Origin of the sequence: Terrilactibacillus laevilacticus, from assembly GCF_006517395.1 — a bacterium.
In the GTDB taxonomy this organism is placed as follows: Bacteria; Bacillota; Bacilli; order Bacillales; family Sporolactobacillaceae; genus Terrilactibacillus; species Terrilactibacillus laevilacticus.
Map to the genome: position 1 here is coordinate 173015 of NZ_VDCY01000001.1, position 57671 is coordinate 230685.

Sequence of the window (57671 nt, forward strand, 5' to 3'; positions counted from 1 at the left end):
GATCCGGATTTTACGTTTATCGTGGATGGAACAAGAGAAAAAGGAGATTTCTTATTTTCTGAAGAGTTACTACCTGACTTAGTTTTATTAGAACAAGATCAGCCATCAAAGGAAAAACTGAAGGATATTGGAAGTCTTAAAGCTGTCTTTCCACAAAGTAAGTTTGTCCTTATCACCAACACATTTGAGATGTGGCCTTTATTTGAAGCCATGCGTTGGGGAATTCAGGGTTATCTCATTAAAAATTCCAACATGGAATTATGGGCAAGTTATTTAAAGGCTTTGGTAAGAGAAGAAGGTCAATTACCAACAGAACTTATAAACCAAACGATAAAGACATTCGCTGAGAATTATCATGTAGAAATATCCAAAGATTTAACCTATCGTGAAAAGGAAATTATTCGTTGGGTGGCTCAAGGAGTCTCAAATAAGGAGATCGCAGAGAAACTTCAAATATCAGAATACACGGTGAAAAATCATTTGAAGAACATTTTTAATAAGTTGAATTTAAAAAACCGTGTCCAATTAGTGCGATATGCGTATGAGCTATATCATTCCTAAGCAAAAAGGAGGAGAGAGTCATTTTTGATTCTCCTCCTTTTTGGCTTTAGTCATGATTTTACTGAGCTTTTAAGGCTTGTTTTGGCCGGATCGTTATTTTCTTTATGTGATGATGATCAACCTCTTGAACGACAAAAGCATAATCTCCAAGATAAATGATATTTCCTACTTTTGCATCATTGTTTTTTGAGAGCAGCCACCCACCAATGGTATCTAAATCGTCGTTATTGATATCGAGATCTAGAATGTGATTAATTTCAGAGATTAATACTTTCCCATCAACAATAAGATGGTTAGGTGTGGCATACTGAACCATCGGCTCCTCATGTTCATCAAACTCATCACGTATATCTCCAACAATTTCTTCTATAATATCTTCAACAGTGACAAGACCAGCTGTTCCGCCATATTCATCAGTAAGCATCGCCATGTGTATGCCTAACCTTTGCATTTTTGTTAATAATTCACGAATCGGGGTTGTTTCAATAACTGATATGATAGGGCGAATGTATTGGTCAAGTGGTTGAATATTTCCAATAAGATAATCATCGAAAAGATCTTTAATATTAATCATACCTAAGATTGTATCTTTATCACCATCAACCACTGGAAAACGAGTGAATTTTTCCTGTCTTAAGATCTCTAGATTCTCTTCTAGTGAGTGGTCTTTGTAAAGACAAACAATTTCAGTTCGTGGGACCATGATTTCTCGAGACGTTCGTTCGTCAAAATCAAATATCCGATTTAAGTATTGAAGTTCAAGTTGATTAATTTCACCGCCCTTGTAGCTGTTTGATAATATCAACTTTAATTCTTCTTCACTTAATGCAGCTTCTTTGTTTGCATCAGGACTAATTCCAAATAGACGTGTAATGCTGTTAGAGGTCTTATTTAATAGCCAAATAAATGGGAACATCAACCGATTAAACCAAATTAATGGATACGCAATAAGTAGAGTGATTTTTTCAGCTTGTTGAATGGCAATGCTTTTAGGTGCTAACTCTCCGAAAACGACGTTAATATATGTGATAATGATAAAACTGATGACAGCTGATATTGACTCATTGATTGAACGATCAATACCGATCATACCCAGTGCAGGATCAAATAACTTTGAAAAGGCAGGTTCACCAACCCAGCCAATGATAAGGGCAGTAATCGTAATGCCCAGCTGTGTTGTAGACAGGTAGGCGTCGAGATGCTCCGTTATTTTTTTCGCAGCTTTTGCTCGTTTGTTTCCTTCACTAGCCATTTCTTCAAGCCTGGTTAATCGCACTTTAACAATGGCAAATTCTGCTGCGACAAAAAATGCTGTAAGCAAAATTAATAACAAAATGATTAATATCCCAACGATATCGTCCAAATGATTCCTCAACACCTAAAATGGTGCGAGGTGTCACCTCCATGAATAAGTTTTGTTATAGTGTATGTTATAGATATGACAATTATTTTAATAATAGTTTACCATATTCATTGTTTATATGAATAGTCATCGGAATTTTTAAGACGAAAAATTTTGAAAATACACATTTAGATCATATAATGGCAAACATTCCTGTTATTTCCTACTAGCAAAAAAATAACTAACCACTTTCTCCTAGAGATCAATATGTATAAAGCAGGGGAATCCCCCTGCTTAGATGTTTTCATTTAACAGACAAATGCTGCGCCTACAATGATAAGAAGGATGAATAATACAACGATTAATGCAAAACCGCTGCCATATCCACAACCATAGTATGGAGAGGTATATCCTTTATGACAACCACAACCTCCACCATAACCTGGATTGCCTCCATATGCTCCACCTGTATAAGGTGCGTTACCATATCCACCAAACATAATTTGTCAGCTCCTTATTGTCAAGATACAATATCTTATGATAGATAACTCAAGTTGGCTATGCTTTTGCCCTAATTTTTATGATTGTGCTATAGCCCATAAAACAGAAAGATTTAATATGATGTTGTTAAACTTTTTATGGTTGAAAAAAAATAACGAATATTATATATTCAAATCAACAGCTATCTTGTAAAACAATATACTGTTTTTTCTTTTAAATCACTATCTTGCACACGTGATTCGAAGGAGATTATTTATTTTTAACTGCTAACTTGTAATGCAATATAGAGGGTGTGAAAGTTATATGCCAAAATCATCGAAAGCGAAAAGTCAGCTCCTGAAAGGAATACTTGAAGGCTGTATTCTTGCGGTGATTTATCAAAAAGAGGTTTATGGATATGAATTAAGTCTACGTCTACAGGAAGAAGGATTCCAATTTGTAAGTGAAGGAAGTATCTATCCTATTTTACTCAGACTGCAAAAAGATAACGTGATCGAAGGTGCCATGAGAATCTCACCGAGTGGTCCTAATCGGAAATATTACCATCTAACTGCAAAAGGATATGATGCACTTAATCAATTTAAACAAAATTGGCTAGATATGAAAGTTCCTGTTGAGAATTTGTTAGATAAGGTTAAATAAATCAGTAGAGGAGTTGAAGTTTCTTGACTTTAAAAAAGCGATAACATATCGCAAGTAAATACTTCTGAAATTTAAAAAAGAATATCCTGTGTATTTTGGTATTTTACTTAGGGTTAAGTCAAGTCGAAATGAATTATTAGATGAGATTCGAGATCACTTACTAACAGCACGAAAAGACGGAAAAACGGTGCAAAACATATTTGACGATGAGGTTGGATCTCTAGAATAATTTGCATTGGTCAACTATATAAGAACAAAAGTTTAAGAAATCAAGGAGATGATCGTGTAAGTAGGGCTTCACGTTTTTTTGATTATGAGTTATCCATTTGGGGGGAGTACAATGTTCCAGCTTTCTTCACAAGATATGGTTGAAAAAAATAATTTCCTTAGAAAACAGTTAACAGATGAAAATGAAAAGTATTATGGGGATATGATGGTTTATATTCGTTTAAGTAATATTAATGATCGAGCAGGCGAAGAACTGCTACTCGAGCTTCTGGATCATTTAATAACAGCACAAGAAAATGGGCAAACAGCTCAAGAAATTTTTGGAGATGATCCTGAATCCTACTGTAGGGAAATTATTGATGGATTGCCTAAACGTAACAAAGCGACAATAATCCAGTATTTTTGGATTATTGGATTAGGGATTGTTTCATGGGGGCTGATTGCGAACGGAGCTTTTGATCTACTGGGATATATTTGGCCAATCTTGAAAAGTAAAATGTCTATCATCAACACAGGATTGAATTTTTTAACAGGGTATATCGTTGTATTTGGAATCCTCTATTTAATGAAAAAAGAAGTGTATAAATCAAAAGTATGGTTCCTTTTAGCCATTATATTATGGGGAGCTGCGATATTTGTTCCTTTATTTATTTCAATCAAATTAGCGGCTTATGATATTAAAATATCCATTCCATTCTGGTTAAGTTTTATTTTAGGTATTGCTGGCATCTTAACATCAAATCGTCTCATAAAAAAGGATTTTAATTGAAGGCATAAAGATATGTTAAAGTTGACCAATAGATTGTTCTTAAGTCTTCAAGTATTCTTTATGTTGATGGCCACTATAGTTTGATTTAAAGGGTATCTTTACATTTTTAATACCTTACAGGGGTTATTTTTTTGGATAATATTGGTTGATGCTTAATATATACCCAGAAAAAGAAAAAATGCAATGATGTTTATATTTAACTTTATTTAAACATCTTGACTGTTGAATCTCAATCATGCAAAGTTAGAATAACAAATAAGTTAATGGTAAGGATGATTATGTCGTGGGTAAGATGGATGAACAAATAATCGTTGTCAAACGAAGTCAATTATTTGGTGATGACAAGTCACCTGAATCATACGCATTTCAAGGTACAATGATGGATGAAAGTCATATTTCTCAATTAGAACATCGGATTGAATCACATTATGACGTGATGCGCCGAGGTGACGCAGAAGACAATCCAACCTATAAGCAGCCAATACCTTATGCTGTCATTAGGCGTGGAGATAAACTTTTCGCTTACAAGCGTTTAGGTGGTGGAGGAGAAGAACGACTGCACGGTAAAATTTCCCTAGGTGTAGGCGGCCATATGAACGCTCTAGCTGGCAAGAGTACCTTTCATGAATTGTTAAGTGAAAATTTAAACCGTGAACTTCATGAAGAACTTCAGTTTAGTAAGAAGTGTGAGATGGATATCCAAACGGTGGGATTTATTAATGATGATTCCGAGCCTGTCAGTCAAGTACATATTGGGATTCTTTTGACAATTAACTTACCTTTAGATGTCGAGGTAAGGGTTAAAGAGACTGAAGCTTTGGAAGGCAAGTGGATGACTCTTGAGGAATTATATTCGAAGAATGTCTATTCTAGATTAGAAGGATGGTCATCACACGCTCTCCGTGCAATAGGCAAAACAAATAATTAATCATCAAATATTAAGAAACTGACTTACTTTTTTAACGGTAAGTCTTTTTTTGCATTTTAAGTGCGTGTTCAAAAAGGGAGCAAATTAGAAGCAAGAAGATCAAGGCGGCGTTGTTTTGAGGACCGGAATGTAGGTTTTTGCTACATGAGGACCGGAAAAACAAGAGGGCGCCGAGATTCGCCGCTTATCATTTGTTGACTTTTTGAACAACCTCTTTAAGGGTATAAAAATTCAAAGTATAAATGCGGGCTTAGGCTTCTATCTCGCCTTATAGGCTCCGCAATTGCAAGTTTTCTTTATTATTTTAGAACCTCTATTATCTCTTCGAATGAATTTCTTATTACTGGTTACAATAACCCTGAATATTAAAGCAAAGGAGTTTAAAATAAATTGAATAAAAAAGATCCCATGATAGTAGAAAAAGATACTCAAGCTCCTGAAGCAGGTTATCGAGAGCCTGATATTCAGAGTGATATGAATCCCCAGCCAGAAGCCGTTAAACCAAATTATAAAGCAAGTGGAAAGTTGCACGGAAAGGTTGCTCTTATCACCGGAGGAGACAGCGGCATAGGGCAAGCTATTGCAGTATTATACGCCAAAGAAGGGGCAAGATTGGCGGTTGTTTATCTCGAAGCAGACACCGATGCAGAAGAGACAAAGCAAATGGTTGAAAAAGAAGGTTCTGAGTGTTTATTGATTAAGGGAGATGTAGGAAATCCAACATTTGCAACGCAAGCCGTTGAGCAAACCGTTACTAAATACGGTCAACTTGATATTCTTGTTAATAATGCAGCAGAACAACATTATTGTGAAAAATTAGAAGATATAACAAATGAACAATTTGAAAGAACGTTTGCGACAAATATATTTGGTACTTTTTATTTTTCTAGAGAAGCCATCAAACATTTTAAAAAAGGATCAACAATCATCAACACAACTTCAATAACGGCTTATAAAGGGAATCCAGAGTTGATGGATTACTCAGCAACAAAAGGAGCTATTCTTGCTTTTACACGTTCACTATCCCAAAATAAAGACGTTCTTAGTAAACAGATCAGGGTTAATGCCGTTGCTCCTGGTCCGATCTGGACACCTCTCATTCCTTCTTCTATGCCTAAAAGTAAAGTAAAAACTTTTGGATTAAAAACCCCAATGAAAAGGCCAGGACAACCGAGTGAAGTAGCACCAGCTTACGTATATTTAGCTTCTGACGATGCTTCCTATATGTCAGGACAAACTATTCATATTAATGGGGCAACTATTGTAAATGGATAATATATTATAAGGGGTTGTTCAAAAAGTCACCAAATGATAGTGCGAATCTCGGCGCCCGCTTGTTTTTCCGGTCCTCATGTAGTAAAAACAAAAGGATCGCTGGCTAAAAACGTTCACGTCCTGTGGCTGGCGCCTGAAGCTACCACAACGCGAGGAATGCCGGTCTTAAGGAACAGCGCGCGCCGCTCTTAGCCTCCGACGCTTGCAGGATACTCGCTTGCTTAGTCAGTAACCCTTTTCATTTGTCGCCTTTTTGAACACGCACTATAAGGTAAGTGCTGAATAAATATTCTTTCAGTTTTCTTACCTTTTTATTTTCAGGTTACCTCACATAAAAAAATTTCGATCAAATATATTGCATCGTTTTAATTTAGGTGATAAAATCTTAAACGTTGCAATTACTTAATAAGGTTAAGTAATTGACTTCATACTACTAAAACGGAGGTCAAAATAAATGGTTTAATGAATAAATTGACCTTATTTTTGTTCGTTAAACGGAGATTTAGCCATAGTTATAGCGATTAATTAATGTTGTTAACTATTAATAATCTTAACTAATCGGCTATCTATTTAAAATTTTTATAGGTTTTAAGGAGGATAAAGGAATTATGGGTAATTTTGCTCGATTATTAGTCATTAATATTATTGTTGTTATTATTCTTGTCGGTGGAGGTGCAACAGCTTTTTATTTTTATAATGAATCAACAAATTACGTTAAAACAGATAACGCATCTATCGGTGGTCAATCCATTTCAATTGCGGCACCAGCAAGTGGTAAATTGAATACATGGAATGCGAAAACAGGAGATACGTATTCAAGTGATGAAACATTAGGTAACATAGCTAGTCAAGGTGTAGATGGTAAACCAGTGACAACTTCAGTAAAAATGCCACATAGTGCAACAGTAGTTCAAAACACAGGAGTAAAAAATACGTTCGTGGCCGCGGGTACACAACTTGCTGTTGCTTATGATCTAGATGCTTTATATGTAACGGCTAATGTTGATGAGACAGATATTGATGATATTAAAACCGGTCAAAAAGTTGATATCTATGTTGACGCCTATCCTAACACGACGTTTACAGGAAGAATTAATCAAATTGGTTCAACAACGTCAAGCACTTTTTCTCTCTTACCAAGTACTAACACCAATAGTAATTATACTAAAGTGACTCAAGTTATCCCTGTTAAAGTATCCATTGACAACTATAAAGGTGTAAAACTCATGCCAGGTATGAATGTCACAGTTAGAATTCATATTTAATTTTAAAGGAAAGGAGTGATATTATGACACCGTTCCTTTTAGGATATATTGTCTTTGCTATCGTTGTTCTTGTATTATTCAACCTTGTGCTAAGACGTCGTCGCTTAAAGAAACTTCAGACTCCTAAAGATATACATGTGCCATCAAAAGCCGTAAATACAATAGATGAAAGACAATTGATTCATGAAGAGAAAGTAGAGACTAACATCGAAGAGTTTGTTACGAATGGACAACCTGAAGAAATAGAGACAGTTAGAGAAGAACTTCATACTGTAAAAAAAGTTTCAAATGAGAAACAAAAATTATCGCGAAAAAATAAAAATCAGCATGAAGATCATCATTCCACTGATATTAAACCGCTTCCGATCATTATAGTACTCATTATGGGAGCGTTTGTAGCCATTCTGAACCAAACCTTAATGAACGTCGCTTTGCCGCGGATTATGACTGATTTAAATATCACAACGAATACCGCCCAGTGGCTTACAACGGGTTACATGCTCGTAAATGGTGTGTTAATACCTATTACGGCCTATTTAATGGAAACCTTCACAACTAGAAAATTATTTATCTCTGCAATTGGGCTGTTTGCCTTGGGTACGTTGATTTGTGGACTTTCGCCGACTTTTTCAATTCTAATGGTGGGTCGAGTCGTGCAAGCAGCAGGTGCAGGCATTATTATGCCATTAATGACCAATGTCTTCTTAACCATATTCCCACCTGAAAAACGAGGGGCGGCAATGGGGTTAATGGGTGTTGCCATGATATTTGCTCCTGCAATTGGACCAACACTTTCTGGTTATTTAGTGGAACATTATACGTGGCGTATCTTGTTCTGGGTTATCTTCCCATTCACGGTTATCGACATTATTTTCGCATTGATATTTCTTAAAAATGTGGGTAAACGTGCCTTTCCAAAACTTGATTTGTTGGGTGCGATATTGTCGACGATCGGTTTTGGTGGAATCCTATATGCCTGTAGTGAAGCGGGAAATAAGGGATGGACAAATCCTGTTATTGTATCTTGGTTAGTTATTGGAATTGCAGCGCTTGCGATTTTTGTATGGCGTCAGTTAGTCGTCGATTCACCTTTACTAGAATTACGAGTTTTTGAACATAAAATCTTTACAATTACAACGATTGTTAATATTGTCCTAACCATGGCCATGTTTGCAGGAATGGTTATAACTCCAGTATATCTACAAAACATTCGTGGATTTACCCCGTTGCAATCAGGTTTATTACTATTACCAGGGGCCATTCTTATGGGGATTATGTCTCCAATAACGGGGATCTTATTTGATAAAATAGGAGCAAGACCACTCGCCATTGTTGGATTAATTATTACGGCAGTTACAACATGGGATTTTGGGCATTTGACAGATAGCACGCTTTATAGTTCAATTATGTTGTTATACTCTGCACGGATGTTTGGTATGTCTCTTTTGATGATGCCAATTATGACAGAAGGGCTAAATAACTTACCTCGAAGATTGAATAGTCATGGAACGGCTATGACCAACACGATGCGTCAAGTAGCTGGTTCTTTAGGGACTGCTTTTCTTGTTACAGTGATGTCTAATCGAACGACCTATCATCAAGGTCAATTTGCGAATGCCATAACAACGAGTAATCCAAATTTGACACATGATATCGCATCTGTTAGCCAAGGTTTTGCTGTTAGTCATCATTTACCTCTAGGTCTAGGAAATAGTGTTGTGGTTCAATCGCTAATTGGTAAGGTATCTATGGAAGCTGCTATTCAAGGTGTAAACGATGCATTTATCGTTGCGACGATCCTTTCAGTTATCGCTTTATTCTTATCATTCTTTATTCAACGATCTACGCCAGCTAAGAAAAAAAGAAAAACAAAGAAAGAAAAAAGGGTTAGTGAAGCAGTAACCGAATAACAACTTAGAAAACAAAGAGAGAAGGTAACAAGCTTCTCTCTTTACTTTTTAATCGCGTTTGAAATGGCAAAAAAGTAGGGGTAGGAAATGTATGGATAGACGACAAAAATTAATTAGAGATTTGGAATTAAATATTTCCATAATTATTCGTCGATTTAAGAAGGAAATGTCGGATTTATTTGGCAGTGACATTACAAATCATGAATTTCTGTTTTTACATGCTCTCTCAAAACATCAGCCTCAAATGATTTCAGCTTTGGCAAAAGAATTGAATGTTGCAACAAGTTTTGTGACCGTAGTAACGGATAAACTGATTCATAAAGGCTATATTAACAGAGAAAGATCTGAGAAAGATCGACGGATTGTAGAGTTAACGTTAACCAAAGAAGGCAATACGTTATGTAAACAAATGGAGAAAATAAAAAATGAGTTTATGTTAAAAAACTTTGAAGAATTTACAATCGAAGAACTCGAAATACTCCTTTTATTGATATCAAAGTGGCGTGGAGAAGACTAAATACTTGGATTGTAAAAGAAAAATTGAATACCCATCGAAATGACCTCATCTATACAGGATGAGGTTTTTAAATACTTGTAGATACGTAAAAAAGTCATCTGACTTACGTGATTTTGAAAAACAAAAGTACTAGAGGCGTGAGATGTGTGTTTTCATTTTTGTCGACGTAATAAAGGCCTTCAATGACTTATATTTATGATGAATACAGGGGAAAATGAATAGACACAGGGATGTAAAGGTCATCCCTGTAGAATAAAAACTTGTCTTTAGTAGGAGAGGTTCTTATAACCCTCACATGTTAAATTGTAGGATACAAGTTAAACCGTTCAAAGGATGGAGACTTTATGCGTAAAATCGATGTTACATCAATTCAAATGAATGAGGAAAAGATCATCATAACTGTTGAAAATATGGAAAAACAAAAACTATCAAGTGTAAAATTTGGTTTTCACCAAAACAATAAATTTCTGTACGAATGTGATGTTCCTTTTCGGGTTGAAGGACATACAATGATCTTTGAATTTGAACTTGTCTATTTGAATGATTTTTATCAAGGGTTGCCTTATGACATCAATGATTTTGGATGTTGTATTATTTTGAATGGCCGTATTTATGATTTAATGGTCTTTAGAAAAGATATCGTAAACCAAGTCAATTATATGAAGGAAGATTATACATACACATATATTCAATCAATGTATGTGTTTTATATTAAAGAAAACAGATTGACCTTAGTCGCAGGCGACCCACTCGAAATAATTAAAACTTTGGGTAACCATATGACAAATAAAATTATTCCAAATCGTATTAGATTCAATCATGGACATATTATTTTTCAATTTAATCAGTTGTCTCTAGCAAAATATCAAGTTAATTTTAGACTTACTGATAAGAAAGAAGGTAATACACAGAGACTCGCTGCCGAAATTATGGATCAAAATGAAATATCTTTGTCTATCGATCGTATTCGTTGGCGACAACATGCTGAGTATGACTTATACATTGAAATTTCATATGGCTTCTCATTAACTTCTTTGCACATTATTAGCCCGATGTTTTATGGGTTTACTCCAAATGGTCTAATAAAAACATCTAAAACCAATCTTGAAATGACCGAATATGTTCTACTACAACCTAAGAAATTTCAACAGAGAGTAAGGAATCTAGGAGTAGATATAGAATATCTAACTATGAAAGAAGGAAAACTTCTTCTTCATTTACAGAAAAGGATCATAAGCGATGGTCTTATTAGGTTATTTCTTATAAAAGGAGATAAACATCTTTTAATGCCTGATGATTGTTATGTAATTCAAAATAAGCAAATTCAACTAAATCTTAAAGAACTAGCGCTTTTTTTTAAGAATTATCATTGTGAAGACCAACGATGGAAATTATATATTAATTATAAAAAAGGCACGTCAAATAAATTTCGGCCAATCATCTTTTCATTTATGATAGACACATTCAAATCCAATGAAAGTCATTCTATCTCAATAGAAAATTATACTTTTACTTGTAAAAAAGATCATGCCAATCATATTTATATTCTGTTAGAAGATCAAAAGAAGCGGAGAGATCAAGGAAATCATCTTTATAAGATTAAGTCACATTGCGTGATTAAAGATATTAATTATGATGAGACAACGCAGATGTTGTCTTTCACATTACCAAGAAAATACTTTGAAGTAAATACTCAATTAAAATTAAGAATTAAACAACGTCAATCAAATAAGCGTTTGACATATGATTTTTACAAAGAACCATTCAGTCCTACATTAGACAAAATTGTGATTGATTTATCCTTATTTATTCAAGAAAAAGCCGTAGCTGCTTCAAAATGGGATCTATATCTTGAACGAATAAATAGCGATTTGAATATCATAGAGGTTAGTCGATTAGGTGCTTACGATCAGATTATAAAACCAAAGCACAAGAGATATTTTCCTCCTATTAAGACATCTACAAATTATGTTTTTGCACCGTATTTAACGATGAATAATGGTTTATCCTTTGTCATTAAAGAACCTCTTCATCTAAGTAATGAAAAGTTAAAAACAGAAATGAAAGTCAATCGATTTACCGTTCATAATGGCATTTTATATGGAAAAGTGACCGTTGATTTTCCAGAAGTTAATCAATTTGAACTTAAAGAGGTGCTGCTTACCCACCGAATGTTAGGAGATAGAAACCAAATTCTAATCCCTGCCCAACTGAAAAAAAAGAAAAAGAACTATGTGTTAACTTTTTCTATGGATCTAAAGGATCTAGAATTAGAAAAATATTATTGGGATATTTATTGCCTAGTAGTGATTGATGGAGATAAATATTATGTTAGGTTGAAAAACCCATCTCGAAAGGTCACAAGAAAGCTAAATAGATCATCTCTCAAACGAGCTTATGTCTATCCGAGTAATTGCTTTGTTTATCCTTATGTTACTCAAATTAATACCGTCGCATTGGTATTTAAAACAAAAGAGTTTTATGAAACGTCTCTGATGTTTTTTAAAGAGAATTTAGCTTATTATCTTTATATGTTGTTTAAGTGGTACTTTGATAAAAAGGATGTTTGGCTCGCTTTTGAAAAATTCTCAGAAGGTGCACAAGATAATGGTTATTACTTTTTCCGTTATTGCTTTCAAAATAAAAGACATAAACATTTTTACTACATTATAAAGAAAGATTCTCCTGATTATCCTAATTTAAAAGACATGAAGCAAAAAGTGATTCATTTCATGAGTTTTAAATATATGATTTATCTTTATGCAGCTAAATTATTAATCTCATCGGAATCAAAAGGACATGTCTATGATATTCGAATTCAAAAAGGACGCTTAAAAAAAGCCATAACGAATAAACGTCATGTTTTCTTGCAACATGGGGTCATTTCTCTTAAAAAAGTAGATAAAGTATTTAATAAAAAAGGAAATAACGCCTCGGATTTGTTTGTTGTTTCTTCAGACCTAGAAAAGGAAATTATCAAAGATCATTTCGGTTATGATGAGAATGAGATTATTGTGACGGGTTTGAGCCGGTGGGATGTTATGCAAGACAAATCAAAAGATGAAAAAGCCATTCTGTTAATGCCAACGTGGCGTTCTTGGATGGATGACATGCCTGAAGATAAATTTATTGAAACAGACTATTATCAGCACTATGTCACGCTTCTAAATGGATCGAACTTAGAACAAATCTTAGAGAAATATCATTTGCATTTGAACTTTTATATCCACCCAAAGTTCAAATCTTATCTTCATCAATTCACAACGAAAAGTCAAAGAATCAATATCATTCAATACGGTGAAGTAAAAGTAAATGAATTACTAATGAGATCAGCTTTACTAATCACGGATTATTCCAGCGTGGCATGGGACATGTATTATCAAAAAAAACCCATTGTTTTTTTTCAATTTGACCTGAAAGACTATAATAAGTACCAAGGAAGTTACATGGATATGGAAAAAGACCTGTTTGGAGATCGTGTCTTTAATACAAATGAGTTGGTCCATGTCATACAAGAATATGCTGAACGTCATTTCATTGAGAAGGAACAATTCTCTCATCTTAGAGAAAAATACTTTAAGTATACTGATAAAAATAATGCAAAGCGAATATTTGAAAGTATCGTGGAACATCGAGAAAAAATGATTAAAAAGAACCATAAGAAATCGTTTCAATATCGAGTTCTTCATTCGGCAAAATTGAAGAAACTATGGAGATTGTCTCGTACCAATCCAGAGGTTATTCAAATATCCAATAAATTAAAGGAAAAATTGAAGAGAAATAGAGGGTAAAATGTAATAAGCCAAAGGGCACTTTCGTGCTGCTTTGGCTTTTTTTAGTTCTACAGCCACGTTTCTAAAACATAGAATTAATGCAGTACATGCTTTTCTGATTACATTTAGTCATAATTCAAGTTTTTTAATACTTTAGAAGAAAAATATTTATGTGTGCATATGAAAAAAGACCTATGTGCATTATTAACATAAAATGAGATATATGATAGAATAAATTAGTCCATAATTTTCTTGTGAAATTATAATAAATCTTTATCATTGAACTAAGGGATAGGTGAACGTATGCAAATTACCAATTTATATAAAAAATACAAAATAATAAAAGAAAAACAGAAACATATTCTTGCTTTTAGAAAGGGACAAAAAGCAAAGGTCAGGGAGAATACTATCCTATTTGAATCTCTTCATGGAAAATCAGTTGATGGTCATATATTTCATATGATTAAATATATTTACGAGTCTGATAGGAAAGTAAAGATTTACGTTGCAGTAAGAGATATTGATTCTAGTAAAAAAAAGTTTGAAAAGTATGGAATAACAAATATTAATTATGTTAAACACATGTCTCGTGAGTATGGCTACCTATTAGCTGTTTGTAAATATTTAATTAATGATAATACGTTCTATCCTTTTTTTAGTAAAAGAAAAGAGCAAAAATATTATAATATTTGGCATGGGACACCTCTGAAAACATTAGGAAAAGATATGGAGAATATTGTTGGATTTTCAAATGTTCAAAGGAATTTCTTAATTTCTGATGGCTTGATAGTAGGTAATGATTACACAAAAGATATTTTGGTTAGATCACATAATATAGATAAAATATATAATGGGAAAGTAATTATAGGACCATCTCCTAGAAATAGCGCTCTGTTTGATAAAAATAGGGCTGCTAAATTAAGAAATAGTTTTGGCTGGGAAAAAAAGAAAATTGTGATGTATATGCCTACTTGGAGAGGTATTGACGGTAATGTGAGATCTGATGACACTAAAATAGTTAGTGATCTATCATATTTATCTAATAATGTAGATAACGACACAGTTATTATATTTAAAGGTCACACTATGCAGAGTCAAATAAAAATAGATAATTTTAAAAATGTTTATAGTTTTCCAGTGGATATTGAACTGTATGACTTTTTAAGTTGTGTAGATATCTTAATAACGGATTATTCTTCTATTATGTACGATTTTCTAAATAAAAAAAGAAAAATAATTCTATATACTTACGATAAGCAAGAGTATTTCAGTTCAAGAGGCGTATATGAGGACATTGATAACTATCCTTTTGTTCAAGTAGAGACAATAGAAGAATTGGCTGCTGAAATCAATGCAGTTGATTGCTTTAGAGATTATACAGATTTTGAAGAACGCTTCTGCAAGTATGATTGTGAAAATGGTGCTGACATAATTGTCGATTATATATTTGCTAATAAAATGAATGAAAAAATATTAGAGAGTTCAGTTAGAAATGAAAAAGAAAATGTTTTTATTTTTTGTGGAGGACTATGGGATAATGGAATTACAACTGCATTGTTGAATACACTTTCCTCAATTGATACATCTAAACGAAATTATGTATTATTTTTTGGTAAAAGTAAATTATCTCAAAAACATCAGTTTAGATTGCAAAGTCTCCCACCAGATGTACAATATTACCCAATATCAGGTATATCTATCAGTAATTTATTTGAGAGAATAATTCATAAAAGATTTTTAAATTCGAAAAAGACTAATTCTAAATTTATTAATAATGTTGTTAAAAATATATATAATTTAGAGATTCGTAGAATGTTTGGAGACACAGATGTAGATTGGTTTATTCATTATACTGGATTTGATAGAAAATACGCTGAAATAGTTAGTCATATAAATACTAAAACCATGATGTTTGTTCATACAGATATGTTTGAGGATTATAAAAATAAAAAAAATTACAATCAAAAAGTTATATACAATGCATATAAATCAACAAGTAAAATTGTTTTGGTAAATGACGGTTTAGTTGATGGATTCAAACAAAACTTACCAACCGTAATCAAAAAACTCGAAGTTGCAAATAATTTCCTAGGAGAACAAAGAATTAGAGATCTAAGTAAAGAAAATATTTTTATAACATTAAAAAATGTTTTTTTTGATTCAGTTGATAGTTCTCATATCGTTATTGATCCCTTAAAAAGGTATGAAAAATTAGGTGATTATGAGATAGACTTATCAAGAAAGGACTCTCTTAAAAGGCTTACTGAAAAAGGATATCCTTTAGCAATAATCGAACATAATCACCAATCTCGATTAAAGAGCATTCTTAATGAATACGTTAAAGACAATTATGTTGAAAATAAAATTCTTAAAACAAAACAAATAAAAGAATATATTGCTGAACTTGTAAAAGTAGAGTATTTAGAATATGAATTTCCTTATAGAACTCATTTAATCAATTACCTCAAAGATGAAACTCATTTAGAGGCTCAACAGCTAGCATCAATAATTGATAATATATTAATAAATAAAGCTAAGATCAGAGAAGTTAAAAAATTATTTCCGTACACATTAAATTTAATAAAAGAATACGAAGATGTCATAGCAGAGGAGTTTGTAAATGAAAGTACTAAATAATGATGTTCTAAGAGAACTTTCTTTTGATAATCACACAGCAAATGAAAAAATAGAGGATAACACAAATGACAATTTAGTTGAAACAATGATTAGTAAATTTGGGATATCCAAAATCCGATTAATAAATGATCTATTGGACCCTAACGTTTTAACTTATTTAAATATTGGCAGATACGATAAACAAAAAGGGCACGATAGGTTAATAAACGCATTCGAGAAGTACAATATTGAATTTCCTAATTCTAGATTAATTATTATAGCCCCTTATGGACCTATTAAAAAGCAAACAATCCAGTTGGTGAAAAATTCACCTTCTAAAAAAAATATTTATTTATTTGGAAGGATGAATAATCCATACGCTTTGTTAAAAATGGTTGACGCGTTTGTACTTTCATCATATTATGAAGGTCTTGGATTAGTTGTCTACGAAGCTTTAGCCTTGGATAAGCAAGTGATAACTGTTGACATTGACACCACAATGAAATATTTAAAAGATAATGAAGTGATTTCAGTTGAGAACACTGAAATAGGACTTTATAACGGATTAATAGCCTTCCATAAAGGACTAAGAACAATGAATAAATTTAATTTTGATAAATATAAAGAAAGAACAACAAGAGAATTCGAAAGTCTATTTGATTAATTATATCAATTGTGCCCCCCCTATGTCGATAAACAAATAATAATCGACAATTAGGGGGGGCTTATGAGAGTAAAAATGAATAAAATCACTAAATATGGTTCTATACTAAATTGGATGGTATCTTAGATAGAACAGATTTTAAGGGCATATTTATTTTATTTATAGATGTATTTATATATTTAAAAGCATTTGGAATTTTTATTTCATTATAAACAATAGAAGGTAGTGTCAATATTTTTATGTAAATGACTGTTCACCTGTTCAGATAGAATGTCATCTTTGGTATAAAAATAATTGTGTTTGAAGGGTTGGTTCTTGTTAATTGGTAAGGCTAGCCCTGCCAATATACAATATTTAAGATTCGATTGCTTCAAACGTCGTTGTTAATTCTGCACGTGCTTTGTCGAAGCCAATGTGACAATGGTTTGAGCCGAGTAATGATGACCGTACATTTTCTCAATTAATTGTAAGATTTCTGTCATGGTAATCCCTTTTTGGAAGTGATGAATGATTCTCCTCGCTTCTAGCGTATCATTTGAGCGCCGGTAAGGCGCTGTCTGTTGTTTAAATTCACCGTTACGATCACGTTGGGATTTGTATGTTTAAATCACCAAACTCCGTGTGTAGCGTACGTGAATAAGAACCATTAGGTGAATTACCGGAGTTAAAACCAATGAGGTTATACTTTTTATAGTCTAAAAACGCTGTTAGTTCTGTCGCTAGAAATGTATTCACTGCTTTTTCTAGTTGCTTGCGAAAAACCATTGTAATATCTTGTTTTTGAACTAAAGCTTGAACGATTTCTTATATAAACTCATTCATAGGAAGACCTCTTCTCTGTTAATTTAGTGTGGTAACTCAATTCTATTAAGAAAAGGTCTTCCTTTTTGCATTTTGATTCATTTACACAAAATATTTTATATCCTCACATTGACATTTCTGAATGAATTTATTTTGAGTTTTTGTATTTATTGATATGTGTACAATTGTACTATTTGTGATAAATTATTCTATAGGAGGTTGTTTAAAAATGAAAAAAGTTCGAAAAGCAATAATACCTGCAGCAGGTTTGGGAACACGCTTTTTGCCTGCAACTAAAGCAATGCCCAAAGAAATGTTGCCAATTGTTGACAAACCAACTATTCAATATATAGTTGAAGAAGCCGTGGATTCAGGTATAGAGGATATCATTATTGTTACAGGTAAAGGGAAACGTGCAATAGAGGACCATTTTGATAATGCCTTTGAATTGGAAGATAACTTGATTAGAAAAAATAAATTAGATTTATTGGAAAAGGTTAAAAAGCCTTCTCAAGTAGATATTCATTATATTCGTCAAAAAGAACCCAAAGGACTAGGGCACGCTATTTGGTGTGCTAGAAAATTTATTGGAAATGAACCGTTTGCAGTTCTTCTAGGTGATGATATAGTGCAAGCTGAAACACCTTGTCTAAAACAAATGATGAAAGTTTTTGACGAAAAACAATCTAGTGTGATTGCGGTTATGGAAGTTCCTAAAGACGAGACTGATAGATACGGTATTATTGATCCAGAATCTCAAGATGGTCCACTTTACGATGTTAAGGGATTTGTTGAAAAACCTAAGGTTGAAGAAGCACCATCTAACGTGGCTATCATGGGCAGATACATCTTAACACCTGAAATATTCGAGTATCTAGATTTACAACAAATTGGTTCTGGTGGAGAAATTCAATTGACTGATGCAATAGGCAAATTGAATGAAATTCAAAAAGTATATGGGTTTGCATATGATGGAAAACGCTATGATGTCGGTGAAAAGTTCGGTTTTATTAAATCAACGATTGAGATGGCTCTTATGCGTGATGATTTGAGAGAGGATATGTTAAATTATTTAAGTGAATTAAATTTAAAAATTCAAAATCATGTTATAAAATAAAATTAACGAGATTTTCTTTTTCACATGAAAGTAAAGAAAATAAATTTATTGTTAAATAAATCCCTTGACTGTATTTAGTCAAGGGATTTGAAATATGCATCAATATAACAATAAATAATCATCATATTAATAATTCACAATAAAAGTTATTTTAATGAGCAGATCTTGTCATAGAACATATTAATAGCCTGTTTACTATATTCTTTGTAATCAAAAGTTTTCTCATTCATTTGTTGGCCACTAATAAATTTAGTCATTCCATCAACAAGACCTTGAATAGAGTTATCAACAATGGTACCATATCCACCTTCAACTACACTTCTAGAACCAGGGATATTAGTTACGATAATAGGTTTATCAAGTATTAGAGCTTCTAATAACACCATTGGTTGACCTTCATGATTCGAAGACAGTACGAAACAATCACAATAATCTAATAATGCATAAGGGTTGCTTATTTGACCTGTAAAGATAACGTGATCTTCAAGATCTAAAGATTTGACTAATTTTTCCAAATAGCCTTTTAAAGCACCTTGACCAACGATATATAATTTCGTATTTTGTTTTATCTTAACTATTTCAGAAAAAGCATATAACAATTTTTCTTGGTCTTTTTCAGGTTCCAAACGACCTATGTTAATGAAATTAATATTATCATCTTTGGGAATTTCAAATCCAGAAAGATTAATATTGGATTTTGAGTATTCATTTTTAGACAGCAGATAAATATGATTTTCTATTTTTAGCGTTTTCTTTATTTCTTTAAGTTCTAGCGTTTTATTATAATTTATATTATTGATAACAAAGTCCATTTTTGTTTGATAGTTATCAATAATGTCACTAAAATTTTTAATGTTTTGTTCATTTGTAAGTTTAGAAACTGAGACAACTTTGTCAAATAATCGATATAATGAGAAAACAACTTTCAAGTTATTTCGATGTGGATATTTATTATTCACCTTCTTATTTGCTTGCTCAACCATGTCATTGTGAAGGTAGATACTTCGTTTTTTAAAATCACCGAAAGCGAAAAGAGTTGTCCAAAAAGGGCTATAACCACTAAAATCAATTCCTATATCAAATGCAGATTGACCTATAAGACGTTTCATTTCACGTTCATACATCTCAGAAGGCATGACTTTTTTCATAAAATCCGTATAGGCTCCACGTCTTAACAGTAAGCGATGTCTACACCATTCAAATAGTTTTGCATTCCATGTTCCTACCCGATATAGAACACTAACATTCTTGTTAATTTTAGCTAAATTTTCCCACTTTTCTTTTCTGTTATCATTTCCATAATCTACTGCAGTTACATCATATTTATTATAATCAATGTTATTTAATAAATTAGTTACAGAAGTTGTTATTCCATTATTGAAAAATCCTCCACAGTAGATGAGAATTTTTATCTTATTAGTGCATGTCTTGAAACAATTATTTAATGATTTTCCCTCGAAAATTGTTTCAACTAAGCGTTTTGTTGCATTACCATCGTCATTATAATTAAACTTATTTATAAAATACTCATAACGTTCTTTATATTTCAATGTTACATTATCAATATTATTTATATTAGAAACTACGCTGTTAAAATCTTTACAGAAAGGTCCGGGAAGATCTTCCATATCTATATACATACCACGATTAAATTCGTATTCCTCTGCATCATATGCATAGAAGATCACTGGTTTTCTTTTAGGTAGATAATCAAAGAAAATGCTTGAGTAATCTGTTATTAATATATCAACAATTGAAAGTAATTCATTAGTATCCATTGAATTTGGAACACAAAGATGACTTAATCCATTTTTCTTAAAGAATTCATAAGCATAATAATGTGTTTTAAGCAGTATAATATATTCATCATTCACATCATTTTTGAGCTTATCCATTTCATGCATGAGCGTCTCACTCATATCATTTTTGCTATTTAATTTCCCTCTCCATGTAGGAGCATACAATATTACCTTCTTCCCTTCGGGAATAGAAAGTTTTTTTCTAATGGCATCTTTATCAGCATTAAACATTAAGTCTATTCTTGGATAACCCGTGTCCATAACATAACCACTATAAATATTATATACATCATGTGATTTAAGTAACGTCTCATAAGTGAACTTATTAGGGTTGACCATAAAATCTGTATATAAAAAATTATGTTGAATATTACGATGATCAGTAAGTCCACGGTTTTTTATATCTAATCCCATATGTTTCAAAGGAGTTCCATGCCAAATATTTGTGTATATTTGCTCTTTTCTTTTTTGAAAATAATATGGGAATGTTGTATCATTAATTAAATATTTTGCTGTTGCAAGGTAATTATTGTATTTTCTAGATCTAGGTTTAACAATAATAACATTTCTTTTATTTTTATATTCTTCATGCACAGTGTTTTCATCTTTCAGTGCCCATACGTGTGTATAATTTTTATAAACTGGATGGTTCATTAAGTATTTAAATACTGCATAGGAATTACCTGTCATGCTTTGGCCATGATAAGCTTCATAGAGAATGGTTTTTTCTTTTATAGGCTTTCTTTCTAAGAATTTAGTGTAAGTTGCACGCATTCTGAATTCCTGATCTTGTATATATTTTTTTAGTGGATCAAGAACAAATTTAATTTTTCTCTTAATAATTTTTCTTGTTTTTTCTGCCATGATATTCCTCCGAATAAATTACTGCATAAATTAATTCATATTCTCTAAAAACAATACTTTCAAAATACACTAGACATACTATACCATGTTCAGAGAAATAATTAAATCCATTTTGCATGAGCTTGGAAAAGTAACAATATTTAAAAGAAAGGAGAATTAATAAATTAAAGATGAATTGAAATTAATTAATTTAACAATTATAATAACAAGTAGTATTTTATTGAATTATAGTTGGTAATTTAAAAAATATTTAAATAAATTCTTTTATTTTATGAGGGGCGAAAGTAATGGTAAAAGTATTGACTTATGGTACATTTGATTTGCTGCATTATGGACATATTAACCTTTTAAAACGTGCAAAAGAATTAGGTGATTATCTTGTAGTTGGACTTTCAACAGATGAGTTTAATGCTATTAAGCATAAAGAAGCATATCATTCCTTTGAAAACAGAAAATTAATTCTTGAAGCTATTCGATATGTGGATGAGGTTATTCCTGAGAATGATTGGGATCAAAAAGTTAAAGACGTTAAAGACAATGGAATAGATATTTTTGTTATGGGTGATGACTGGGAAGGAAAATTTGATTTCCTTAAAGAATATTGTGAAGTAATTTATTTACCTAGAACAATAGGTGTTTCAACTACAAAAATAAAAGAGGACCTATTTTCATTAAAAAAATAAATTCAAAGTGAATAACTCTAACAATTAATTAATTTGAACCTTTAGTTATAAGGGTTCAAATTATTTGCATTGCCTCAGTATAAAACTCTCCTTTATATTTTTCTCGCAATATTACCCAGCATAGATTTGATTTTGGTTCGTTATATGTCAATGTTTGTTTTTGTGATTATTATATTAATTTATTAGGAACTGTTATTTTTGGTATTGAGAGGAAATGATATTTTGGTTGGTAATAAAAAAAAACTATCGTCGCAAATCTTCCAGCGATTTCGTAGAATTATAATTAACTCTATAGTTACAAAAATATACAAATTTTTTTTCTATGTACTTGGTCACTTACATGTGAATAAAAAACTCATTATATTCGAAAGCTTTTTAGGTAAACAATTTAGTTGTAATCCGAGAGCACTTTATGAATATATTAAGAAAAATTATCCCGACTATACATTGATTTGGAGTGTGGATAAAAAACATATAAATAACTTTTTGAACCATGACTTGAATTATGTTAAACGTTTTTCAATTTCATGGATTATAGCCATGACCAAATCAAGGTATTGGATTTCGAATAGTCGTTTACCCTATTGGATTCCCAAACCTAAACATACAATATATATCCAGACATGGCATGGTACACCTTTGAAAAAATTAGTTATGGATATGAATGAAGTTCATATGCCAGGCATTGATATTGAGAAATATAAAAAAGACTTTTGTCAAGAAGCCAATAAATGGGATTATCTGATCTCACCGAATACTTATTCAAGTGAAATTTTTAGTCGGGCATTTCAATTTAATAAAACAATTATTGAATCAGGGTACCCTAGAAACGATATTCTACATCAAAGTATTAATGAAAAATCTATAACTAATGTAAAACTTCAATTTGGATTACCTGAAAATAAAAAAGTTATATTATATGCTCCAACATGGCGTGATAATCAGTTTTATGATCAGGGACGCTATAAGTTTGATTTAAATCTTGATTTAGATTTATTACAAAGAGAATTAAGTGAGGACTACATTATACTCTTAAGATTGCATTATTTAGTTGCTGAAAATCTGGATTTGAAAAAATATAAGAACTTTATATTTGATTTTTCTAATCATGAGGATATAAGAGATTTATATTTAATATCTGATATGTTAATGACTGATTATTCGTCTGTTTTCTTTGATTTTGCAAATTTATTCAGACCTATTATTTTCTATGTTTACGATTTAGAAGAATATCGAGATAAGCTTCGTGGATTTTATTTTGATTTGGAGAAAAATGCACCAGGTCCGTTAGTTACCACAACTACAGGGATTATTAAATCAATCCGGGCTTTTGAAGCCAATGGTAATAAGATGCTTGAAAATTTTTCTTCTTTTTATAATAAATTTTGTTATTTAGAGGATGGAAATGCATCTAGACGTGTAGTTGAAGCCATATTTAGTGAAAATTTAGCTGAAATAAACAATAAAAATGAAGATTATTAGATAAATTTTTAAATAAGGTGAATGAAATATTTTATTATTCTTGCTATCAGTGAGGTACTTTAGAATATGTCAGTATATAAAAAAAGTCTTGTTTTTATCATAAAGGAATACACAGATACAGATCAATTTGTACTAAATAAAAATAGAATTATAAGAGAGAAAAAATGATTAGAGAATATATTGTTACTTTATATCTATTTGTTTTTAAAATACTGTTTACTTTATGTAAAATAATTAATCTAAGAAATAAAGTGACCTTTGTAATATCTTATAGTGAAAATAATCTATATGTTTACGAGGAGATCATGCGTCAAAACCTTAATTGTAAAGTGGTATTTCAATGCAAGGGAAAATGTATAAACGATTTTAAACAAACAAATGAAAAGGTTATTCAATTTGAAACAATAAATCCTATCCATTTATTCCAATCTGCATACCATTTAGCGACTTCAAAAGTTATATTTGTCGATAACTATTTTGGCTTTCTAGCAAGTATTCATTTCAAAAAGCAAGTTGAATGTATTCAACTTTGGCATGCCGCTGGAGCCATTAAAACTTTTGGTTTAAAAGATCAATCTATTTGGCAAAGATCAAAAAAAGCTAGGAAACGTTTTACTCAGGTTTATCAAAAATTTGATAAAGTTGTTGTCGGTTCTAATGAGATGGCAGAAATATTCAAGAAAGCGTTTGGGGTATCTGAAAGAAATATTCTACGCACGGGAATTCCCCGTACGGACTTTTTTTATGAAGAAACTAAAAAAAGAAGAGTAGTTAACTATTTCAAAAATATATTTGGGTCAAAAAAAGTTATTCTTTATGCTCCTACATTTCGTGATGGAAGACATGAAAATATTTATCAAGATATAGATCTTAAGTTAATGCGTGAAAAACTTGAGGCAGAATATGTTCTTTTATTAAGATTGCACCCATCTATTCAATCAAAGATGATGTATGATTTGAAGTATGATGGTTTCGTATATGATTACTCTTCTTGGCCTAATATAAATGAACTTCTTCTTATTACTAATATATTAATTACGGATTATTCATCAATTCCCTATGAATTTTCTCAATTATTGCGTCCAATAATTTTTTTTCCATATGATTTAGAAGAATATCAATTAAGAAGAGGTTTGTGGGATGATTATGACAAACTTGTTCCTGGCCCAGTAGTAAAAACTACAGAAGGAATAATAGAATGTATTCAAAATGAAAATTATAATTTAGATCATATAAAAAACTTCTCAAAACAATGGAATATGTATTCTACAGGAATATCCAGTCAAAATATTGTTAATTATATTAAAAATAGGCTTGGATAAAAATTATAAATAAATAGAGAATACATCAAAATAAATGATTGATTTTCTGTTTTGAGGAGCGAAAACATATGAAGATTGTAAGTTTTTTAGGAATATATCATAAACAAACACATTCAGTAAAAAAACACTGCCAACCTAAAAAATTCAAGAAAAATAAATCAATCTTCTATTTACGTTCATATAAGTCGAAAATTAGAAATCACAGGTTAATAAAAAAAGCATATAAATGGTGTTTTCGTTTATTAGGCCATCTACCTGCAAACAAGAAATTAATTGTATTTGAAAGCTTTCTCGGCAAGCAATTTAGCTGTAATCCTAGAGCAATTTATGAATATATGAAAGAAAAACATCCGGATTTTAAAATGATTTGGAGTGTAGATAAACGTTATCTTGATAATTTCAAAAATAAAGATATACACTATGTGAAAAGATTTTCAGTAAGATGGCTATTCCTTATGACGCGATCGCGATATTGGGTAACGAATAGCCGGTTCCCACTTTGGATCCCTAAACCTAACCATACAGTCTATGTGCAAACGTGGCATGGGACACCATTAAAAAAATTAGCGACTGATATTGAAGAGGTACACATGCCGGGAACTAATACAAAAAAATACAAAAAAAATTTCTGTAAAGAAGCGAGTAAATGGGATTATCTAGTATCTCCTAATGATTATTCCAAGAATATTTTTAAGCGTGCTTTTCAATTTAATAAAGAAATGATTAATTCAGGTTATCCACGAAATGATGTCTTGTTTCATCAAAATAAAGAAGGGTATATTTTAAAATTAAAAAAGAAATTAGATTTACCCCTTAATAAAAAAATAATCTTATATGCACCAACATGGCGGGATAATGAATACTATTCAAAAGGAAAATACAAATTTAATATGCATTTAGATTTAGATCTTTTAAAAAGTGAACTTGGAGATAAATATATTGTCCTATTCCGTTTACATTATCTCGTTTCTGAGAATTTAGATTTATCATCCTATCATGGTTTTGCATACGATTGTTCAAATTATGAAGATATAAGAGATCTATATTTACTGGCAGACTTATTAATAACAGATTACTCCTCTGTTTTTTTTGATTATGCCAATTTAAAAAGACCGATGCTTTTTTATGTTTATGATATTGACACCTATCGTGATCAATTAAGAGGTTTTTACTTCAATTTTGAAGAAAATGCACCCGGACCTCTTTTGAAAACAACAGAGGAAGTTATACAGTCAATTCGTCAAATGGAATTAAATAATTTTGCTCTCCCAAGTTCATTTAATATTTTTCACAATAAATTTTGTCATCTAGAAGATGGACATGCAACGGAAAAAGTAGTGAACCGAGTGTTTTTTAACATGTCACATTAGGTTCCTATGTCATGTGAAGTTGTCATAAACAAACAAATTGCTTATAATATCACTGGGGAAGAACGAATTAACTTTTATTTTTGTGTTTTTGAAGACAGTGGGAAGGAAAAATTACATGAAATCAGCAATGATAGTAATAAAAGAACAAATTAAAAGCTTTTACTTAATACGTAGACTTTCAATGTACGAAATGAAAAGTAGTAATACGAATAACTACCTTGGGATGCTTTGGGAAATCATTAATCCAATGATTCAGATTGGAGTCTATTGGTTTGTCTTCGGATTCGGAATAAGAAGGAATCAAGGAGTAAGTATAGATTCCACAACAGTACCTTTTCTTTTTTGGATGTTGTCAGGTATTATTCTCTGGTTCTTTGTTAACTCGGCTATCCAGCAGGGATCAAGGTCTATATATACTCGGATTCGCTTTGTGGCAAAGATGAGTTTTCCTATGAGTGCAATCCCTAGTTATGTCATTATGGCAAAATTCTACCAACATTTGATGTTAACGGCTATTATCATTATTATTTTTCAATTTACAGATTACCATATATCAATCTATATGCTTCAGTTGCCTTATTTTATGTTTGCCACTCTAGTTTTCTTATTAGCTGTGTCTCTAGTGACGTCAACGTTATCTACGATTGTTCGGGATGTGCATCAGATCGTCCAAGCCATTATGAGAATGATGATCTATCTAGTACCCTTTCTCTGGGTTATAAAGCCAACTTCAGAGAGCAGCCGTTTAATATTGAGTATCATGAAGTTTAATCCTTTGTATTATCTTGTTGAAGGTTATCGATCTTCAATACTGGGAACATCATGGTATCCGATCATTCACTTTAAGTATACGATTTATTTTTGGGTCGTAGTTGGAATTATATTTATGTTTGGATCAATGATACATTTAAAATTTAGAGATCGGTTTGTGGATTACTTATAATGGATGTGTATTTATGACAAAATCAGTTGTTTTACGTAATATCACCAAAAAATATAAAATGTATTCAAAAACGTCAGAAAAACTATTAGATCTAATTTCACCAAAAGGATATGGGGAAGATTTCTATGCCTTGCAAGGTATAAGTTTTGAAGCTGAACAAGGTGACGTTATCGGAATTATTGGGGTTAACGGATCAGGTAAATCAACTTTATCGAATATCTTATCTGGAATCATACCTCCGACTTCTGGAGAAATGGAGATTAATGGACAAGCTTCTTTGATCGCTATTGCTTCTGGCTTAAATAACGAATTAACTGGTCGAGAAAATATTGAATTAAAATGTTTAATGCTCGGTTTTAGCAAAAAAGAAATAAGAGATTTAGAACCTGAAATTATTGAATTTGCGGATATCGGAAAATTTATTGATCAACCAGTGAAAAGTTACTCGAGTGGAATGAAATCTCGGTTAGGTTTTGCTATTTCAGTTCACATTGATCCAGATATTCTCATTATTGACGAAGCACTATCCGTAGGAGACCAAACGTTTACAGACAAATGCTTGGCTAAGATGAATGAATTTAAAGAAAAAGGGAAAACCATTTTCTTCATCAGTCATTCCATCGGTCAAATGAAAAAGTTCTGCGAAAAAGCCTTATGGATTCAATATGGAAGAGTGAAAGATTATGGTATGATGGAAGACGTTATGCCAAAGTATGAACAATTCTTAAAGGACTATAAGAAAATGTCCAAAGCGGAACAAAAGGCTTTACAAGAAAAGGCTCGCGAACACAATGAACAAGAACTTGCTCAAGGCGATTTGCGACGGTCAAGACCGAAAAAAAAGGGTCATTTACTACGGAATATCTTGTTAACTGTACTTTTATTTATCGTTATTTTAGCGGGAATATGGTTTATGTATCCTAATGTCATTAATCGCTTTGTGGATAGTAAAACATCAAATTATAGCGCTATAAATAAAGTTGATAATCAAAGTAAGACCATTGCAAAAGAAAAAGAAATAGAATCACCAAAAAAATATGATATTGCTATTGTAAAAAAGGAAAATGTTAACATTCGCACAAACAACGACATTAATAGTCGTGTTATCGATGTCTCAAATATTGGCATGTCTTATAATATTATTGAAAAAAAAGTTGATATAAATGACCCAGGATTAAATTGGGTGAAAATAAAATTGATAGATAATGAATATGGTTGGATTAGTCAATCAATGATACAAACGATTGATGATTATCAAGTAATAAACAAGCCTAAAACGGAACTATCCTTATTATCTGAAATAATGAGTAAACGCCGAATACCAACGGATTATAAAGAACTAAATAAGTGGTTTGAAACAGAAGATTTTTCCAATATAAAAAAGCAATACAGTGATCTTTTGATTAATGCAACTTCAGAGGGTAATAGAGAACAATTTGATTCTAGTCTTGTTAATATGAATGGGTTTAAAAATCGATTATCCTATATTACTTTAAAGAATGTAGATGCCAATGATACTAACGAGATAGAAAGTGAACTAGGAAAGGTCCAATATACAAGTTCAACAGGTCTTAATTCAGTTTATCTTATAAATGGCTTTAACGTTCAAACAATAAAAGATATAAATAAAAATATTGTGAATATTATTATCTCAAAAGCGTTTTATTAAACTATAGAGTCATTCCTTTAATGGAAATGACTCTATAGTTGTTTACCTGTATAATATAATAAGTAGTAATTGATAAAAATTGCTAACAATTTGTCACGTTTGCCTAGTTAGAATCATTCATAATCGTGGTATAATAAAAGATGGAAAAGGCTTTCAAATCATAAAATAGGACGATAAGGATGGTGGATTCAATGTATAACATTCTTGTACCTGTTGATGGCTCGGAACCATCAAAACGTGCGATTAATGAAGCTTTAAAGTTAACAAAAGGTCGAGAAGATCAATATCAGATTACTTTGCTTTATGTAAGCACTTCTCCTGCTTACTTCCCAATTTATGCGGAGGATACGGAACAATTAGTTATTAATGTACATGAACTGGAAAGGGCACAAGGGAATAAATTGCTAAAAACATTAAAAGATCAACTTCATGCTGAAAGTGATGTATTGGTCAACACAAAACATTTATTTGGATCCCCCGCTAAAGAAATCTGTCAATTTGCAGATAAAGAAAAAGTTGATATGGTAATTATGGGGAATAGAGGGATGGGGACATTTGGAAAAATGATTCTCGGAAGTGTCAGTAATCGAGTAATTCAAGAAGTGAATGCTCCTGTATTGATAGTGAAATAAAATAAAATATATTTAAGCACTTCGACCTTAGACAACTGTCTAAGGTTTTTTGGTGAAAAATTTTATAAAAATGATTCTAAACACTTGAAAGTCAAAGAAGGTCAGACTATAATATAGACATAAGGTCAAAGATAGTCAAAGTCAAACTTGACCGGATTTTATGATAAATAATTAAGGAGGCATTGCGATGAAATGCAATAACTGTAATGTAAATCCTGCTGTAATCGAAATGAATATTCAAGTGAATGGAAAACTAACACATTTAAATCTTTGTGAAGATTGTTATAAAAAGTTAAGAAATGAAATGAAAATACCAACACCATTTGGTGGTGGATTTGAAGATATGATCAATCAATTTATGCAACCATCAATGGCGTTCAATATGATGGGTCATAATGGTTTAAATCAAGAACAACCAAAAACCGGATACTCATCAAACCATCGTGGTGGTTTGCTCGATGAATTAGGAAATAATATCACTGATGCTGCTAGAAAAGGTCTAATTGATCCTGTTGTTGGCCGTGAAAAGGAAGTTGAACAAGTTATTGAAACACTAAACCGTCGTACCAAAAATAATCCTGTCCTCATTGGTGAGCCAGGGGTTGGTAAAACGGCAATAGCTGAAGGACTAGCTCTTAAAATTGTAGAAGGGCGTGTACCCGCCAAACTTTCAGGAAAAGAAGTTTACTTGCTAGATGTATCCTCTCTCGTTGCAAATACAGGTATTCGCGGTCAATTTGAAGAAAGAATGAAACAACTAATAAATGAATTAAGACAAAGAAAAAATGTCATTGTGTTCATTGATGAGGTGCATCAACTAGTCGGTGCCGGATCCGCTGAAGGTTCCATGGATGCAGGAAATATTTTAAAACCAGCCCTAGCTCGTGGAGAACTTCAAATTATTGGCGCAACGACATTAAATGAATATCGTCAAATTGAAAAAGATTCTGCTCTTGAACGTCGTTTCCAACCTATTATGGTTAATGAACCTTCTAAAGAACAAGCCATAAAAATTTTACAAGGAATTCAATCCAAATATGAAAGATATCACGATGTAAAATACACAGATGAAGCCATCAGAGCCTGTGTGACATTGTCCGACCGTTATATCCAAGATCGTTTCTTACCTGATAAAGCGATAGATCTAATGGATGAAGCGGGATCTAAAGTGAACTTAATGGCTACTTCACAGGATGAAAGTAGTATAAAAGAAAAACTAGAAAAAATTAAGAATGAAAAAACTGAAGCGACTAAAAATGAAGAATATGAACGAGCAGCTAAACTTCGTGATGAAGAAAATGCTTTGATGAAACAATTGGAAGAGGCAGAAGGCGAACAACATCACTCTTCTGTTGTCGATGTGGATATGATTGAACAAATTATAGAAAATCGAACAGGTATCCCAGTAAGAAAACTTCAACAAGATGAGCAAAATAAAATGGTTCATTTAGCTGATGAAATGAATAAAAAAGTCATCGGACAAAAAGAAGCGGTTGAAAAAGTCGCTCGTGCCATCAGACGTAATCGTACTGGATTTAGACGAGGTTCAAGACCGATTGGCTCTTTCCTATTCGTTGGTCCTACGGGTGTAGGTAAAACTGAACTTGCGAAAACGTTAGCTGAGGAGATGTTTGGTGATCAAGAGGCTATGATTCGTTTAGATATGAGCGAATATATGGAAAAACACGCCGTTTCCAAATTAATTGGTTCTCCTCCTGGATACATTGGTCATGATGAAGCTGGCCAACTAACAGAAAGAATACGCAGAAAACCATATAGCATCCTCTTGCTTGATGAAATTGAAAAAGCGCATCCAGATATCTTACATTTATTCTTACAAATACTAGATGATGGACGTTTAACAGATAGCCAAGGACGTACGGTTAGCTTTAAAGATACTGTTATTATCATGACAAGTAATGCTGGAGTATTGGATAAAACGATTAAAGTAGGATTTGGTGGACAAGAAGAAACAAAACCAAATATCCTTGACAATCTTTCATCTTACTTTAAACCAGAGTTTCTTAACCGTTTAGACGGTATTATTTCATTCAATCAATTAACAAAACAAGATCTGGAAAAAATTGTAGATTTATTGTTAGAAGAGACAAAATCGATTGCAGCAGAACGAGGATTAGATTTAGTGATTACAGATCAAGCTAAACAGAAACTTGCTGAATTAGGTTATAATCCAATCTTCGGTGCACGTCCACTTAGACGTGTCATTGAAGAAAAAGTTGAAGCGGGTATTTCAGATGTCTTACTCGAAAATAATCAAGTCAAGACTTTAATTGTTGATGTTCTAGATAATGATATTCACATTAAAACCGAGTAAAGCTAATTATTAAGATCTCAAGGATTTTTATTCTTTGAGATCTTTTTTATTATGATACAGATAGAAGTTATGGAATGAAAAAATTAGATATTCAGTTGACAAAAACGATTTCTTTGTGTAAAACTATGTATAAGTTATATGCTAATGACGATGATAGGAATAAGTAGTGGTTATCTCCATGCCTTAAGAGAACTGATGGTTGGTGCGAATCAGTGTATAGATAATTGCGAATTACCTCCTTGAGTTTTTCCTGGGAAATAGTAGTAGCAGGAAACGGTGAACAGCCGTTATGTAATTAAGTGATCAGAAATGATGTTTTTTGATCATGAAGGATGGTACCGTGCGAACAGCGCTCCTTTTTGGAGGGCTTTTTTATTTTGCTTTTTTTGCTAAAACGGTCACTTATTAAACTATCTGCTGTCAATTGGCAACTGATTTGGAATTTGAGGAGGATTCAATATGGATTTATTAGATGATTTAAAATACCGAGGTCTAATTAATCAAGTAACAGACGAAGAAGGATTACGAGAAGCTTTAAAAAAACCATTGAAGTTTTACTGTGGTTTCGATTCAACTGGTGACAGTCTCCATATTGGTCATCTTATGATTATCGTAACCATGATTCGCTTTCAAGAGGCAGGTCACCTGCCTATTGCATTAGTTGGAGGAGGAACAGGATTAATTGGTGATCCAAGTGGTCGATCTACTGAACGCCAACTTAATGAGCATAACGTTGTGGAAGGTTTTTCTGAACGTATAAGAGAGCAACTAAGCCGTTTCTTGGATTTCAATGGAAAAGCGACTATTGTCAATAACTATGATTGGCTAGGGAATTTATCTCTCATTGCCTTCTTACGAGATATAGGAAAACATTTTCCGTTAAACTATATGTTAGCAAAAGATTCTGTTGCCTCACGTCTTGAAGGAGGAATCTCATTTACAGAATTTTCATACATGATGTTACAATCGTTTGATTACTTAAATCTATATGAAAAAGAAAATTGCCGTTTGCAGTTAGGTGGCAGTGATCAATGGGGAAACATTACGGCAGGGCTTGAATTAATTCGACGCGAGGGACATGAAGAACCTGCTTTTGGTTTGACCTTCCCTTTAATCACTAAAAGTGATGGAACGAAATTTGGAAAATCGATGGGTGGAGCGATTTGGTTAGATCCTGAAAAAACAACCCCATATGAATGGTACCAATTTTGGATAAATACAAGCGATGATGATGTGATTAATTTCTTTAAATACTTTACCTTCTTAACGAAAGATGAAATTGAAGAATATGAAAGAAAAGTAAAAGAAGAACCAGAAAAACGAGAAGCTCAAAAACGCTTAGCCGAAGAAATGACAAAACTCGCACATGGTGAAGAGGCGTTCAATCAAGCTGTCCACATTTCTGAAGCCCTGTTTAATGGTGATTTAAAGTCATTGTCGGCAAAAGATATCCAAGTAGGATTTAAAGACGTTCCATCCCATAAACGTGAGAACAAGGACACTGTTGGATTAATTGATCTCCTTGTTGAAGCGAAAGTTTCTCCATCAAAACGTCAAGCAAGAGAAGACATTTCGAATGGAGCCATTTATATTAATGGGGAAAGACAAACGGACTTGGCCTATACTCTAGATGAAAAAGATCGAATTGACGGCAAGTATACCTTAATTCGGAGAGGCAAAAAGAAATATACTTTAATTGAATTTTAAATTTTAAATAATTCTAGTTCTATTTCAATGTTGATTATTAGATTGTAATGGCAAGCTTTGGTACACTATAGATAGACATATATTCTTCATTTGGTTAGGTTTAAATTACTGAACCTAAGGGAAAATATAAGTTAGTACATTAAAAAGCGAAGATATGTAAAACATGACGAAGGAGGATTTAGACGATGGGTTGCAAAAACAAAGAAAATCAAAGTGGTGTTAGTACCAAAGAATTAATTATTGGTGGCATTGTAGGTGGAACAGTTGGTGCATTTGCCGCTTTAATGTTTGCTCCAAAATCTGGTCAAGAATTTCGTAAAGATTTACAATCAAAAGAGGTCATTAATAAATCAGTGGGCATGGCAAAAACAGTTGGTAATCAATTAAGTAGTCAATCTTCATCTTTAGTATCAAAAGCAAAAGAAGTCGCTCAAAGCATAAAAAAAGAAGATGAGCCGTTTAGTTAAGAAAAATTTTTATCCTTTATTTATATGTAAGGATAGTGCTATTAGGCCAAAGTAATAAATGTGAGTATGAAAAAACATCCCCCAAAGTAGTAAAAACTACCTGTGGGATGTTTTTGTTTAGATTGGGTGTAAAAAATCGATATAGGCAGATAGATCATTATAAAGGTTCGTAAAAACAAATTTTAAAAGAATGATTGTTAACATTTTAAGAGCCAATTGGCTATTTCAATCTTTTTTGATAAGCTATTATTAGTTCACTATTTAATAGGTAAAAGGGGTCGAGTTTGTGGGACAATTTCGAATTGAGAAAGATACTTTAGGAGAAATAAAGGTACCAACAGATGCTCAGTGGGGAGCTCAAACCCAGCGTAGTTTACAAAATTTTGCTATTGGCAAAGAGAAGATGCCAATAGAAATTATTCAAGCGTTTGCCTTGCTAAAGAAAGCAGCTGCCAGCGTTAATCAAAGATTAGGCAAATTAGATAAGAATAAGGCTGAGGCTATTGAACAGGCAGCAGATGAGGTTTTAGAAGGCAAATGGAATGATCAGTTTCCATTAGTTGTATGGCAAACTGGCAGTGGAACACAGTCTAATATGAATATGAATGAAGTTCTTGCTCACCTTGGGAATCGGATATTAGACACCCAAAAGACGCAACTAAGAATTCACCCAAATGACGATGTGAACCAATCCCAAAGTTCAAATGATACATTTCCTACAGCGATGCATATTGCTGCGGTTATGGCTATTAAAGAAAGACTGGTTCCAGCATTACATCAATTGCAAAAAACACTAGAGATTAAATCAAAAGAATTTAATGATATTATTAAGATTGGACGAACTCACCTACAGGATGCCACACCATTAACTCTTGGACAAGAAATTAGTGGTTGGGCTTATATGATGAAAAACATTGAGAGTATGTTAAATCAAACAATTCCTTACATATCATCCTTAGCGATTGGCGGAACAGCTGTTGGAACTGGAATTAATGCACATCCAGATTTTGGACGAATGGTTGCAGAAGAACTAAGTCATCTAACTGGAAATGATTTTGTCTCATCTGAAAATAAATTTCATGCCCTTACTAGTCATGATGAACTTGTCACTGTTCATGGCGTTTTAAAAGCATTAGCATCAAACCTTATGAAGATAGCTAATGATGTACGTTGGTTAGCTAGTGGGCCTCGATGTGGAATAGGGGAAATTACGATACCAGCAAATGAACCTGGAAGTTCTATTATGCCAGGAAAAGTTAATCCAACACAAGCAGAAGCTGTGACAATGGTTGCCGTTCAAGTGATGGGAAATGATAGTGCAATAGGCTTTGCTGCAAGCCAAGGTAATTTTGAATTAAATGTCTTTAAACCGCTCATAGCCTATAATTTCATCCAATCTGTTCAATTATTATCAGATGTCATGGTATCATTTAATAAGAACTGCCTTGAAGGGCTTGAACCTAATATAGATCAAATTAATAAGTATCTCCATGGGTCGCTTATGTTAGTCACAGCTCTTAACCCACATATTGGTTATGAAAAATCCGCTCAAATTGCAAAACTTGCTCATCAAAAAGGAATTTCATTGAAAGAAGCGGCTTTAGAAACAGGAATCTTAACAGAACAACAATTCGATGCTTATGTTGATCCAAAGAAAATGGTTCACCCAAGTTAAGTTAAGGAATAGAGGCATAAAGAAGACTTGACGATTGCGGGGCCGATAAGACGCAGATAGAGGCCTAGTTGCACCAATACTTTATATTTTAAAAAGCATAAAAAAAATCTCCCGGTTTATTGGGAGATTTTTTAGTTATTATTTTGATAAAAATCGTTTTGGTATTTTTTCCTGATCTATAGCGTAATTAATAGCTTCTCTATTTACATTTTTAAAACCCTTAGGTTTATAGAAACGGAGTAGATCACCATATACCACTTTATCAGAAAGCTCAAGTTGTTTTTTCACTATCGCATCGGCATCTTTACCAAGTGATTTATCGACTTTTGTACCTGTTGCATTATCATAAAGCGTTCCGCCGACACTTGTGTACTTATCAGTTACAAAATCACCGTTACGGAAAGGAACAATTTGATGATGTTCTTTAGAAAATAAATCACTGCCGAATTGAACATAATCTTTTGAGTTAATTCCTAATAAATGCATCACGGTAGGTCTAACATCAACATCTCCACCGTAAGTTTTGTTTTCTCCACCTTTTATATTAGGAACGTGAATGAATAACGGAACACGTTGTAATTGAGCATTTTCAAAAGGTGTAATTTTCTTGCCAAGAACTTTTTCCATTGCTGGATTATGATTTTCGGAGATACCATAGTGGTCGCCATATAAGACGATGACGGTTTTATCAAATAGGCCATCTTTTTTCAAATCATTGAAGAATTGTTCAATGGCTTGGTCCATATAATTTGCAGATTGGAAATATTTATTAACGACACTATCACCAAAATCACCTTCAGGGAAATCTGTATCTTCTTTATCCATTCCAAATGGGAAATGGTTAGATAATAAAATATATTTAGAGTAGAAAGGTTGGTGAAGATTTTTGATATAAGAAATCGACTCTTTTAAAAATGGTTTGTCTTTCATACCGTAATTCTTTGTATTTTCAGGTGACATGTTATAATATTTGGAATCAAAGAAACGATCATATCCAAGTGACTTATACATTTCATCACGATTCCAAAAGGATTTTGTATTACCATGGAAAGCCGCAGATTCATATCCTTTTTGTTTCAGTATTTGTGGCATTGCTTCATACGTGTTACGAGCTTTTGTTGTAAATACTGAGCCTTGAGGTAGTGGATATAATGAATTTTCCATCATAAATTCAGCGTCAGATGTTTTACCTTGACCGGTTTGGTGGAAGAAATTACTGAAATATACTGTACTATCATTTCCTCGAGCTAATGAATTTAAGAATGGTGTGACTTCTTGGCCATTTGGCATTTTGTAGTTAATAGCAAAGGATTGAAAGGATTCAAGAGAAATATACATCACATTCATTCCTTTAGCTTTACCAAAATAAACCTTGTTCGGTTCTGCAAAATTAGCTTTTGTGTAATTTACGACATCATTTACATCACTACTATCAGCAAACGCTCTTTGTGCTGATGATCGTGTATTTTGAATAATATCATAAATGGTAAAGTTGTATGCTCCTAGGTATTTTACTAAGTAGTTTCTATCAAAAGTCCTAGATAATAACTGTGGTCGGTCTGCTTCAGCTAAACTTAGATTAACGATAAATGTCATAATAGCACATGCAAAGATGGTTAATACTGCACGAGAACCGACACGCTTTGATTTAACTTTTACGACTTTAAATACTATGAGTAAAATCAGGATGATAGTATCCACAAAAAACAAAACATCGTAAGGTTTCATTAAGGCTTTAGTGCTTCCACCGAGTTCACCAAAGTTTTTTGTTTGTAATAAGTTGGGTGCAGTTATAAAGTCAGTAAAAAATCGATAATAGACGACATTTGCATATAATAAAGCCGATAAAATGAAATTAATAATAATCATTAAGATAAATTGCAGGCGTCCTTTAAAGATCATGGCTATACCAAAGAAGAGTAGTGCCGAACTGATTGGGTTAATAAACAATAGGAATTTTTGCATATTATTGTTTATCCCTAAATTAAACTGGGTAACATATGTGAAATACGTTTTTAGCCAAAATAGGACAGTAACAAGTAGAAAAAGTGAATACTTCTTATTTAATAGAGTCCTTAATTTTAGAATTGAAAGTTTCATATTCTTTCCTCCCAATGACTATTTTATCAGTGTACTGTCGATTTCCGGATTTTGTGTAAAATATCCCATAAACGGGAGTTAAGACAGTAACCTTCATATTACATGAAAAATGCAGGCATAATCTGATGATTATACTTGCAAAAAGAGAATAAAATGATTTTGTTTTTGCAAAATCATTTTAATTAGATCAATCCTGTTATTAATAATATATGGCATGATACTCAAGAGTTAACAATTTCTTAATAATTATAGCTCTTTAACTGTAAAAGTCAAGAATTACAGCGAACCAGAAAATGGAAATGATAACGTTTTATACATGAATAATATCGATATGATACTCATCATGTTTAAAATGAAGTGAGCAGTCCAGACAGATATTTTTTCAATGAAATTAAATAGTTATTCGATTGAACGACTTGTACCAAAATTCACACCATTAAGTGTATATATATGTAATAGAGAGACAATTGATACCTTGTTTGTAAATATTAATTAATAACGATGTTAAAGAGGTTGCTTTAAAAAGCTACCAAATGATAAGCACGAATCCTCGGCGACCGCTTGTTTTTTCCTGTCCTCATGTAGCGGATGCAAGAGAATCTCTGGCTAAAATCGCTCACGTCCTGGGGCTGGCGCCTTGAGTGAGCAAACACAACGCGAGGGATGCCCCGATCCTAAGGAACTGTGCCGCTCTTAGCCTCCGTCGCCCAGGACGGGCTAGTACTGGCGTTCTTGCAGGATGCCAGCGTACTTAGCCAGTAACCCTTTTCATTTGTCATCTTTTCGAACATACACTTAAAGTGAGCATGACTGATTATTTAGACCTGCTTTTTAAAGCAAAAGAAAGGAGTCGGAATGACGACTCCTTTTAAAACTATTAATAACAGTATGCTGTTCCGATAATGACAAGTAAAATAAACAATACAATAATTAATGCGAATCCTGATCCAAATCCGTATGCGCCTTTTCCTTCTGTTTCACAGCCCATCATATCAACTCCTTTGATATTCTAAATTATTGTATGATGGGTTAGGCTGTATTGTGAAAAAGAAAATGGAGCTATGGCCTATGTCATTTCGTCTGCTTAGATTCAAACTTTATGATTATAATGAAAGTTGAAACAAGTCTTATAAAATGAAACTTCAATCAGTGGGGGTTTTCTTCTTCCCCTGCTTATTGTTAGTTTAACCAATCGGGCTTTACGGGCAGTTATCCCCACTTAGGAACGCTTTTTACACTGATTACCTAGAGGGGAGGGGTCTTATCTTAATGCCTGTTAATGCGAGATAAAAAATTCATTTCAATTAAATAAAATCACCATTAATATCTACATTGTTTTAAAATATGAACGCTTCTATAACATTACCTAATCTATTGAATCTATCTAACCCCACGGATTTTTTTGAGCTTTTGTTCATTTTGCGCCACATTTTTAACAAGTGAAGGATGTCTGAGCCAGAGCATGGTGTACCGTCCTAAAAGTATGCCTGCAATCGAAAAGAGATAAATGACGTAACTAGAAGGACCATTTAGATGAAGGGTTAAGTGAAACAGCGAAATAAAAATATACTTTAATAAATAACGGATAGGGACAGAGATAAACCAAACACCTAATGAAATAACAGATCCAGCAATGTACCATGCACCTTCATGATTGATAAGCGGAGTATAGCGACCTTGTAACATTCCAAAACCAAATGATAGAAATAAACTTAAACTTAAAATACTTAGGTCACCGAATTTAATAAAAGGCATTTGTGTTATTGAGTAACAAGCTGTAAAAAGTAGTAATAAAGGAAGCCTATATAATTTAGCTGTTAATGGTCGTTCTTTTAATTGATTGATAATAAGACTCACTAAAATAATACTTCCAATAATAATATACATGATGAACCTCTTTTCTTTAGATGCTTTTAATATTTCAAAAAGTGCTTCTTGAAGGCGTGCTTAACCATTCAAACTAAACTGTGTATACCTTATTTTATGTAAGGGCAAATTGTCCTAAAACATGAGATTCAAATAATTGTTTTTATTTGTTTGAACATTTTTTATTTTTTACAAACATGTAACAAGCAATAATCGACAAAATAAATAAGATTATCTCAAAATGTTACAAATATATTTCATACCGAAATATAAGCTTAATATATTTAGAGGGGTTCATGATGGTATAATAGTTTCAGTAATAGAAGTTGTTCAAAAAGTCACCATTTAAATATTAAACTTACATAGATATAGAGATTACTAGAAAAGAAACGTGATTTTTGGGAGGAGAACTATGAAGAAGAAGCTAACTGTAACTTTAGCCCTGAGTTTAAGTGTGACCTGTGGAAGTTTAGTACCATCCTTTACATATGCAAAAGAATCATTATCTACAATTAACGATAAAACGCAAGCACAACTTTCATTGAAAGATCAGTTATCATCTCAAAAAGCAAAACTTCAAGCGGATATTGATGGTATGAATAAGAAAGTTCTAGACCTTACTGGTCAAGTGTCAAATACGCAAGTCAAAATTAGTAAAATAGAAGACGAAGTATCGACTCTCCAATCACAAATTGAAGATATTCAAGATCGAATCGAAAAAAGAAAAGGACTTCTAAAAGACCGTTTGGAATCAATTTATGTTAATGGTGGTTCCGTTGGTTTTCTAGATGTCATCTTAGGTTCAAAAAGTATTGGTGATTTTCTTGAACGCACCTTCGCCGTAAATGAAATAACTCAGCAGGATCAAAATATCATCGATGATCAAAAGAAAGATGAGAAAGATCTAAGTACTAAGAAAGAACAAGTGCAAACAAAACTTGCTTTGTCTGAAAAGAAAGTAGAACAATTACGCGGAATGCTTCAGGAAGTTCAAGCATTACAAACTCAAAAACAAGTAGCTATGAAAGCACTCAATAGTAAACAAGAAAACGTTGAAAAGAATATTGCACAGCTTAAACAAGTAGCTTTAGACATTAAATCAGCCCAAACAGCTGAAGAAAAAACAAATAATAGCCAACCGACTCTAACAAAATTAAGTGCACCGGTTGAAAAACATACAGCCGTTTCAACTGATTTGACAAATTCTACAGATTCGACGGATTCAACAAATTCAACAGATTCGACAGATAAGACACCTTCAGCTAAACCTAAAAAAATGAAAGCAGCAGCACCATCTCATAAATCTAACAATTTAACAATGTCCGCATCAGTTTCTTCTGGTGGAATTTCAGGTATCTTATCATGGGGACGACAATACTTTGGGCGTTCTACTTATGTATTTGGTGCAGGACGTTCGGCATCAGACATTGCTAATGGACGATTCGATTGTTCAGGATTTGTTTCCGCTGCTTTTAGAGCAAATGGAATTTCTATCCCATCATCGACTTCGGCTTTAAGTGGCGTTGGACAAAGAGTTAGTCCAAGTGACATGAAACCAGGGGATCTCGTATTCTTTGATACATATAAAAAAGATGGTCACGTTGGTATTTATCTTGGTGGAGGAAGTTTTATTGGATCACAAAGTAGTACAGGCGTTGCTGTTGTAAGTATGAATAATTCTTACTGGAAATCACATTTTAGCGGACATGTTCAACGAGTACTTCATTAATCCCAATTTATAATTTTGAACTGTAAATATAGTTAGTGACTATATTTACAGTTTTTTTATGTACATAACAGGTTACGGTGGATTATTTTGATGTATCGTGAGATCTCTTGAATTTGTTTCTTACTTCGTAATACCCCATTTTGATGGTAAAAAAACTCCCAAAAATGAAATGCTTTATGTGGCTTACAATGGCTTTTATGCATGCAAAGTATTGATTCATCTCATAATAATATATCTTATATATGTATATATATTATTACCTTAACCATATATACCCCCAATTTATTGAAGATTATTCGAAAAAAAGGGATATGAAGGCTATAAATCGAATATTTAAGCAATGGGGAATTATGTGGAAGGGGAAGGATGATGAAAAAGCTATATTTAGCCCAACATGCTGAATCTGAGTGGGACGTTGAAGGTAGGTTTCAAGGACGAACAAATTCATTATTAACACATAGAGGAAGATGCCAGGCAGCACTTATGTGTGAGAGTTTACGACATTCATCATTAAGCCTTATCATTTCAAGCCCAAGCCCAAGAGCATTGGAATCTGCTCAAATGATTAGGGGAACAAGAAACGTACCCATTATTCAAGATGAACATTTTTTAGAAATGAATTTTGGTGATTGGGAAGGTCAATTGATGACAGATATAGAAAAATCTAATCCTGTACAATCTGAACTGTTTTGGAATTATCCCCATCTTTTTAAGAATGATAAAGGGGAAGATTTCTACCAAGTACGTGAAAGGGTTTTGCCAAGATTGAAATATATTCTAAATGAATATCGAGGTCATCATTTGCTTGTTATGACGCATCCAATTGTCTATCGCATGATCAATGGTTATTACAATCATATCCCAATTGAAAAAATATGGGATAAAGACCTTGCAACCCCTCCAGGACTAAAGACCATTAATATCGAGGAACCACGGATATATAAAGGGGATATAGTCACGACGGATATCAATACCCCTCTAAATTAATAACCTTCCCAGAAATTGATGGGAAGGTTTTCCGTCAGATGTTTACTTCTTAAAGTTGTCAATGAAAAGTCTACAAAAACTTATTTTTGACTATTGAACAGGCGTTAAAGGTTCATTTCCGTTTAATACCGATAATATATTATTAGCTACAATTTCAGCCATAGCATCTCGAGTTTCTATCGTGGCATTTCCGATATGAGGCGTGATGACAACATTGTCTAATGACTTTAATTCTTCAGTGATCGAAGGTTCAAATTCGAAAACATCAAGAGCTGCACCAGCGATGGTATGTTCTTTCAATGCTACAGCTAAAGCTTTTTCATCAACAATTGGTCCTCTTGCAGCATTAATCAAGTAGGCTGTTTTTTTCATCATTTTTAAGGTGTCTTGATTAATTAAATGATGTATAGAGGGTGAAAAAGGAGCATGAATAGATAAGACATCTGATTCTTTTATGCAATCTTCAAGCGATACATAGTTTGCGTTTGTCATCTCTTCAACGTCTTTTGATTTCCGATGAGGACCATAATAGATGATATTCATATCAAAAGCTTTTGCACGCTTTGCTACAGCTTGTCCGATACTTCCAAGACCTATGATTCCTAGAGTTTTTCCTTTGAGTTCAGAGCCCAAAAAGAATAACGGAGCCCATCCATTGAATCCTTTCTCACGGCACAAACGGTCTCCTTCTGGCATCCGCCTCATAATAGATAAAATAAGCCCCATCGTTAGTTCCGCCGTTGCATCCGTTGAAACACCCGGTGTATTTGATACATATATTTGATGTGCTTTTGCTGATTGAATGTCGATATTATCATAACCTGCCCCAAAGTTTGCTATAATTTTAAGTTTTGAACCTTGCGATATCACTTTATCTGAAACTTTGGTTGATAATGGACAAAGTAAGGCATCAGCTTCTTTTACTCCTGAAATCAACTCTTCTTCTGAAATTAGTGACGCGTGATCATCAAACATGGTGACCTCATGAGTATGTAACAGATCCAGAGCAAGCTGTGGTACTCGACCAGCAATAAAAATCTTAGCCATATTTATCTCTCCTTCGGTAAATTCATATCTTTATTGTATCAACCGATTTTCTATTAGCAAATGAAAAAGAATAGAGATTTGATTTTATCTCGAAAAATCGTGACATTTTTATGAAATTAACGCACAAAAAATGGAATAATTATATTTTTACTATAGAACATACGTGTATAACATAAATAGGACATGATATAACATTTTGATCAATAGAAGGAGAGGAAACAAGTGTTGTGTTGCATTTACCTAAAATAGTTGATGATACATCTATCGGAAGGCAAGTAGATTTATAAAGAAATCAGCTTGTTATTTTTTATGTGACAAAATTGTAAGATTGATGATCAAGATTGTAAGGTTAAAAGCGGGAAAGACAGTCTATTATTCCATTACAATAATGAAGAAGAAAAAGAAGTGGGAGGTTAATCAATGAACAAGTGTTACATGTTGACGGACAGATGAAAGTTTATGGTTAAAAAGGAACAAGTTAGACAGGCTTTGTTGGTATAGATTTGATGATTTATGAAATAGCCGAGAACACTCGTGACTTTAGTCATGAAAGGTTCAGGAGGGACAGTTTGTTGAGGCTATTGGGTGCGTAAAAGATACTCTTTTAAATGCATTATCCACGATTGACAAACCGATTGATGGAAAAAGCGTCATTGATGGATCTGATATTGTAAAAATATATGAAAATGGCTATCCAATTTTAGAAGAGAAAAACAAAACATTAGCCACCAACATAATGAATCAAGGAGGGGTGTAAGCTGGATATTATTAATGGGATCATTATGGGAGCTGTCGAAGGATTAACTGAGTTTGCTCCCGTTTCATCGACTGGACATATGATTTTAGTTGGACATTTATTAGGAATTGAAGGTAACCAAAAAGTGGCTACATTTGAAGTTGTCGTACAACTAGGTTCGATCTTGGCGGTTGTTGTTGTTTTTTGGGAACGTATCCTAAATATTATGGGATTTAATACACGACTACGAGAAGAACATGATCTAGGGAAATTAAGGTATACTCATATCCTAATTGGGATCTTGCCTTTTTTTCTTGTAGGGACTTTATTTTATGACTTTATTAAAAGTCTCTTTAAACCAGAAACCGTCGTTCTTTCATTGATCCTAGGCGGGATCCTTATGATCGTTGCTGAACTCATCAGACCATCACAACCCATGACACAAACACTTGATCAAATCACGTATGGACAAGCTGTAGGAATAGGACTCTTTCAATGTTTAGCCATTATTCCTGGTTTTTCAAGAATGGGAGCAACTCTTTCGGGAGGCCTATTATTAAACATAAACCATAAAACAGCATCAGAATTCAGTTTTATTATGGCTATTCCAATTATGTTTGCAGCTTCAGGTAAAGACTTATTGGAAAATTGGAGTGAACTTCAGATCAATGATTTACCCCTATTTATCGCTGGTTTTATTACGGCTTTTATTGTTGCCCTAATTGCCATTCGATTTTTCCTTAGTTTAATTAATAAAATAAAATTAATCCCTTTTGCGCTATATCGATTTATACTCGCAATTCTTTTTTGGCTATTTATTCTTAATTAAAGATCAAATCCCAATACGACTAAAAGTGTTTGGGATTTTATTATTCTACTTAAAAGGAAAAAAGGACAAATGCCAAAACACAATGAGGAGGTTACTCATATGATGTAGTAAAGCGTAAAGGAGGCTATTTATGTTTGTATTGATTGTTGTGATGTTTCTTCTCCTTATCATTATTGGTGGCGTTTTTAGATGGTAGATATTTTACAATAAGCTTTGTTTTACTTCAATATGAATAACAGAACGTAATGCGATCTATAAAACCAGTCTTTTTAGTATTTAGATATGATATTCATATTTATATACACCTGGAACCCCTAAATGGTTTTAAGGTCATACAGGTGTATATATAAGAAAATAAATTAAGCTGCAACGTCACGTTTGGTAAAGGATAACCAACCGAGAATGACAAAGATGACATAATAAACAGCATGAACAGAAAGAGAGAAGCCCACCGTCATTCCTTTTTGAAATGGGGTTCCATTTATATATTGATGAAGGTCCATATTAACAAAGAGGATATATTTAACCCAATCAAAACGACTCAAGAATTGAACAATAATGGAACCACCCATTGTCAGAAAAATAGAGATACCAATGGCCATGGCACTATTTCTGAAGATGGAGGCGATCGCCCGCCAGCGTCACCATCATAACAAGGGTAATACAAGTAAACCATATTGTTTTAGTTCGTAAACAACCCAATTTGTTTCGAAAACATGGCCATCTACATACTGAAGATTGGCTGCACTTAACCCACCAAATCCAAAAAGAATACCGCCAATGAACCAAGAAACAACGAACATAAATAGAATCATGACAAGTGCATAGATTAATGCTGAAATATATTTTGAAAGCAGAACGGAAGTCCGTGACACAGGTCTTATTAATCATAGTTTAATCGTACCCCAACTAAATTCACTTGAGATACTTGTTGAGACGACGATAATCGTGAATATAATGACAACTGACATCAAATTATTTGTTGCATCATCTGTAAAACTCCAAATGTTTTCCCCGTTGTTGGTTTAAGGTTATGATCAATACGATATTCATTTTTTGCAATACGCTCCTGATAATAATTTTTAACATCACCACTCATTTGAGCCACCATTTTTTGATTTTGTTTATTCTGGGCAATTAACTCTTGTTTCCAATTATCAGAAATGACTTTTTCATGAGTTCCAAATTTGATAATTAATCCTGCTGTTAATATGAGTGCAAGCAAAAAGAATGATAAACATCATTTTCGTTGCACTTTAGCGATAAATTTTCATGTTTTCATTTTGAATAAGATTAAAAAAGTTAACCAACTGAAACGCCCCCTGTCACTTCTAAGAACTTTTCTTCGAGTGTTTTTTCTAATGTTTTGATGTCGTAAAGTTTTATATCATCTTTGATTAAAGCTTCACATACTAATGGAATTTGTTCTTTGGTTATTGAAAGTTCGATATGTATCCCCTTGTATCACATTTGAAAGGGATAGTGATTCGATAATCACTTGAGAGCTTTTTTTCGGTTTGTCAACATAAAATTGAACTTGCTGATTTGTATCTGAGTGAACAAATTCATTTACGGTTTGCACACCAATAAGTTTTCCTTTTTGAATAATGCCAATACGGTCACACATGAGTTCCATTTCTGAAAGTAGATGACTTGAAACAATAACTGCGATGCTTCTTCCCGCTGGTATTCGAGAAATGAGACAATATATATTGGTGCTATTGTTGAAAACCCTGAAATGTATAAGTACTTATCCGGTTATCACAACCTAGTTCATTATGCTCGACTGATTAATGACGTTTCAAAAGAAAGAATTGATGAAGTCGTTAAACTTGTCGGTTTATCTGATCGTATTCATGATAAAGTCAAACGATATTCTCTGGGAATGCGCCAACGACTTGGCCTAGCACAAGCGGTCATGAACACTTAATGACTCATTTAAGATAATGAGGATTAAATAATTATTCTCAGAGGATTTATCCCAAAGCCATTTGTCAAGGGATGAAATCAAAAAAAGGCGATACGATGTTTTTCATCTAAAATAGTGGCACATCGACAAAAAAACCCCGTTCAGTGATTTCATTAAATGTGCGAGAATGAGTATAAGAAAGTGATCTATTAATTCTTAAACCATCAGTAAACTTACCGTGGATACATTTTGAATCGTGAATAGTTTATTACATCGTATGAAAAGGAGAGATTAACAGCTATGAATACCATTGTTTCTTTTAAAATATCCTATGAAAATTGCATACTCTCAAAGCTTATTGATTTTTATACTTATTGTGACAAACAAGGATTTGAGTTATATATAAGTCATTTTAATAAAAGTAAAAAAATTACGAGTCTAACTGAAATGTTAACGACTTTACTTACGAACTATAAGCAGGATTTTCTTATTATCGTTGAGGGAAAGAATTCTGAAAGCGCTTTAAAATATCTTGTTTCCTCTGAAACGGCTGGGAAAAAGTTTAAAATCTTATTTCCTACTCAAATTTATATTTAAATAAGATTTATAACACGATATTCCTTATAATCATGATAATATGAAAGAAGAGATCTGTAGTTGTTTTTTCAGAGACGATACACATTAAATTTTTCTAGAGATCTGTTTAATTATTAATGAAAGTAAGGAGTAATGAGGATGCCAACGAATCAGTTAGAACAGATGGATCCAAAGAATGATCCTTGGGAAGCCTATCAAGATATTGACTTATATGGTGAAATGACATTAACAAACATTGAAATAACGACAACCACGCTATGTAATATGCGTTGTGAACACTGCGCTGTAGGATACACCTTGCAAACGAGGGAGCCTGATCCTTTAGCAATTGATATGTTAATAAGACGACTTGATGAAATATCAACATTAAGATGTTTAAGTATTACGGGCGGAGAACCCATGTTATCTATGAAATCCGTAAAAAACGTCGTTGTTCCTTTGTTAAAATACGCTCATGAACGCGGTTGTAGAACACAAATTAATTCGAATCTAACACTCGATCGCAAACGATATGATCTCATTATTCCTTATTTAGATGTGTTGCATATCTCATATAATTATGGGAGTATTGAAGATTTTTGTGATATTGGTTTCGCTGTGATGGATAAGAAACCAGCCAAAGCTCAACGTGAAAAATTTTTTAATCAAATGATTGAAAATGCAAAGTTATTATCTGGAGCAGGTGTCATGGTATCTGCTGAAACGATGATTAATAAACGCACACTTCCATACTTAGAAGATATTCATCGGCAAGTGGTGGAAATGGGGTGTGCACGCCATGAAATTCACCCAATGTATCCAAGTGATTTTGCCTCTGATCTCCAGGTGGCTTCATTGGAAGAAATTCGAGATGGAATACATCGTCTCTTGGATACACGGGATGAAAGGATTTGGATGTTGTTTGGTACACTACCTTTTTATCCTTGCAGCCCAAACCCTGAAGACTTACAACTTATTGAACGACTGTATAAAGCGAAGAATGTGTCACTAAGAAATGACCCGGACGGCAGATCAAGACTAAATATTAATGTTTTTGATGGCGATATTATTGTGACCGACTTTGGTGATACACCACCACTTGGCAACATTAAAACAACAAAGTTAACGGATGCTTTTGAAAAATGGAAGCAGTCAACTCTAGCCAAATCGCTGCATTGCCACTGTCCAGCTGTGAAATGTTTAGGACCCAATGTACTCGTAAAGGACACGTATTATAAAGATATTGATTTTAGTCAAAAGCAGGCGCTCATTTCAAGATGACAAGGTGGATCATATAAACGAAAAAAATGGTAAATAAAAAAGCGGTCAAGGAAAAATGTCTGAATCTCTAGTGACTCCAGTTCAGACTATTGCCTTGACCGTTTTTCGTACTTTTATATAGCTTAAGTTGATGATTTAGTATCATCAATTGATTCATGAACGCTTTCTTTTGTATGCTTACTAAACCAGTTGGCTACAAGAGCGCCTGAAATATTATGCCAAATACTAAAGATAGCACTTGGCACCGCTGCAAGTGGAGAGAAATGAGCCGTGGCAATAGATGCACCTAGTGCAGAGTTTTGCAGCCCAACTTCAATAGCGATTGCTTTTTGTTTTGGTTCAGGCATTCTAAGAAGTCGTGCTCCAAAAAAGCCTAGTGCCAGTCCACAGCAGTTATGAAGAATAACCATGGCGAAAATAATTAATCCACTTTTAGCAATTAAAGCTTGGTTTATAGAAACAACAGCACTTAAGATAGCAATAATAGCGATAACTGATACAATTGGCAATGCTTTAATTCCCGCTTCAATTTTTTTACCAAGAAGTAATTTAACAATAACACCGAGTATAATCGGAACAAAGATAATTTCAACGATTGAAAAGAAAAGATCACTGAAAGATACATCAACCCATTTACTAGCAAGAACCCAAATAAGGAACGGAGTAACGATTGGGGCTAGTAGTGTCGATACAGTTGTCACAGCAACGGATAAAGCGGTATCCCCTTTTGCAAGATAGGTCATAACGTTGGAAGATGTACCACTTGGGCAACACCCTACAAGAATAACACCTACAGCCACTTCTGGTCTTACATGGAAAACCAAAGTTAATAAGAAAGCAATACCCGGCATGATAATGAAATGAAAAAGAACACCAATTAGAACATCTTTTGGCCGAGTAAAAACTTCTTTAAAGTCCTTTAAAGATAACGTGAGACCCATTCCAAACATAACTATACCAAGTAGTGGTGTTATGTATGCTGCGAGCCATGTAAAACCCGCGGGAACGAGGAATGCAACAATAGCAAATAATAATACCCAATAGGCAAATGTACTTCCGATAAATCGGCTTATTCTGTCTAATACCTGCATGAAACTTCACACCTTTTTCTCTGTTTTATGAGATTATACTCTATTTTTCAAAAAAATAAAAATACATAAATAATGGCATTGGTTCGAAATTTAAGCGAATTAGGCTTGTAATATGACATTTGTCATTCAATGAAGTGTTAACTTTCACTATTTTAAGGTCACAAACCTTGATAAACTACAAATAGAAATTTGGTAAGATGAAAAAAGTAGTAAATTAAAAGGAGATACTAAAATGATTATTGATGTTTCCAATCTTGTTAAAAGATACAATGATTTTTTAGCCATTGATCATATGTCACTACAAATTAAAGACGGAGAAATTTTTGGATTACTCGGACCCAATGGTGCAGGAAAAACAACGTTAACGAAGACATTATTAGGTCTTTGCAAATATGATAGTGGATCAATTAAATTATTTGGAAGTGAATTAATCGAAAGTGAAAAGAAAATTAAAGAAAGAATAGGGCTTGTACCACAAGATATTGCTATATACGATGAATTGACGGCGATTGAGAATGTACAATTATTTGGTAAACTATATGGCTTATCAGGAAGTCAATTAAAGGCTGGAGTCAAGGAAGCACTGGAGTTTACAGGCTTATATAAATTAAAAGACAAGAGCCCAAGTCAATTCTCTGGAGGAATGAAACGACGTCTCAATATTGCTTGTGCTATTGTTCATAAACCAGATTTGTTAATTATGGATGAACCTACAGTCGGCATTGATCCTCAATCAAGAAATTATATTTTAGAGTCTGTTAATAAGTTAAATAAGCAAGGATGTACGATTATTTATATCTCGCATTATATGGAAGAGGTCGCAGCTATCTGTTCACAAATAGCCATAGTAGATAAAGGGAGAATCATTGCACAGGGAACTAAAGAAGAACTGGCGAAATTGATTGAAGGAGATCAAGTTCTTCTCATCACTGTTCAATCAGTGGACTTTTCAACCATTGAAAAGTTGGAGAAGGTTCCAATGGTAAAAGACATCACGCTTAATCATAACCAAATTCGAATCATTTCATCAGATAGCGTCATAAATCAGGTGATGAATCTTCTAATTTCAAATGATGTTCAAATCAATAAAATTGTAACAAATTCACCAAGTCTAGAAGATGTATTTTTAACACTGACAGGAAGAGCATTAAGGGAGGAATCAAATTGAGTATTTTTATATCCATTGTTCTAACCTCGATTAAACGCAATATCAGAGATCGAAAGAATGTCATTTTCCTGTTGCTTTTTCCTATTCTTTTAACCTTCATACTTGGAAATGCGTTAAGTTCTGTTGATGTAGGAAATGAAGCTGCTGCTTCGTTGCATACAAAATTAGCTCTTGTCAATCAAGATGATAATGGAATGGTCAGTAAGCAATATGAACAATTTTTGAAAAGTAAAGAAATTAAGGATATTGTTACGACACGTCCTATCTCGACGATTAACAATGCTAGGATTCAATTAAAGCAAGAAAATGTGGATGCTATTGTTTATATTCCAAAAGGATTCTCTTATGCCATTGAGAATGGTAAGTCTAAACAAATGCAGGTCATTGTTAGTGGTAATACAGAAGGGGATATTATTAAAGATCTAACAGAAAGTTTCTTAAGTCGCGTAAAAAGTCATGTAGTTTTAGCAGAAATGGGTAAGCATGTAATCGATACACAAATGCCGCCAATCATTTACGATCATCCTTTAAAAGTATCTGGAAAACTACCAAAAGCCATTGATTACTATGCTGTTACAATGTTGATTATGATTATTATGTACAGCGCTAATTTAGGAAAAGGACTGGTTGCGAACTTTCATTATTCATCACTTGGATCGAGAATTAGGACCTTACCCATTCATCCTATGAAATTTTTCCTAGGTCAAGCTGTAGGTGAATTATTAACTGTTGCTGCACAAATTGTAATTTTAATTTTTTTCTTCAAATTTGCTTTTCATGCGAACTTAGGTGATCATATGACTCACCTAATCTTGACGTGTTTTCTGCTTGGATTAATCACAATACTAATCGGTATAGCCTTTTCATTATGGTTTAACCCACATGCTGCAGATCGAATTTTAAACATTCAAATTCCAATTTTAACATTTCTTGCTGGAGGGTATGTTAAACTACCTGATTCTAACACTTTATTAAATTTTTTGCAGAATATTATGCCAAATGCATTAGCTCAAAGTATCATCTTTCAAGATATATATGGTCGTCATAACGCACAAGGTATTCACGAGTTAATCAATTTATTCATTTGTTTAGTCGTGATCTTTATTATTGTCATTGTAGGATTAAGGAGGAAGAAGTATGGCAGTTTTTGCAAATAATTTGAAACGATTTTTAAAACATAAGTTTTCGTTAATATTTATGATTGCTTTTCCAATCATTTTTATCGCTATTCAATTTTCAAGTTCTTCTAATCCTATTAAACCCGATGCGGCTTTCATTGATTATGATCAAACACCGTTTACTCATTCGTTAAAAAAAGCATTACAAAATAAAGTGAATTTTATTGATGTAAACAAAAAGTCTATCCAAAATAAATTGATCTCAGGAGATATAATCTATGCCATCGTTATAAATAAAGGGATGACGGAGTCATTAATCAAAAATCAGGATGGTCATATTTTAACGTACCATACTCAAGAAAGTAATCTTTCAAGTGGTATAAAAACATTCTTAAAAAGTTACATGGATAATGCACAAGTTATAGCTAAGAGTACTGAAGGAGATAAGTCAGCTTTTTATCAAGGTATAGAGAAATATCAGCAAAGTCACTCATTATTATCATTAGAAAAAATATCAACAAAAGGTCTCAATAATTCGGTAAATTCAATTGGCTTTGTTATCTATGGTTTGTTTCTAATTATGAATATAACCTCGAAATTGATTATAGAGGATAAAGAAAAAGGTCTATTTACTCGATTTTTAACAACACCTATGACTTTAAAAAACTATAATTTTCAGAATATCTTAAGCTACTTTTTATTAGGTAACATTCAGGTTATCCTTTTAATTATTATTCTGAGATATAGTTTTCATGCAGATCTCGGTCCGTCACTTTTAAATATCTATTTAGTACTCATTGTTTTTTCTGTTGTTTCGATTTCTATTGGGACGCTAATTAGCTCATTTTGCAAAAGTTCAAAGCAAGCCAATTCATTAAGTTTACTTATCTCTACACCTGTTGCTATGCTAGGTGGCTGTTTTTGGCCAATTGAAATCATGCCTCGTTTTCTTCAAAAAATAGGCGACTTTTTACCTACTACTTGGGGTATTAGCGCTGTTCGAAAGCTTATATATGGAAATGATTTTAATCATGTTATACTAGACGTTAGTATTCTACTTGCTTTTGCTATTGTTTTCTTTCTACTTAGTTCTTGGAGAAGACAAGATATTGCTCAATAAGTTGGTGTATGGATGTTAGTCACTCATATCTATCGTTCTATTATTTTTATATGCATTTTGTTTTTATTAATTTTGCAAAGTAGCATGCCGACCTCCCTAGAGGTAGCCTGCTACTTCACCATTTTAATTGTCAATATTGTTAGAGAGCGTTTTTTGATTAATCGGAAATGGCTTTATATCATTGAATGGGCGTTCATTTTCGTAATAAGTTTCTATTTTACGTCTTTTGTACCAGCCTTTGCGTTATGTATATTAACGTTAATAAAGCAAGATAAAAAATGGTTTCAAATTTTTCTATTCACTTTTCTTCCAGCCATAGTTCTTCTTAATAAAAAAGAATGGTTAATCTATTTGTTTTTTCTTTGTATTTGTTGTTACATTGCCTATTTAATTGATCGTTTAGAAGAAAAGGAAAAATTATTCCGGCGCATAACAGATAATGAAAGACAACACATATATGAATTAGAAAAAACAAAACAACAACTGATTCATTCATCCAAAAAACTTGTACAACTCACTGAGTTAAAGGAGAGGAACAGGATTGCAAGTCAGTTGCATGATTCTATTGGCCATGCCATTGCTGGAATATATATGCAACTACAAGCTGCACAAAAAATTAAATCAAAGGACATAAATCAGTCTGATAAGTTATTGGATAAAAGTATTAAAGAATTATCAGAAACGTTGATGTTAGTTCGTCAAACAGTACATAATTTGGTACCTCAGAATAAATTGGGTTTTCATACTTTAAAACAAATTATTGATTCTTACTCCTTTTGTGAAATTGATTTTCAGTATAGTGATTCTTTTTCTCAAATAACGGATGTATACTGGGAAATACTTATTAGCAACGTTAAAGAAGCTTTAACAAACACATTTAAACATTCAAAGGCGACCCATGTGATGATTCAATTAACGACCAATCGTCATTTTGTTCGTTTATATATTAAGGACAATGGGATTGGCTCCTTGTTAATTGAAGATAACCTTGGTTTGAGAGGAATGAGAACTAGAATAAACGAAGTGGGGGGGACTTTGTCAATCCATGGAGTTGGTGGTTTCACTATTGTTTGTCATTTGCCATTAAATGAGGAGGGGGAGATACGGGATGCTGAATATTTTGATAGTAGATGATGATGCACTTATTCGTGATAGTTTAAAATTGATGATCAATCTTGAAGATGATTTAAATGTGGTTGACACATGTGAGAATGGACAAATAGCCATTGAATCTTACCATAAACATCATCCTGATGTGATCTTAATGGATATTCGTATGCCAGTGATGGATGGAGTTCAGTGCACAAAAAAGATTCGGGATCTTGATCCTAATATTAAAATTATCATTCTTACAACATTCAAAGAGGATGAATATATAAAAGAAGCACTTAAAAATGGAGCTGCGGGTTATATTTTAAAAAATGAATCAGTGGAAGGTATTATCGAGAATATTCGTACCGTTTATCGCGGGAATGTGGTCATACACGCTGATATTGCAAGCAAACTACCTAATCTAATAAGGGAAACACCGACAAAGAAAAGAAAAGATGATCTTTTAACGGAAAGAGAAATCACTATTCTCAAATTAGTTGCCGAAGGATTATCTAATAAAGAAATTGCAAAAGAACTTTTTTTAAGTGAAGGAACGGTAAGAAATTACATTACAAAATTATTGGAAAAATTAGACCTAAAGAGACGTACTCAACTTGCTATTTATTATTTAAAAAGAGAAGGATGAGGGAATCATACTGCCATCCTACTCTTTTTGCATACGTTTATCATTAATCTGCAAAACCGTTCGTAAGTAAAATCGGAGAGCGTCGTATTGATCTTCTTTCTCTTGATCATTTAAATTAACTAGTGATTGTTCTAAAAGAAGACCGTCTAATACGTTCATCATAAATTTTGCAATGACGGATACAGGTTGTAAAGGTTTGAATTGGCCACGATCTACACCTGTTTGTATGAACTGTATAAAATAATTTATACCAAAAGAATAACGATGTTGTAGGTAATTTCGTCTTTCATGATTTCTCCAACACGTCACAAAGTATTCATAAGTAACAATGCCAAAATGATCAGAAGGTGCATTCTTATGAAGATCGATATACTCGTTTATTGCATGCCATACCTGTTCATGCCGAGAAAGCAAATTGGATAAATGATGATTAAATTCAATCATCCCATCTTCTAATATCGCTCTCATCATTTCTTCTGTATTTGGAAAATATTGATATACACCACCACGGCTCATCCCTGATGCATCCACAACATCTTTCATCGTTGTCGGTTCAAACCCCTTTTTACAAAAAACTTGCTTAGCGGCTTCTAGGATGTCAGCCCTTCGCTGATTGATGTGTTCCTTCGACACTTTTGGTGCCAATTTTATCCCTTCTTTCAATGACTCTATAGAAAATCGTAACAAGAAGTCCAATTATGATAAGTAACGTGCCAGATGCGAGAAATGTACGGATTCCTCCCATCCATTCTGATAACAACCCACCTGTTAGCATGCCTAATATCGTAAATAATGTCGATACACTATTGATTGTACCAAAGATACGACCCGTATATGAAGAGGGGGTCAACTTTTGAGTAAGAACTTGAAAAGGGATGATAGCCATACCCATAGCGAGACCAACAAAAATAAAGATGATTGGGTAAAGTATATTAATGATTGATAGTGGTAGATGAACAAACCAACCAGCAGAGAAAAGGCCACCGCCAACAATAATAGGACTTATTGCAAGCGTGATGAGACGACTTCCAAGGTTAATTTTACTTAATATTAATGAAGAAATTAACATACCGGCGCCGCTTGCGGCCATACAAGTTCCTATTAAATGAACTGGAAGATGTGGGATTTCTCTAAATAAAACAATTGATTGAGAATCAGAAATTTGCAAGGCAAAGAAAACAAAAGATAGTATCAATAAACCCAAAAATAATATGGGTGATTGTTTAATGAAGGAAAGGCCATCTATTAAATCTTTGAAAAAGCTCTTTTTTTGTTGATGGTTTTGTGTTTTCCTTTCTTCTAAAATCACTTTAGGAGTTTTAGGCAAACCAATTAAAAGAAGAGCAGAAAGGATAAAAGACAAGGCATCAAGATAAAAAGCTCCTTTAATTCCCATCAGCGAAACAACGATTCCACTGATCATTGGTCCAATAATTTTGGCTCCATTGTTAATGACTCCGCTATAAGCAACAGCTTGTTGAAGATGTTCTTCGGATACAATTTCCTTGATTTTGGCGCTTTCGGCTGGATTAAACAGATCAGAAAATAGAGCAAGGAGGCATAATAGGACATAGACCTGCCATAAGTGGCTTGAAAATGCGATACCTAAAACAATAAAGGCTCTACAAATATCAGAAACAATCATCATATGTTTTCGATCAATTCGGTCAACAACGACACCTGCTATTGGGCCAAAAAGAACGGCAGGGACAGTAAGACAAAGCATTGTTCCGGTCATGGCAAGAGGAGAAGCGTGCCATTTTAGGCCGACTAAGGTTAACAAGGCAAGGATGTGAAGCCAATCACCAATATTAGAAATAACTTGTGCACTAATGAGAAAGACATACGATTTATTCTTAAATAAAGATGAAGATGATGATTGATTCATAATAAAAAACCTCCATTTATTAAAATGACACCTATGTCGTTATTATAAATGACACAGGTGTCAATTTCAATAAAAAAAGTTTTATAACGAAAATGTGTTGACGAACTTTTAAATTATACATAGGTTAGATTTATACAAGTAAAAATTCGTTTTTGGGGTATTATAAGAATTAACTAAAAGTGCGTGTTCAAAAAGGTGACAATGGTGACTTTTTAACAACTTCTATAATGAAAAAGGTAGTGAAAATAATGTTGTTATTTGTAAAGATATTGTTAAGCTTTTGAAAATCCATTGTAAATTAAGCGCTGGTTTAATAAAATGAAAAGGCTGGTTGTTTTCTTTTATTGGATTAAGGGTTTGGTTATTCTATAATTAGAATGGTTTGGAAAGTATTATTAATATTATAAGGTGGTATGAAGTATGTTATTTCCGGCAAAAAACGATAAGTTCTTAAATATGCTTTCAACGATTGCATTGAATCTTGAAGAGTCAGCCAAATATTTTGTCGATTTCAAAATTAAAAATCTCGATGATTTGCAAGAATTTTCGAAAACAATGAAAACGTATGAAAAAAAAGGCGATGCTTACATGCATGAGTTAATTGTTGCATTGAACAAAACCTTTATAACGC

General features: G+C 32.9%; 47 protein-coding genes, 4 pseudogenes and 1 other annotated feature (2 of these 52 running past the window's edge). Of the genes and pseudogenes, 37 read left to right on the top strand and 14 right to left on the bottom strand.

Translation table 11 applies throughout. The features are described from left to right. Window positions 1-561, top strand: the 3' portion of a protein-coding gene (locus FG390_RS00750) for a response regulator transcription factor (RefSeq protein ID WP_141189112.1). Its footprint begins 78 nt before the window's first position; the window shows 561 of its 639 coding nt (coding positions 79-639); the start codon falls outside the window, past its left edge; the stop codon is at window positions 559-561. Window positions 562-619: 58 nt separating this feature from the next. Here the strand turns inward: FG390_RS00750 and FG390_RS00755 are convergent, their stop codons facing one another. Both FG390_RS00755 and FG390_RS00760 read right to left on the bottom strand, forming a co-directional pair. Then, window positions 620-1924 (bottom strand): hemolysin family protein, encoded by a 1305-nt coding sequence (locus FG390_RS00755; RefSeq protein WP_246092663.1) that lies wholly within the window; start codon window positions 1922-1924, stop codon window positions 620-622. 287 nt (window positions 1925-2211) lie between these two features. Next, on the bottom strand, window positions 2212-2403 hold the full coding sequence (locus FG390_RS00760; protein WP_141189113.1) for a YjcZ family sporulation protein: 192 nt from the start codon (window positions 2401-2403) through the stop codon (window positions 2212-2214). A gap of 304 nt (window positions 2404-2707) precedes the next feature. On the opposite strand from FG390_RS00760, the gene FG390_RS00765 reads away from it, so the two are divergent. The 11 genes from FG390_RS00765 (at window position 2708) to FG390_RS00810 (ending at window position 16991) form a co-directional block, all read left to right on the top strand. After that, window positions 2708-3046, top strand: coding sequence for a PadR family transcriptional regulator (locus FG390_RS00765; protein WP_141189114.1), 339 nt, complete (start codon window positions 2708-2710; stop codon window positions 3044-3046). Window positions 3047-3134: 88 nt separating this feature from the next. Continuing rightward, complete coding sequence (locus FG390_RS15675) at window positions 3135-3275, top strand: hypothetical protein (protein WP_181406312.1); 141 nt, start codon at window positions 3135-3137, stop codon at window positions 3273-3275. A gap of 111 nt (window positions 3276-3386) precedes the next feature. Then, the gene (locus tag FG390_RS00770; protein ID WP_181406313.1) at window positions 3387-4043 is read left to right on the top strand and encodes a DUF1129 family protein; all 657 of its coding nucleotides are present in this window, start codon (window positions 3387-3389) and stop codon (window positions 4041-4043) included. Window positions 4044-4326: 283 nt separating this feature from the next. Then, window positions 4327-4971, top strand: coding sequence for a hypothetical protein (locus tag FG390_RS00775; RefSeq protein ID WP_141189116.1), 645 nt, complete (start codon window positions 4327-4329; stop codon window positions 4969-4971). 408 nt (window positions 4972-5379) lie between these two features. After that, a complete protein-coding gene (locus FG390_RS00780) occupies window positions 5380-6246 on the top strand; it encodes an SDR family oxidoreductase (RefSeq protein ID WP_141189529.1) in 867 nt (288 codons plus the stop codon). A 608-nt stretch (window positions 6247-6854) separates the two neighbouring features. After that, window positions 6855-7511 (top strand): HlyD family secretion protein, encoded by a 657-nt coding sequence (locus FG390_RS00785; protein WP_141189117.1) that lies wholly within the window; start codon window positions 6855-6857, stop codon window positions 7509-7511. 23 nt (window positions 7512-7534) lie between these two features. Next, on the top strand, window positions 7535-9421 hold the full coding sequence (locus tag FG390_RS00790) for a DHA2 family efflux MFS transporter permease subunit (RefSeq protein ID WP_141189118.1): 1887 nt from the start codon (window positions 7535-7537) through the stop codon (window positions 9419-9421). A gap of 91 nt (window positions 9422-9512) precedes the next feature. Then, entirely contained in the window at window positions 9513-9938 is a 426-nt protein-coding gene (locus tag FG390_RS00795) for a MarR family winged helix-turn-helix transcriptional regulator (RefSeq protein WP_141189119.1), read from the top strand. Window positions 9939-10282: 344 nt separating this feature from the next. After that, window positions 10283-13729, top strand: a complete 3447-nt coding sequence (locus FG390_RS00800) for a CDP-glycerol glycerophosphotransferase family protein (protein ID WP_141189120.1) — start codon at window positions 10283-10285, stop codon at window positions 13727-13729. Window positions 13730-14014: 285 nt separating this feature from the next. Further along, window positions 14015-16348, top strand: a complete 2334-nt coding sequence (locus tag FG390_RS00805) for a CDP-glycerol glycerophosphotransferase family protein (protein ID WP_141189121.1) — start codon at window positions 14015-14017, stop codon at window positions 16346-16348. Further along, entirely contained in the window at window positions 16332-16991 is a 660-nt protein-coding gene (locus tag FG390_RS00810; RefSeq protein WP_141189122.1) for a glycosyltransferase, read from the top strand. The genes FG390_RS00805 and FG390_RS00810 overlap by 17 nt, the downstream gene beginning before the upstream one ends. Window positions 16992-17392: 401 nt before the next feature. On the opposite strand, the pseudogene FG390_RS00815 reads toward FG390_RS00810, so the two are convergent. Then, a pseudogene (locus FG390_RS00815) lies at window positions 17393-17756 on the bottom strand (transposase); the annotation flags it as partial. A 265-nt stretch (window positions 17757-18021) separates the two neighbouring features. Between FG390_RS00815 and galU the strand changes: the two are divergent. Continuing rightward, window positions 18022-18909 carry a UTP--glucose-1-phosphate uridylyltransferase GalU gene (gene galU / locus FG390_RS00820; protein WP_141189123.1) on the top strand — a complete coding sequence of 296 codons (888 nt, stop codon included), beginning with the start codon at window positions 18022-18024 and terminating at the stop codon, window positions 18907-18909. Between the two features lie 146 nt (window positions 18910-19055). On the opposite strand, the gene FG390_RS00825 is transcribed toward galU, so the two are convergent. Further along, complete coding sequence (locus FG390_RS00825) at window positions 19056-21572, bottom strand: glycosyltransferase (RefSeq protein WP_141189124.1); 2517 nt, start codon at window positions 21570-21572, stop codon at window positions 19056-19058. 287 nt (window positions 21573-21859) lie between these two features. On the opposite strand from FG390_RS00825, the gene tagD reads away from it, so the two are divergent. The 11 genes and pseudogenes from tagD to fumC all read left to right on the top strand — a co-directional run bounded on the left by tagD (window position 21860) and on the right by fumC (window position 35857). After that, complete coding sequence (gene tagD / locus FG390_RS00830) at window positions 21860-22255, top strand: glycerol-3-phosphate cytidylyltransferase (RefSeq protein ID WP_141189125.1); 396 nt, start codon at window positions 21860-21862, stop codon at window positions 22253-22255. A 342-nt stretch (window positions 22256-22597) separates the two neighbouring features. Continuing rightward, the gene (locus FG390_RS00835; RefSeq protein WP_258311530.1) at window positions 22598-23737 is read left to right on the top strand and encodes a CDP-glycerol glycerophosphotransferase family protein; all 1140 of its coding nucleotides are present in this window, start codon (window positions 22598-22600) and stop codon (window positions 23735-23737) included. Window positions 23738-23901: 164 nt separating this feature from the next. Next, entirely contained in the window at window positions 23902-25059 is a 1158-nt protein-coding gene (locus FG390_RS00840; RefSeq protein ID WP_141189127.1) for a CDP-glycerol glycerophosphotransferase family protein, read from the top strand. A 140-nt stretch (window positions 25060-25199) separates the two neighbouring features. After that, window positions 25200-26429, top strand: a pseudogene (locus FG390_RS00845) (CDP-glycerol glycerophosphotransferase family protein); the annotation flags it as partial. Window positions 26430-26544: 115 nt separating this feature from the next. Beyond that, window positions 26545-27372: an ABC transporter permease gene (locus FG390_RS00850; protein WP_141189129.1), complete on the top strand. Its 828-nt coding sequence runs from the start codon at window positions 26545-26547 to the stop codon at window positions 27370-27372. A gap of 13 nt (window positions 27373-27385) precedes the next feature. After that, window positions 27386-29041, top strand: a complete 1656-nt coding sequence (gene tagH, locus FG390_RS00855; RefSeq protein WP_141189130.1) for a teichoic acids export ABC transporter ATP-binding subunit TagH — start codon at window positions 27386-27388, stop codon at window positions 29039-29041. Window positions 29042-29220: 179 nt separating this feature from the next. After that, on the top strand, window positions 29221-29673 hold the full coding sequence (locus FG390_RS00860; protein WP_141189131.1) for a universal stress protein: 453 nt from the start codon (window positions 29221-29223) through the stop codon (window positions 29671-29673). Between the two features lie 187 nt (window positions 29674-29860). Next, a complete protein-coding gene (locus FG390_RS00865) occupies window positions 29861-32008 on the top strand; it encodes an ATP-dependent Clp protease ATP-binding subunit (protein ID WP_141189132.1) in 2148 nt (715 codons plus the stop codon). Window positions 32009-32149: 141 nt separating this feature from the next. Next, window positions 32150-32368, top strand: a binding site (T-box leader). A 99-nt stretch (window positions 32369-32467) separates the two neighbouring features. Continuing rightward, a complete protein-coding gene (gene tyrS / locus FG390_RS00870) occupies window positions 32468-33715 on the top strand; it encodes a tyrosine--tRNA ligase (protein WP_141189133.1) in 1248 nt (415 codons plus the stop codon). Between the two features lie 185 nt (window positions 33716-33900). Further along, window positions 33901-34182, top strand: coding sequence for a YtxH domain-containing protein (locus tag FG390_RS00875; RefSeq protein ID WP_141189134.1), 282 nt, complete (start codon window positions 33901-33903; stop codon window positions 34180-34182). Between the two features lie 286 nt (window positions 34183-34468). Further along, complete coding sequence (gene fumC / locus FG390_RS00880; protein WP_141189135.1) at window positions 34469-35857, top strand: class II fumarate hydratase; 1389 nt, start codon at window positions 34469-34471, stop codon at window positions 35855-35857. Window positions 35858-35995: 138 nt separating this feature from the next. On the opposite strand, the gene ltaS is transcribed toward fumC, so the two are convergent. The 3 genes from ltaS to FG390_RS00895 all read right to left on the bottom strand — a co-directional run bounded on the left by ltaS (window position 35996) and on the right by FG390_RS00895 (window position 39844). After that, window positions 35996-37957, bottom strand: a complete 1962-nt coding sequence (gene ltaS, locus FG390_RS00885; RefSeq protein WP_141189136.1) for a lipoteichoic acid synthase — start codon at window positions 37955-37957, stop codon at window positions 35996-35998. Window positions 37958-38834: 877 nt separating this feature from the next. Beyond that, complete coding sequence (locus FG390_RS00890) at window positions 38835-38948, bottom strand: YjcZ family sporulation protein (RefSeq protein ID WP_219995036.1); 114 nt, start codon at window positions 38946-38948, stop codon at window positions 38835-38837. 389 nt (window positions 38949-39337) lie between these two features. Beyond that, a complete protein-coding gene (locus FG390_RS00895; protein ID WP_141189137.1) occupies window positions 39338-39844 on the bottom strand; it encodes a hypothetical protein in 507 nt (168 codons plus the stop codon). Between the two features lie 391 nt (window positions 39845-40235). Here FG390_RS00895 and FG390_RS00900 point away from each other — a divergent pair, with 391 nt between their 5' ends. Both FG390_RS00900 and FG390_RS00905 read left to right on the top strand, forming a co-directional pair. Further along, window positions 40236-41552, top strand: coding sequence for a coiled-coil domain-containing protein (locus FG390_RS00900; RefSeq protein WP_141189138.1), 1317 nt, complete (start codon window positions 40236-40238; stop codon window positions 41550-41552). Window positions 41553-41918: 366 nt separating this feature from the next. After that, window positions 41919-42539, top strand: a complete 621-nt coding sequence (locus FG390_RS00905; RefSeq protein ID WP_141189139.1) for a histidine phosphatase family protein — start codon at window positions 41919-41921, stop codon at window positions 42537-42539. Window positions 42540-42629: 90 nt separating this feature from the next. Here the strand turns inward: FG390_RS00905 and FG390_RS00910 are convergent, their stop codons facing one another. Next, on the bottom strand, window positions 42630-43586 hold the full coding sequence (locus FG390_RS00910; RefSeq protein WP_141189140.1) for a 2-hydroxyacid dehydrogenase family protein: 957 nt from the start codon (window positions 43584-43586) through the stop codon (window positions 42630-42632). Between the two features lie 782 nt (window positions 43587-44368). On the opposite strand from FG390_RS00910, the gene FG390_RS00915 reads away from it, so the two are divergent. Further along, the gene (locus tag FG390_RS00915) at window positions 44369-45151 is read left to right on the top strand and encodes an undecaprenyl-diphosphate phosphatase (protein ID WP_258311531.1); all 783 of its coding nucleotides are present in this window, start codon (window positions 44369-44371) and stop codon (window positions 45149-45151) included. 130 nt (window positions 45152-45281) lie between these two features. Continuing rightward, window positions 45282-45347, top strand: coding sequence for a YjcZ family sporulation protein (locus tag FG390_RS16180; RefSeq protein ID WP_141189531.1), 66 nt, complete (start codon window positions 45282-45284; stop codon window positions 45345-45347). Window positions 45348-45510: 163 nt separating this feature from the next. Here FG390_RS16180 and FG390_RS16305 read toward each other — a convergent pair. From FG390_RS16305 to FG390_RS15680, 3 genes and pseudogenes are all read right to left on the bottom strand, one after another. Continuing rightward, window positions 45511-46026: pseudogene (locus tag FG390_RS16305) on the bottom strand (DUF2705 family protein). Window positions 46027-46121: 95 nt separating this feature from the next. Further along, window positions 46122-46376 (bottom strand): hypothetical protein, encoded by a 255-nt coding sequence (locus FG390_RS15975; protein ID WP_246092668.1) that lies wholly within the window; start codon window positions 46374-46376, stop codon window positions 46122-46124. 180 nt (window positions 46377-46556) lie between these two features. Next, window positions 46557-46778 carry a hypothetical protein gene (locus FG390_RS15680; protein WP_181406314.1) on the bottom strand — a complete coding sequence of 74 codons (222 nt, stop codon included), beginning with the start codon at window positions 46776-46778 and terminating at the stop codon, window positions 46557-46559. 81 nt (window positions 46779-46859) lie between these two features. Here FG390_RS15680 and FG390_RS00935 point away from each other — a divergent pair. The 3 genes and pseudogenes from FG390_RS00935 to yfkAB all read left to right on the top strand — a co-directional run. Next, window positions 46860-47075: pseudogene (locus tag FG390_RS00935) on the top strand (ATP-binding cassette domain-containing protein); the annotation flags it as partial. 285 nt (window positions 47076-47360) lie between these two features. Next, a complete protein-coding gene (locus FG390_RS00940) occupies window positions 47361-47657 on the top strand; it encodes a hypothetical protein (protein ID WP_141189143.1) in 297 nt (98 codons plus the stop codon). 138 nt (window positions 47658-47795) lie between these two features. Next, window positions 47796-48917 carry a radical SAM/CxCxxxxC motif protein YfkAB gene (gene yfkAB / locus FG390_RS00945; RefSeq protein WP_141189144.1) on the top strand — a complete coding sequence of 374 codons (1122 nt, stop codon included), beginning with the start codon at window positions 47796-47798 and terminating at the stop codon, window positions 48915-48917. Window positions 48918-49039: 122 nt separating this feature from the next. On the opposite strand, the gene FG390_RS00950 is transcribed toward yfkAB, so the two are convergent. After that, on the bottom strand, window positions 49040-50008 hold the full coding sequence (locus FG390_RS00950) for a bile acid:sodium symporter family protein (protein WP_141189145.1): 969 nt from the start codon (window positions 50006-50008) through the stop codon (window positions 49040-49042). A gap of 232 nt (window positions 50009-50240) precedes the next feature. On the opposite strand from FG390_RS00950, the gene FG390_RS00955 reads away from it, so the two are divergent. The 5 genes from FG390_RS00955 to FG390_RS00975 all read left to right on the top strand — a co-directional run bounded on the left by FG390_RS00955 (window position 50241) and on the right by FG390_RS00975 (window position 55152). Then, window positions 50241-51176, top strand: a complete 936-nt coding sequence (locus tag FG390_RS00955) for an ABC transporter ATP-binding protein (RefSeq protein WP_141189146.1) — start codon at window positions 50241-50243, stop codon at window positions 51174-51176. After that, window positions 51173-52333 carry an ABC transporter permease gene (locus FG390_RS00960; protein ID WP_181406315.1) on the top strand — a complete coding sequence of 387 codons (1161 nt, stop codon included), beginning with the start codon at window positions 51173-51175 and terminating at the stop codon, window positions 52331-52333. Before FG390_RS00955 ends, FG390_RS00960 begins: the two co-directional genes overlap by 4 nt. Next, window positions 52314-53414: an ABC transporter permease gene (locus tag FG390_RS00965; protein WP_141189148.1), complete on the top strand. Its 1101-nt coding sequence runs from the start codon at window positions 52314-52316 to the stop codon at window positions 53412-53414. The genes FG390_RS00960 and FG390_RS00965 overlap by 20 nt, the downstream gene beginning before the upstream one ends. Before the next feature lie 153 nt (window positions 53415-53567). Continuing rightward, window positions 53568-54548, top strand: coding sequence for a sensor histidine kinase (locus tag FG390_RS00970; protein WP_181406316.1), 981 nt, complete (start codon window positions 53568-53570; stop codon window positions 54546-54548). Then, window positions 54523-55152, top strand: coding sequence for a response regulator (locus FG390_RS00975; RefSeq protein ID WP_219995037.1), 630 nt, complete (start codon window positions 54523-54525; stop codon window positions 55150-55152). Before FG390_RS00970 ends, FG390_RS00975 begins: the two co-directional genes overlap by 26 nt. Before the next feature lie 18 nt (window positions 55153-55170). Here FG390_RS00975 and FG390_RS00980 read toward each other — a convergent pair whose 3' ends face one another. Both FG390_RS00980 and FG390_RS00985 read right to left on the bottom strand, forming a co-directional pair. Continuing rightward, on the bottom strand, window positions 55171-55797 hold the full coding sequence (locus tag FG390_RS00980; protein WP_141189150.1) for a TetR/AcrR family transcriptional regulator: 627 nt from the start codon (window positions 55795-55797) through the stop codon (window positions 55171-55173). After that, window positions 55751-57040, bottom strand: a complete 1290-nt coding sequence (locus FG390_RS00985) for an MFS transporter (RefSeq protein ID WP_141189151.1) — start codon at window positions 57038-57040, stop codon at window positions 55751-55753. The genes FG390_RS00980 and FG390_RS00985 overlap by 47 nt, the downstream gene beginning before the upstream one ends. 420 nt (window positions 57041-57460) lie before the next feature. On the opposite strand from FG390_RS00985, the gene FG390_RS00990 reads away from it, so the two are divergent. Next, window positions 57461-57671 carry the 5' end (the start) of a DUF47 domain-containing protein gene (locus tag FG390_RS00990; protein ID WP_141189152.1) on the top strand. The gene runs 410 nt beyond the window's last position, so only the first 211 of its 621 coding nucleotides appear in the window; it begins with the start codon at window positions 57461-57463; its stop codon lies off the right edge, out of view.

Bases quoted from the DNA above. Each gene is read 5' to 3' on its own strand.
- FG390_RS00760 (WP_141189113.1), bottom strand. From the start codon at position 2,403: ATGTTTGGTGGATATGGTAACGCACCTTATACAGGTGGAGCATATGGA.
- FG390_RS00765 (WP_141189114.1), top strand. From the start codon at position 2,708: ATGCCAAAATCATCGAAAGCGAAAAGTCAGCTCCTGAAAGGAATACTT.
- FG390_RS00770 (WP_181406313.1), top strand. From the start codon at position 3,387: ATGTTCCAGCTTTCTTCACAAGATATGGTTGAAAAAAATAATTTCCTT.
- FG390_RS00780 (WP_141189529.1), top strand. From the start codon at position 5,380: ATGATAGTAGAAAAAGATACTCAAGCTCCTGAAGCAGGTTATCGAGAG.
- FG390_RS00785 (WP_141189117.1), top strand. From the start codon at position 6,855: ATGGGTAATTTTGCTCGATTATTAGTCATTAATATTATTGTTGTTATT.
- FG390_RS00790 (WP_141189118.1), top strand. From the start codon at position 7,535: ATGACACCGTTCCTTTTAGGATATATTGTCTTTGCTATCGTTGTTCTT.
- FG390_RS00795 (WP_141189119.1), top strand. From the start codon at position 9,513: ATGGATAGACGACAAAAATTAATTAGAGATTTGGAATTAAATATTTCC.
- FG390_RS00800 (WP_141189120.1), top strand. From the start codon at position 10,283: ATGCGTAAAATCGATGTTACATCAATTCAAATGAATGAGGAAAAGATC.
- FG390_RS00805 (WP_141189121.1), top strand. From the start codon at position 14,015: ATGCAAATTACCAATTTATATAAAAAATACAAAATAATAAAAGAAAAA.
- FG390_RS00810 (WP_141189122.1), top strand. From the start codon at position 16,332: ATGAAAGTACTAAATAATGATGTTCTAAGAGAACTTTCTTTTGATAAT.
- galU (WP_141189123.1), top strand. From the start codon at position 18,022: ATGAAAAAAGTTCGAAAAGCAATAATACCTGCAGCAGGTTTGGGAACA.
- FG390_RS00825 (WP_141189124.1), bottom strand. From the start codon at position 21,572: ATGGCAGAAAAAACAAGAAAAATTATTAAGAGAAAAATTAAATTTGTT.
- tagD (WP_141189125.1), top strand. From the start codon at position 21,860: ATGGTAAAAGTATTGACTTATGGTACATTTGATTTGCTGCATTATGGA.
- FG390_RS00840 (WP_141189127.1), top strand. From the start codon at position 23,902: ATGATTAGAGAATATATTGTTACTTTATATCTATTTGTTTTTAAAATA.
- FG390_RS00850 (WP_141189129.1), top strand. From the start codon at position 26,545: ATGAAATCAGCAATGATAGTAATAAAAGAACAAATTAAAAGCTTTTAC.
- tagH (WP_141189130.1), top strand. From the start codon at position 27,386: ATGACAAAATCAGTTGTTTTACGTAATATCACCAAAAAATATAAAATG.
- FG390_RS00860 (WP_141189131.1), top strand. From the start codon at position 29,221: ATGGTGGATTCAATGTATAACATTCTTGTACCTGTTGATGGCTCGGAA.
- FG390_RS00865 (WP_141189132.1), top strand. From the start codon at position 29,861: ATGAAATGCAATAACTGTAATGTAAATCCTGCTGTAATCGAAATGAAT.
- tyrS (WP_141189133.1), top strand. From the start codon at position 32,468: ATGGATTTATTAGATGATTTAAAATACCGAGGTCTAATTAATCAAGTA.
- FG390_RS00875 (WP_141189134.1), top strand. From the start codon at position 33,901: ATGGGTTGCAAAAACAAAGAAAATCAAAGTGGTGTTAGTACCAAAGAA.
- ltaS (WP_141189136.1), bottom strand. From the start codon at position 37,957: ATGAAACTTTCAATTCTAAAATTAAGGACTCTATTAAATAAGAAGTAT.
- FG390_RS00890 (WP_219995036.1), bottom strand. From the start codon at position 38,948: ATGATGGGCTGTGAAACAGAAGGAAAAGGCGCATACGGATTTGGATCA.
- FG390_RS00895 (WP_141189137.1), bottom strand. From the start codon at position 39,844: ATGTATATTATTATTGGAAGTATTATTTTAGTGAGTCTTATTATCAAT.
- FG390_RS00900 (WP_141189138.1), top strand. From the start codon at position 40,236: ATGAAGAAGAAGCTAACTGTAACTTTAGCCCTGAGTTTAAGTGTGACC.
- FG390_RS00905 (WP_141189139.1), top strand. From the start codon at position 41,919: ATGATGAAAAAGCTATATTTAGCCCAACATGCTGAATCTGAGTGGGAC.
- FG390_RS00910 (WP_141189140.1), bottom strand. From the start codon at position 43,586: ATGGCTAAGATTTTTATTGCTGGTCGAGTACCACAGCTTGCTCTGGAT.
- FG390_RS00915 (WP_258311531.1), top strand. From the start codon at position 44,369: ATGGGAGCTGTCGAAGGATTAACTGAGTTTGCTCCCGTTTCATCGACT.
- FG390_RS15680 (WP_181406314.1), bottom strand. From the start codon at position 46,778: ATGTGTGACCGTATTGGCATTATTCAAAAAGGAAAACTTATTGGTGTG.
- FG390_RS00940 (WP_141189143.1), top strand. From the start codon at position 47,361: ATGAATACCATTGTTTCTTTTAAAATATCCTATGAAAATTGCATACTC.
- yfkAB (WP_141189144.1), top strand. From the start codon at position 47,796: ATGCCAACGAATCAGTTAGAACAGATGGATCCAAAGAATGATCCTTGG.
- FG390_RS00950 (WP_141189145.1), bottom strand. From the start codon at position 50,008: ATGCAGGTATTAGACAGAATAAGCCGATTTATCGGAAGTACATTTGCC.
- FG390_RS00955 (WP_141189146.1), top strand. From the start codon at position 50,241: ATGATTATTGATGTTTCCAATCTTGTTAAAAGATACAATGATTTTTTA.
- FG390_RS00965 (WP_141189148.1), top strand. From the start codon at position 52,314: ATGGCAGTTTTTGCAAATAATTTGAAACGATTTTTAAAACATAAGTTT.
- FG390_RS00975 (WP_219995037.1), top strand. From the start codon at position 54,523: ATGCTGAATATTTTGATAGTAGATGATGATGCACTTATTCGTGATAGT.
- FG390_RS00985 (WP_141189151.1), bottom strand. From the start codon at position 57,040: ATGAATCAATCATCATCTTCATCTTTATTTAAGAATAAATCGTATGTC.